This is a genomic window from Pseudomonas sp. Z18(2022) (assembly GCF_036346535.1).
In the GTDB taxonomy this organism is placed as follows: Bacteria; Pseudomonadota; Gammaproteobacteria; order Pseudomonadales; family Pseudomonadaceae; genus Aquipseudomonas; species Aquipseudomonas yamanorum_A.
On the sequence record NZ_JAOTOA010000035.1, the window covers coordinates 1 to 41,194 of the forward strand.

General features: G+C 61.1%; 36 protein-coding genes and 1 pseudogene. 13 read left to right on the plus strand and 24 right to left on the minus strand.

Features of this window, described 5'->3' with window-relative positions; all coding sequences use genetic code 11:
• Positions 1-194: 194 nt before the first annotated feature.
• Entirely contained in the window at positions 195-1,325 is a 1,131-nt protein-coding gene (locus V3W39_RS32040) for a catalase family protein (protein WP_330214072.1), read from the minus strand.
• A 30-nt stretch (positions 1,326-1,355) separates the two neighbouring features.
• Positions 1,356-3,167 (minus strand): di-heme-cytochrome C peroxidase, encoded by a 1,812-nt coding sequence (locus V3W39_RS32045; protein WP_177079402.1) that lies wholly within the window; start codon positions 3,165-3,167, stop codon positions 1,356-1,358.
• Positions 3,168-3,413: 246 nt separating this feature from the next.
• On the opposite strand from V3W39_RS32045, the gene V3W39_RS32050 reads away from it, so the two are divergent.
• The 4 genes from V3W39_RS32050 to V3W39_RS32065 all read left to right on the plus strand — a co-directional run bounded on the left by V3W39_RS32050 (position 3,414) and on the right by V3W39_RS32065 (position 5,726).
• Positions 3,414-4,145 carry an FKBP-type peptidyl-prolyl cis-trans isomerase gene (locus V3W39_RS32050; RefSeq protein WP_177047414.1) on the plus strand — a complete coding sequence of 244 codons (732 nt, stop codon included), beginning with the start codon at positions 3,414-3,416 and terminating at the stop codon, positions 4,143-4,145.
• Positions 4,146-4,466: 321 nt separating this feature from the next.
• Positions 4,467-4,922, plus strand: a complete 456-nt coding sequence (locus V3W39_RS32055) for a YkvA family protein (protein WP_177121610.1) — start codon at positions 4,467-4,469, stop codon at positions 4,920-4,922.
• A gap of 97 nt (positions 4,923-5,019) precedes the next feature.
• On the plus strand, positions 5,020-5,358 hold the full coding sequence (locus tag V3W39_RS32060) for a helix-turn-helix domain-containing protein (RefSeq protein WP_177047415.1): 339 nt from the start codon (positions 5,020-5,022) through the stop codon (positions 5,356-5,358).
• Entirely contained in the window at positions 5,355-5,726 is a 372-nt protein-coding gene (locus V3W39_RS32065) for a hypothetical protein (protein ID WP_010166435.1), read from the plus strand. The genes V3W39_RS32060 and V3W39_RS32065 overlap by 4 nt, the downstream gene beginning before the upstream one ends.
• Before the next feature lie 9 nt (positions 5,727-5,735).
• Here the strand turns inward: V3W39_RS32065 and V3W39_RS32070 are convergent, their stop codons facing one another.
• Together V3W39_RS32070 and V3W39_RS32075 are read right to left on the minus strand one after the other, a co-directional pair.
• Positions 5,736-7,508 carry a bifunctional diguanylate cyclase/phosphodiesterase gene (locus V3W39_RS32070; RefSeq protein WP_177047417.1) on the minus strand — a complete coding sequence of 591 codons (1,773 nt, stop codon included), beginning with the start codon at positions 7,506-7,508 and terminating at the stop codon, positions 5,736-5,738.
• 112 nt (positions 7,509-7,620) lie between these two features.
• Positions 7,621-9,702, minus strand: coding sequence for a carboxy terminal-processing peptidase (locus tag V3W39_RS32075; protein ID WP_177047419.1), 2,082 nt, complete (start codon positions 9,700-9,702; stop codon positions 7,621-7,623).
• A gap of 138 nt (positions 9,703-9,840) precedes the next feature.
• Between V3W39_RS32075 and V3W39_RS32080 the strand changes: the two genes are divergently transcribed.
• Both V3W39_RS32080 and V3W39_RS32085 read left to right on the plus strand, forming a co-directional pair.
• Positions 9,841-10,803, plus strand: a complete 963-nt coding sequence (locus V3W39_RS32080; RefSeq protein ID WP_177079403.1) for a zinc-binding dehydrogenase — start codon at positions 9,841-9,843, stop codon at positions 10,801-10,803.
• A 454-nt stretch (positions 10,804-11,257) separates the two neighbouring features.
• The gene (locus V3W39_RS32085; protein ID WP_330214073.1) at positions 11,258-11,392 is read left to right on the plus strand and encodes a hypothetical protein; all 135 of its coding nucleotides are present in this window, start codon (positions 11,258-11,260) and stop codon (positions 11,390-11,392) included.
• A 278-nt stretch (positions 11,393-11,670) separates the two neighbouring features.
• Here the strand turns inward: V3W39_RS32085 and V3W39_RS32090 are convergent, their stop codons facing one another.
• The 6 genes from V3W39_RS32090 to V3W39_RS32115 all read right to left on the minus strand — a co-directional run bounded on the left by V3W39_RS32090 (position 11,671) and on the right by V3W39_RS32115 (position 17,007).
• Positions 11,671-12,324 (minus strand): HAD family hydrolase, encoded by a 654-nt coding sequence (locus tag V3W39_RS32090; RefSeq protein WP_177134692.1) that lies wholly within the window; start codon positions 12,322-12,324, stop codon positions 11,671-11,673.
• A 29-nt stretch (positions 12,325-12,353) separates the two neighbouring features.
• A complete protein-coding gene (locus V3W39_RS32095; RefSeq protein WP_003219745.1) occupies positions 12,354-13,343 on the minus strand; it encodes an ABC transporter ATP-binding protein in 990 nt (329 codons plus the stop codon).
• On the minus strand, positions 13,340-14,140 hold the full coding sequence (locus tag V3W39_RS32100; protein ID WP_003219747.1) for an ABC transporter permease: 801 nt from the start codon (positions 14,138-14,140) through the stop codon (positions 13,340-13,342). Before V3W39_RS32100 ends, V3W39_RS32095 begins: the two co-directional genes overlap by 4 nt.
• On the minus strand, positions 14,127-14,972 hold the full coding sequence (locus V3W39_RS32105) for an ABC transporter permease (protein WP_003219748.1): 846 nt from the start codon (positions 14,970-14,972) through the stop codon (positions 14,127-14,129). The genes V3W39_RS32100 and V3W39_RS32105 overlap by 14 nt, the downstream gene beginning before the upstream one ends.
• Positions 14,969-15,775 (minus strand): alkaline phosphatase family protein, encoded by an 807-nt coding sequence (locus V3W39_RS32110; RefSeq protein ID WP_177047839.1) that lies wholly within the window; start codon positions 15,773-15,775, stop codon positions 14,969-14,971. Before V3W39_RS32110 ends, V3W39_RS32105 begins: the two co-directional genes overlap by 4 nt.
• Before the next feature lie 164 nt (positions 15,776-15,939).
• Complete coding sequence (locus tag V3W39_RS32115) at positions 15,940-17,007, minus strand: ABC transporter substrate-binding protein (protein ID WP_003219752.1); 1,068 nt, start codon at positions 17,005-17,007, stop codon at positions 15,940-15,942.
• A 351-nt stretch (positions 17,008-17,358) separates the two neighbouring features.
• Between V3W39_RS32115 and V3W39_RS32120 the strand changes: the two genes are divergently transcribed.
• The gene (locus tag V3W39_RS32120; RefSeq protein ID WP_010166446.1) at positions 17,359-18,072 is read left to right on the plus strand and encodes a UTRA domain-containing protein; all 714 of its coding nucleotides are present in this window, start codon (positions 17,359-17,361) and stop codon (positions 18,070-18,072) included.
• Positions 18,073-18,894: 822 nt separating this feature from the next.
• On the opposite strand, the gene V3W39_RS32125 is transcribed toward V3W39_RS32120, so the two are convergent.
• The 3 genes from V3W39_RS32125 to V3W39_RS32135 form a co-directional block, all read right to left on the minus strand.
• A complete protein-coding gene (locus tag V3W39_RS32125; RefSeq protein ID WP_259201348.1) occupies positions 18,895-20,241 on the minus strand; it encodes an amidohydrolase in 1,347 nt (448 codons plus the stop codon).
• A 51-nt stretch (positions 20,242-20,292) separates the two neighbouring features.
• The gene (locus V3W39_RS32130) at positions 20,293-22,452 is read right to left on the minus strand and encodes a mechanosensitive ion channel family protein (RefSeq protein WP_177046924.1); all 2,160 of its coding nucleotides are present in this window, start codon (positions 22,450-22,452) and stop codon (positions 20,293-20,295) included.
• Positions 22,453-22,524: 72 nt separating this feature from the next.
• Positions 22,525-22,701 (minus strand): hypothetical protein, encoded by a 177-nt coding sequence (locus V3W39_RS32135; RefSeq protein WP_010166452.1) that lies wholly within the window; start codon positions 22,699-22,701, stop codon positions 22,525-22,527.
• Positions 22,702-22,878: 177 nt separating this feature from the next.
• Here V3W39_RS32135 and yegS point away from each other — a divergent pair.
• Positions 22,879-23,803: pseudogene (yegS, locus tag V3W39_RS32140) on the plus strand (lipid kinase YegS); the annotation flags it as partial.
• Here the strand turns inward: yegS and V3W39_RS32145 are convergent.
• The 3 genes from V3W39_RS32145 to V3W39_RS32155 form a co-directional block, all read right to left on the minus strand.
• Positions 23,765-24,424 carry a response regulator transcription factor gene (locus tag V3W39_RS32145; protein ID WP_010166456.1) on the minus strand — a complete coding sequence of 220 codons (660 nt, stop codon included), beginning with the start codon at positions 24,422-24,424 and terminating at the stop codon, positions 23,765-23,767. The pseudogene yegS and the gene V3W39_RS32145 overlap by 39 nt on opposite strands.
• Positions 24,421-25,314 (minus strand): sensor histidine kinase, encoded by an 894-nt coding sequence (locus V3W39_RS32150; RefSeq protein ID WP_259201344.1) that lies wholly within the window; start codon positions 25,312-25,314, stop codon positions 24,421-24,423. Before V3W39_RS32150 ends, V3W39_RS32145 begins: the two co-directional genes overlap by 4 nt.
• Before the next feature lie 320 nt (positions 25,315-25,634).
• A complete protein-coding gene (locus V3W39_RS32155; protein WP_177047266.1) occupies positions 25,635-26,081 on the minus strand; it encodes a hypothetical protein in 447 nt (148 codons plus the stop codon).
• 551 nt (positions 26,082-26,632) lie between these two features.
• On the opposite strand from V3W39_RS32155, the gene V3W39_RS32160 reads away from it, so the two are divergent.
• Positions 26,633-27,568 (plus strand): chemotaxis protein CheV, encoded by a 936-nt coding sequence (locus tag V3W39_RS32160; RefSeq protein WP_008430676.1) that lies wholly within the window; start codon positions 26,633-26,635, stop codon positions 27,566-27,568.
• Positions 27,569-27,607: 39 nt separating this feature from the next.
• The gene (locus V3W39_RS32165; RefSeq protein ID WP_177046920.1) at positions 27,608-28,414 is read left to right on the plus strand and encodes an MOSC domain-containing protein; all 807 of its coding nucleotides are present in this window, start codon (positions 27,608-27,610) and stop codon (positions 28,412-28,414) included.
• A 65-nt stretch (positions 28,415-28,479) separates the two neighbouring features.
• Here V3W39_RS32165 and ppnP read toward each other — a convergent pair whose 3' ends face one another.
• The 8 genes from ppnP to V3W39_RS32205 form a co-directional block, all read right to left on the minus strand.
• The gene (gene ppnP / locus V3W39_RS32170) at positions 28,480-28,764 is read right to left on the minus strand and encodes a pyrimidine/purine nucleoside phosphorylase (protein ID WP_330214074.1); all 285 of its coding nucleotides are present in this window, start codon (positions 28,762-28,764) and stop codon (positions 28,480-28,482) included.
• A gap of 47 nt (positions 28,765-28,811) precedes the next feature.
• Entirely contained in the window at positions 28,812-29,354 is a 543-nt protein-coding gene (locus V3W39_RS32175) for an exonuclease domain-containing protein (protein ID WP_169385869.1), read from the minus strand.
• 71 nt (positions 29,355-29,425) lie between these two features.
• The gene (locus tag V3W39_RS32180) at positions 29,426-31,354 is read right to left on the minus strand and encodes an acetyl/propionyl/methylcrotonyl-CoA carboxylase subunit alpha (RefSeq protein WP_330214075.1); all 1,929 of its coding nucleotides are present in this window, start codon (positions 31,352-31,354) and stop codon (positions 29,426-29,428) included.
• A gap of 841 nt (positions 31,355-32,195) precedes the next feature.
• On the minus strand, positions 32,196-32,969 hold the full coding sequence (locus V3W39_RS32185; RefSeq protein ID WP_177113227.1) for an enoyl-CoA hydratase/isomerase family protein: 774 nt from the start codon (positions 32,967-32,969) through the stop codon (positions 32,196-32,198).
• Positions 32,966-34,123: a citronellyl-CoA dehydrogenase gene (atuD, locus tag V3W39_RS32190; RefSeq protein WP_169385866.1), complete on the minus strand. Its 1,158-nt coding sequence runs from the start codon at positions 34,121-34,123 to the stop codon at positions 32,966-32,968. The genes V3W39_RS32185 and atuD overlap by 4 nt, the downstream gene beginning before the upstream one ends.
• A 21-nt stretch (positions 34,124-34,144) precedes the next feature.
• A complete protein-coding gene (gene atuC, locus V3W39_RS32195) occupies positions 34,145-35,761 on the minus strand; it encodes a geranyl-CoA carboxylase subunit beta (RefSeq protein ID WP_177048354.1) in 1,617 nt (538 codons plus the stop codon).
• A 3-nt stretch (positions 35,762-35,764) separates the two neighbouring features.
• Positions 35,765-36,637 carry an SDR family oxidoreductase gene (locus V3W39_RS32200; protein WP_177113229.1) on the minus strand — a complete coding sequence of 291 codons (873 nt, stop codon included), beginning with the start codon at positions 36,635-36,637 and terminating at the stop codon, positions 35,765-35,767.
• 12 nt (positions 36,638-36,649) lie between these two features.
• Positions 36,650-38,428 (minus strand): acyclic terpene utilization AtuA family protein, encoded by a 1,779-nt coding sequence (locus tag V3W39_RS32205; protein WP_330214076.1) that lies wholly within the window; start codon positions 38,426-38,428, stop codon positions 36,650-36,652.
• Positions 38,429-38,580: 152 nt separating this feature from the next.
• Between V3W39_RS32205 and V3W39_RS32210 the strand changes: the two genes are divergently transcribed.
• The 3 genes from V3W39_RS32210 to V3W39_RS32220 all read left to right on the plus strand — a co-directional run bounded on the left by V3W39_RS32210 (position 38,581) and on the right by V3W39_RS32220 (position 41,172).
• A complete protein-coding gene (locus tag V3W39_RS32210) occupies positions 38,581-39,204 on the plus strand; it encodes a TetR/AcrR family transcriptional regulator (protein ID WP_010166492.1) in 624 nt (207 codons plus the stop codon).
• Between the two features lie 99 nt (positions 39,205-39,303).
• The gene (locus V3W39_RS32215; RefSeq protein WP_177080050.1) at positions 39,304-40,092 is read left to right on the plus strand and encodes a substrate-binding periplasmic protein; all 789 of its coding nucleotides are present in this window, start codon (positions 39,304-39,306) and stop codon (positions 40,090-40,092) included.
• 66 nt (positions 40,093-40,158) lie between these two features.
• Positions 40,159-41,172: a GNAT family N-acetyltransferase gene (locus V3W39_RS32220; protein ID WP_177113235.1), complete on the plus strand. Its 1,014-nt coding sequence runs from the start codon at positions 40,159-40,161 to the stop codon at positions 41,170-41,172.
• Positions 41,173-41,194: the final 22 nt, after the last annotated feature.

Sequence of the window (41,194 nt, forward strand, 5' to 3'; positions counted from 1 at the left end):
GGGCAGGGACGCCCCGTCGCGGCGGCCCGCGGAGTAATGCCGGAGCTGAGGGCACACCGAGCCCAAGCGAGGTGCCGAGTGGTGGGGCAAGAGCGTTTTGCTTACTTTTGCGCTTTTCAAAAGTGAGCCGCTGTAAGAGCGGAACCAATCGAAGCCATCACCCAAATAACGGATATGCCCCCCACCCCACGCCACTACAAATTCCGACTATGCCGATAATCGCTGACCGCCTCATACACCGCCTTACGCAACCGATTAATCCCCCCAATCGGCCGATGCGCCTCCACCCCGAACCACGGGTTAAACGACTGATTATCACAAGCCAGATTCAACGCCGGCGTATCAAAATCCTGCGCCGGAATCACCACCTTGGCCACCGTCTCAAACGGCGCATCACTCTCTTTCCATTCAATGCTGGTGTCCTCGATCGGCATGAACTTCTGCGGATTCTGCCGCTGAATCTGCAACACAAAACACGCCGCCACCCGGTCAGTCGATAGTTGCTGATTCAACGCACCGCGCAAAAAGTTCGGCAGATCCTGATTCTGCTTGGGCAGCACATACGCAGGACAACCCTGGGGATCCGGCGCCACCCGAAACTTCGCATTCGCCGTCCCAAACTTATACGGCGACACCGAGAAGTAAGTCGTCTGCGTAGGACTCACCGGCGGCGGCGCCAACGTCGCCAGCGCGATAAGCAGATGCCGCACCTGCCAACTGCGCGGATCCACCGAAGGGAAAAACGCCATGACCTTCTTGCCATCAGCCTGGGCCGAAACGTTCTGCGCATACTCCGCCACATCACTGACAAAAAAGTTCGGATGGCTGAACATCACAAAATCCTGCTCACCCCGCGCCTGTTGATCCGCCAGCAACTGCTTGCCCGGTACATCCAGCAATTTGATCGCCATGCCCCGTGCATCACGGATGCTGTCGAACTGCGGATACGCATTGCCGTTGGACAGCCGCATCATCGCCTGCCAGGTCTTGCCCGGCTCGGCAAATACACCCTGGCGCAGGGCCGGGTCGAGGTCCGGCAGTACGCTGACCTCTGCCTTCACACAGCCATGCGCCTTGGCATGGGCATCGCGCAGGTAGCGTGTGCCTTCACGGTGCTGGTCGACGATGCGCACAGCGGTCTGAATGATGCCTTGGGTCATGGCGGCTTCCCCGGGCGGGATCTGTTCATCCGGCGACACCGGGCCGCTGTGCTGCCAGGCAAACCACAAGGTGGACAACAACCAGCCCAGCAGTCCCAGGCCCACCAGCCACAACAGGGTTTTGCCGAGAAACGCGCCGAGGCGCAGCCAAAGTCGAGCGAGCATTTTAAAATCCTTTTCTGCGAAGTCGGTGGGTCAGGGCAGTTGCTGTTCCAGCGGGCCGCCCAGCACTTTCAAATATTCCAGCAGCGCCCAGCGTTCCTGGGGCAGCAAGCCTCGGCCAATCACTCCGTTGCCACGCTGGCCGGCACGGAATTCGTGGCCGCTGTTGTGGTTGCCGGTGATGCGCGTATCGAACAGGAAGGCGTTGGGGAACGCCGCGGTTTGATAGCCCAGGTGACGCGGGTCGTATTCGAAGGTGCCTTTATAGAAGGTCGGGCTGCGCTCGTCCTGGGGCGAGAGCAATTGGTAGATCGTCGGCACCGAGCCGTTGTGCAGGAACGGCGGTGTCGCCCATACCCCGGCCAGCGGCCGAGCCTTGTAGGCGCGCAGTTCGCGCACGCCGATGGGCAGGCCGAAACCGTCCAGCTGTGGGCGTTCGGCAGGCGTTACGCCGGCGGCACGGTAGGCGTGGTCTTCGACAAAGGCGGTGATGTAGGCCAGGCCCTTGGCTGAAGAAATGCTGCGCAGGTCCAACGGTTCAGTGGGCGTGGGGTGCAGTTCGACGTTCATTTTGGCCAACTCCGCCGGGTCCCATTGCAGGGCGCTGAGGTCGAAGCGGTGGTCGGCGATGTTGCTGGCGGCAGTAGGGTCGGTGCCGATCACCTCCACCGGGAGCATTTTCAGTTGTCGCACCGGACGGCCATCGACCTGGGACACAGTCGGCACGTGGCAGCCGGCGCAGTTTTCTGCGAAGAGTGCACGGCCTTGGGCGGCCAATGGTTTGTCGATGGCGCCGAACAGGTCTTCCGGCCAGGTTGGCGGCTTGAGGCGTTGCAGGGTTTCTTCGAGGGTGCTCAGGTCGCGCACCCGCACGCTGGAGGGATAACGCGCGTCGCCCTTGAGCGGCTGGCCGGCGTTGTCGAAGAAGTCCAGCGTGGCGCCGACGCCCAGCGCTTCGCCGATATTGCGGGCCATGGGTTGCTGGGCCGAGCCGTTCCATTGCACCCAGTCGAAGGTCCAGATGTCCCACAGTTGCGGGTAGTCCACCGGTGCATTGGCGATACGATAGTTGTCCGGGGAAATGGCGTCGCCGAAGCTGGCGTTGGCAATGCGGCCAAAGGCGTCGGTACGCCCCGGGCCTTCTTCGGTGGGGTAGAGGCCACGGTGGGTATCGTTCCAGGCGACTTTCAGGAAGGTGTTCAGGGACTTCTTGAAGTCCTGGCGCAGTTGCGCGGCGTTCCGGTCGTCGTAGTCGTGGCCCAGGACGGTGCGGGCAAAGCGCTCGAATTTCCATGGGTTGTAGTAGGTCGAGGCGAGGCTGGCGACGAGCGCCTGGCCGAAGCTGCCGCCGCGCAGGGTCGGTACGCTGGAGGGCAATACATGTTGCGCCGGGCCGCCGTCGACACGCAGGCCCTGGCCTTTGAAGTTCAACTGGCCGGTGTGGCAGGCGGCGCAGGTGATGTCGAGGAACTCATCATTGCCGCCAGGGTTTTTATGCCGGGTGAAACCCACCGGCAGGTTGCCGGGGTTCTGTGCAGTGGGTACCTGTTTGGGGTCTACCAGGAAACCGAAGCGCGCCAGGTATTCGGGCGTGGCGAAACGCTGCTCGGAGAACGGCAGTTCCAGCGCGGTGAACCAGTCATAGCGCAGGCCCTTGACCTGGGTGCCCTGGGGCGTGAAGTAGTACGTCTGGCGATCTGCGGCGCTCCATTGATCCTGGTAGTGCACCTGTTCCACCGGCACGTAGTCCGGCAGCTTCGGGTTGACCACAAAATAGAGCACCACCGCCAGGATCAAGCCCAGCAGTATGAAAATCAGCAGCAAAACACGGGAAAAAATGCGCAAGATAACTATCCTTGTCGAGTTGTGTCGTTCTTATGCCATCAGGCCAGCAGTGCGGCAAGTGGCCATGAGCGTGGTTCCAGCGGTCCTGCCTTCCGTGGCAGAGCCATAGAATGAATGAAAATGCTTTTAAACACGTGAACTTATCAGAAGTTTCCTGCTCACATGCCGGTAGCCATTGGTCGTGGCCGCCTGATAAGCTCGCGACTTTACTCGAATGCCCTTTTGGCACACGAACAAGGAAATAGCATGAAACAGCATCGGTTGGCGGCGGCGGTGGCCCTGGTTAGCCTGGTACTTGCGGGTTGTGATTCGCAAACCAGCGTAGAGCTGAAAACCCCGGCGCAAAAAGCTTCCTACGGTATCGGCCTGAACATGGGCAAAAGCCTTGCTCAAGAAGGCATGGATGACCTGGACTCCAAAGCGGTAGCCCAAGGCATCGAAGATGCTGTCGGCAAGAAAGAACAGAAGCTGAAAGACGACGAGCTGGTCGAAGCGTTTGCCGCACTGCAGAAGCGTGCTGAAGAACGCATGGCCAAGATGAGCGAAGAGTCGGCAGCCGCCGGCAAGAAATTCCTCGAAGAGAACGCCAAGAAAGACGGCGTTGTCACCACCGCTTCCGGTCTGCAATACAAGATCGTGAAGAAAGCGGACGGTGCCCAGCCCAAGCCTACCGACGTCGTGACGGTTCACTACACCGGCAAGCTCACCAACGGCACGACCTTTGACAGCTCCGTGGATCGCGGCAGCCCGATTGACCTGCCGGTCAGCGGCGTGATTCCAGGTTGGGTCGAAGGCCTGCAACTGATGCACGTTGGCGAGAAGGTCGAGTTGTACATCCCGTCCGACCTGGCCTACGGTGCCCAGAGCCCGAGCCCGGCGATTCCAGCCAATTCCGTACTGGTATTCGACCTGGAACTGCTGGCCATCAAGGACCCGTCCAAGGCTGACGCGCCTGACGCACCGGCTGCCAAGAAGTAACCAGCGCCTGAACACACAACGCCCCGTCTCGACGGGGCGTTGTTGTTTCTGGCCTGTGTATAACTTTTCCAGTTGAATCCAGGCCACATTCAACCGAACCCACGCGGTCTAGAGCAGTCTGATAAAAGACTCGAGTGTGGCTAGACGCAGATCAACGCCAAGTCAATGAATTCTTGGGTTTTTTTTATGTGCGCAAAAAACGCCCGATCTGACTGCAGGCCTTGTATTACGTGGCTTTCAGCCTGGAAAATAGGCTCTGTTCACAAGGTTATCCACAATTTGTGTGGATAACCTTTTCTGTCGCCTGGAACTGGAGTGACGATGAAAGCCCCGTTTAATTTCACCCGCTTCCTGCCCATGGCCGCTCGCCTGCTGGGCCGCGGGCGCTTGCCCACGCTGTTGTTCGCGGTGGCCGCCAAAGGTTCGAGCCAGGGCAACCGGCTGGGCAAGCTCACGGATGATCTCAAGCTGCTGCAGGCCTTGTGCCTGGCCTACTGGCGCGGCGAGTACCGGGCCATCAGCCCCAAGGCACTGATTTCGGTGGTGGCGGGGCTGATGTACTTCCTGAGCCCGATTGACGCGATCCCGGACTTTATCCCGGTGTTCGGCATGCTGGACGACATTGCCGTGCTGGCGTGGGTCATGAAGACCCTGGACGGCGAGCTGAGCGCTTTTCGCGCCTGGCGTGAGCGTCAGCGACCCGAAAAGCTCGCGGTGGTTGAGCGCCTTCCTGCGACCCCCCAACTGCTTGCGCAGGAAAATCCACAAAAAAACTGAACCTTGCGAATATCCCCCTGCGCTCTTTGTGGCTGTTAGGATTACACTCCTAAGGAAAGTACTTACGAAGTAAGTGTTGTGATCCTACGGGGCAGTCATGGATATTCAGATAATTACAAAGGATGGCGAACCCGAATATGCGGTTCTGCCATGGGCTCAGTATCAGGCGCTGTTAAAAGCCGCCGGTCCGCAACAGCCAACACCTCCTGCTTCGACCATCAGTCAAACCGCTGCCGAACCGGATCTGCGCCCCCTGGAGCAGCTGCGAAGCCTGCGCGAGGCCAAGGGCCTGGCCATCGAGACATTGGCACGCACAGTGGGCATCAGCCCGTCGTACCTGGGCTTGATCGAAAGTGGTGAACGCCAGCCGGACGCTGCCATCCGCCGCAGCCTGGCTTGGGAATTGGGCGTTGCAGGTTGGAGGGACGAAACGTGAGCGTACGTATCAGCCGTCAACATTGGGATGGATTAATCAACGAACTGGACCAGGCGCGCCGACAGCGCCACCTCCTGACCTACCGCGCGTTGCTGGAGCGCCTGCAATTTCCCACGCCGGCCATGCAAACCCTGACGGCGGCGCTGGAACACCTGGCCGCGCTGGATGCCAAGGCTGACCAGCCACTGCGCAGTTCCCTGGTGATCAGCCAGGGTGCGAGCCGCCTGCCCCGCACCGGTTTTTTTGAATGTGTGGAGCGCCTTGGGCGCTTCTGCGGGCCGTCCGATGGCGTGGCTGCGGCGTCGTGGCACGCCTCGGAAGTGGTGCGGGTGTTTGAGTACGATTATCCCGAGTCTGCCGAAGCCTAGCGCTTGGTGTTACAGGGATTCCGGCTCTTCCAGCTGCAAGCTGTCGATCACATGAATGCTGTAGCCCGCCACGTTCTTCGCGTGGTGCTTGGCTTGGGAGGCCAGTTCCGCCAACTGGCTGGCATCGAGTTGTCCACAGGCCTGTGGATATAAATGCACCACGCCGATGGACAGCGACAGCAACGCAAACTCCTGGCGCACGCCCTGGCGGTTCAGCGCGACAAAACACCCCGCGTCCAGGTGCTCGCTGCGATAGAAGCGCCGGCACTGGGTGTGGAAGTCGTCCAGCAACTGGTTGAGCCGCTTGCGCCAATCCTGCGGGCCCAGCACCAGCAAAAAGTCATCACCGCCGATATGCCCGACAAAATCGCGGCTGGGGTCTACCCGGTCGTTCAGGCATTGCGCCAGGCACAGCAGCACTTCATCGCCGCGGCCATAGCCGTAGATATCGTTGAACGGCTTGAAACTGTCGATATCCACGTAGCAGATCACCGACTCTCGCTGTTGCTGCAACAGCCGCGTCAGGCACTGCTGGATCGGTACGTTGCCCGGCAATAAGGTCAGCGGGTTGGCGTAACGCGCCTGCTGGATTTTCAGCTCGGTAATCAGCTTGAGCACATCGATCACCCGGCCCAGTCCCAGGTAGTCGCCGTTGAGGGTGATGATGAAATCTTCCTCGATCCGCTGGCGCGCGCGGCTGGTAAGCAGGCGGCTGACTTGCTGCAGGGACTGGCTCAGCTCCACCGCGAGGAAGTCGTCACTCATCAAGCGGCTGATGGGCTTGCGGGCGAACAGGTCGGTGGCGAACGGCTTGAGCAGCGCGTCCGACAATGAGTGCCGGTGCACGATGCCGATCGGATGGCCGCGCTCATCCAGCACGGCCAGGGAGTTGAGATTGGCCTGGCGGCGGAAGGCCTCCAGTACCTGCGCCGTGGCGGTGTGTTGGCCCACGGCTGGATGTTCGTTGAGCAGGGCGCTGAGGTCGCTGCCTTCGTCGTTCAGTGCGACGTTGGCGCTGTCGGGTTTGGGCAGCATCAACCGTGCCTCCTGCGGCGGGTTTTCCTGGGGGCGGCAGAGCAGGTAGCCCTGCACCAGGTCGACACCCATTTCCGTGAGTACCGCCAACTCTTCAGGCAACTCGATGCCTTCGGCGATGACCTGTGCCCGGGAGGCCTTGGCGATTTGCAGGATCGAGCCGACAAACTCGCGCTTGAGGGCGTCCTGGTGGATGCCGTCGATAAAGTGCCGGTCGATCTTTACGTAGTCCGGACGCAACTCCGACCACAAGCGCAGGCTGGAATAACCCGCGCCGAGGTCATCCAGGGCAATTGAAAAACCCATGGCGCGGTAGTGATGCAGCGCGGTTTGCAGCAGTTGAAAATCGTCGGTCGGGGTTTGCTCGGTCAGTTCGATCACCACCTGGCTGGGCGGAATGCCGAAGTCGCTGAGCAGTTGCAACGTGCGGCCCGGCTGGTGCGCGGTTTCCAGCAGGGAATCAGGCGAGACGTTGAGAAACAGCTTGCCCGGCAGTTTCTGGTCGCTGAAACGCCGGCAGGCACTTTCCCGGCAAAGCATCTCCAGCTCGCTGAGTCGCCCGGCGTGACGGGCCACCGAGAACAGCGCGATAGGGGAGTGCAACGGGCTGTTGGACGGGCCGCGACTCAGGGCCTCGTAACCGACGACGCGTCGTTCAGACAGAGAAATGATCGGTTGGAACAGGCTGTGCAAACTGCCTTGAGCCAGGATTGAGCCCAATGCATTCAGCTGTTCGGTCATGGTCATGATTTTCTCGAGTCGAAAAAAAAGGACCTGCTTTGGCAGGTCCTTCATTTCACGACAGAATGATGTCTATTTGATGACACTCCGAGGAGCGTTCACATTAAATTGCCATCATTTACTGCTTCGCTACCGTCTTGCTGATTTTCAAGTAGTCCAGCAGGATGCGCCCGGTCTCGCTCAGGTAGGCATCATCTTCCGGCTTGGTTTTATCAGGCTCGGCAGCGATCGCGTCTTCGTCTTCTTTCTTCAGTTCCTTGAGGGGAGCTTCGCCTTTGGCCTTGCGACGGGCGTTCTCCAGTACCAGTTGCTGATTCTCGATGTCGGTGTGCTGCGCACGACGGTCGGCTTCGTTCAGGCTGACGGTTTTCTCTTCCATCAACTTCTTGGCCAGGGCCAGTTTGTCGCGGATGAAGATGAACTCGGCATCCTTGGCGGAGCGGGTTTCGTGATCCGTTTTCAGCTGGGCCACGTAGGGCTTGAACGGGTCTACCGCCGGCTTGATCGCAGGACGGATGGTGTCCCACGGCATTGCCTCGGGCAGGGCGCTCTCGCCGATTTCCTTGGTGTCGATGATCGACGGGAAATCGATATCCGGCAGTACGCCCTGATGCTGGGTGCTCTGCCCGGAAACCCGGTAGAACTTGGCCAGGGTCAGTTTCAGCTCGCCATGGTTCAGCGGCTGGATGGTCTGCACGGTGCCTTTGCCGAAGGTCTGGCCGCCGATGATCAGCGCACGGTGGTAGTCCTGCATCGCGCCGGCAAAAATCTCCGAAGCGGATGCGGAGAGGCGGTTGACCAGCAACGCCATCGGCCCTTTGTAGAAGGCACCCGGGTTCTCGTCTTCCAGCACGTCTACACGGCCGTCAGCGTTACGCACCAGCACGGTCGGACCCTTGTCGATAAACAGACTGGTCAGCTCGGTGGCTTCCTGCAGGGAACCGCCGCCGTTGTTGCGCAGGTCGATGACCACGCCGTCGACTTTTTCCTTCTGCAGCTCGGTCAGGATTTTCTTGACGTCGCGAGTGGTGCTCTTGTAGTCCGGATCGCCAGCGCGGAACGCCTTGAAGTCCAGGTAGAACGCCGGGATCACAATCACGCCCAGCTTGTAGTCCTTGCCATCCTGCTTGAGGTTGAGGATCTGCTTCTGGACGGCCTGGTCTTCGAGCTTCACCGCTTCACGGGTGATGGACACGATCTTGCTGGTCTGGTCGTTCGGTGCGTTGGTGTGCGGAATCACTTCCAGGCGCACCACGCTGCCTTTCGGCCCGCGGATCAGCTTGACCACTTCGTCCAGGCGCCAGCCGACCACGTCGACCATCTCTTTGTCGGCCTGAGCCACACCGATGATCTTGTCGGCCGGAGCGACCTGCTTGGTCTTGTCGGCCGGGCCTGCCGGCACCAGACGCACGATTTTCACCTGGTCGTTATCGCTTTGCAGGACGGCACCGATGCCTTCCAGCGACAGACTCATGTTGATATCGAAATTTTCTGCGTTATCTGGCGACAGATAATTAGTGTGCGGGTCGTAGGACATCGCGAAGGTGTTGATGTAGGCCTGGAAGATATCTTCGGCACGGGTCTGGTCCAGACGTGCCAGCTGATTCTTGTAGCGCTTGGTCAACAGCTCCTGAATGGCCTTCGGCTCTTTGCCGGCGATCTTCAGGCGCAGGACTTCATCCTTCACGCGCTTGCGCCACAGGTCGTCCAGTTCGGCTTCGGTGGTCAGCCAAGGAGCGTCCTTGCGGTCCACCAGCAAGGTCTCTTTCTTGGTGAAATCGAACTTGTCGACGCCCTTGTTCAGCTCACCAATGGCGAAGTCCAGACGCGCCTTGACGCGGTCCAGGTAGCGCTTGTAGATGGTGAAGCCGGGCTGCAGGTCGCCGCTCTTGAGGAAGTCGTCAAACTGCGTCTTCCACTTGTCGAATTCGGTGATGTCGCTGGCCAGGAAATAGCTGCGCGAGGGATCCAACAGCTTGAGGTAGCTGTCGTAAATGATCACCGAGCGAGCGTCGTCCAGCGGCGGCTTGCTGTAATGATGGCGCTTGAGCAACTCAACGACGTTAAGGCTCGCAATCACCTCATCGCGATCAGGCTGAAGGTTGTCCCAGCTGTTGGCTGCGAACGTATTGCTCGATAGCGGCAAAAGGCCGATACCAATAAAAAGAGCGAGGGCGGTGCTGGGGAACAAATGCTTCATGCTGATTCGACGCGGGGGCAATTGATAACGCATATTAGGCCGTCTTTGAAGTCGCCGGTTCCATATGGGCCGGTCGCATAATGCAAAAAGCCCGGCGCTACAGCAACGGGCTCAGTCCAGACTCACTATGGAGGCACTGTGAAAGCATTGCAAGGCGTTGAAGGTCATGTGGAGTGGCAAGAAGAGCCGAGTCCTACATGCGATGTAGGCCAAGTACGCATTCGTGTGGCGGCTGCGGGCCTGAATCGGGCCGATTTATTACAGCGTTCGGGGCTCTATCCGCCGCCTCCCGGTGCCAGCCAGGTGCTGGGCCTGGAGTGTTCCGGGGTGATCAGCGAAGTCGGCGCCGGTTCGTCGTGGCAGGTAGGTGATCGGGTTTGCGCCTTGCTGGCTGGCGGCGGGATGGCCGAAGAAGTGGTGGTGGATGCCCGTCACGTGTTGCCGGTGCCGGAAGGCGTGTCCCTGGCCGAAGCCGCCGGATTGCCTGAGGTGTACAGCACCGCATGGCTGAACCTGTTCCAGTTGGCCGGCCTCAAGCCCGGCGAGAAGGTGTTGCTGCATGCCGGCGCCAGTGGCGTGGGCTCGGCGGCGATCCAGCTGTGCAAGGCGTTTGGCAGCCCATGCTGGGTCAGCGTCGGCTCGGCGGATCGCCTGGCTTACTGTGAAGCGCTGGGGGCCCAGGGCGGTGTGGTACGTACCGACGGTATCGAGGGCCTGAGTGATTTTGGCCCGTTCGATGTGATCCTCGATCCGGTGGGCGGCAATTACGCTGCGCTGAATCTCAAGCTGGCGGCCCGTGATGGCCGTTGGGTGTTGATTGGCTTGATGGGCGGCCGTGAGGCACAGCTCGACCTGGCGCAGGTGTTGGCCAAGCGTGTGCAAGTGTTGGGTTCGACCCTGCGCAGCCGGGATGACCAGTTCAAGGCGGACCTGTTCAGTGACTTGAGCCAGCACGTATGGCCGCTGTTTGCCGAAGGCCGCTTGAGCCCGCAACTGGCCAGGACCTTTCCGATCAAGGATGCCGAGGCCGCGTTTGCGGAACTGGCGACCAATCAGATTTCCGGGAAGCTGGTGTTGGTGATCGACGAAAGCCTGGTCTGATCTCAGATGAGTCTATGTGTTGGGGCTGAGCTGGGGCGGGGGGCATAGCCGTTTTTTGGGTGAATTTTGATATTGGTTCCGCTCTTACAGCGGCTCACTTTTGAAAAGCGCAAAAGTAAGCAAAACGCTCTTGCCCCACCACTCGGCACCTCGCTAAGGCTCGGTGTGCCCTCAGCTCCGGTATTACTACGCGGGCCGCCGCGACGGGGCATCCCTGCCCCGTCGCGGCTAAACCGGCGTCCTGCCGGTTTACCCGCTCCGTACTACCTGCGTTCGGCCAGCGTGGTTTAACGGGGCGCCTAAGATCAAGATCAAAAGCAGATCAACAGCACAGCGGCCTACAGGCCGGCTTGAGTGTGGTGAAGCAAAGGCAAAGGCCAGATCAAAATCTAAAGCGAGCACAATCCCCTGTAGGAGCTGGCTTGCCGGCGATGGCATCACCTCGGTGTATCTGATGTACCGAGTTGTCCGCATCGCCGGCAAGCCAGCTCCTACAGAAAAGCAGCTTTTGCCTTTGCTTCACCACACTCAGGTCGGCTTTCAGGCCGCCGTGCTGTTGATCTTGATCTTGATCTTGCTTTTGATCTGACTGCCCCATTCAGCCCGAGGCCGAACGCAGGGATTGAGGAGCGGGTAAACCGGCAGGACGCCGGTTTAGCCGCGACGGGGCAGGGACGCCCCGTCGCGGCGGCCCGCGGAGCAATGCCGGAGTGAGGGGACACCGAGCCTAGGCGAGGTGCCGACAGGCGGGGCAGAGCGTTTTGGTTACTTTGCCGCTTTTGCAAAGTGACTCGCTGTAAGAGCGAAACCATAAGCCGCCGTTACCTAAATAACGGATATGTACTCACCTCAAAACCGCGCGAAACGTCAGACCCAATGATGAATCGGCCACCCAGCCTTCTCAGCATGCGCCCGCAACACCGGGTCCGGGTTCACCACCTGCGGGTTCGCAACCTTCAGCAACAGTGGCAAATCATTGCGCGAATCCGAGTAGAAGTACGCGCCATCAAGGTGCTCACCTTCCTGCTCCAGCCATTCCATCAGGCGAGTGATCTTGCCTTCGCGGTACGTCAGTACACCGGTGGTCTTGCCGCTGTACACCCCATGGGCGACGTCCAGCTCGATCCCCAGCACTTCATCAATGCCGATACGCGCCGCAATCGGCTTGACCAGGTGCGTGCCCGACGCCGAGATCACCAAAATCCGGTCACCATTCTTGCGGTGCTGTGCAATGGTGCGGGTGGCTTCGCTGTAGATCAGCGGCTCGATAACGTCTTCCACCCAGGGCTCTACAAGATGCTCGATCTCTTCCGGCGTGCGGCCGATCATCGGCTCCAGGCTGAAGTCCATGAAGTCTTCCATGGCCAGCTCCCCACGGCTATAGGCCGCCATCAGTTCGTCGTTCCTGCGCATGAACGACTCGCCATCCACCCAGCCCAGGCGGCCCATCTGCTCGCTCCACAGGGTGGCGCAGTCGCCGTGGATCAGGGTGTCGTCCAGATCAAAAATTACCAAAGCCATCTGTCACGCTCTCTCAAATAAATCGTGCGTCAGGCTACTTCACACAACGCACTTGGGTCGATGGAAAGTGCCAATCGCTGGCCATCCGGGTGCAGATCGTCCGCCGAGCGATTAAGCACATCCACAACCAATTCCACCCCGCGCGCTTCGATGCGGTAGCGAATCACGTTGCCCAGCAGGCTGTGGCTGCGCACCAACGCATCCAGCTCGCCGCTGCGGCTGAGCTCGATGGCTTCCGGGCGAATGGCGATGCGCCCGGTGATCGGGCGCTGCAACAGTTTGCTGGCCTTGTCGGCGTCCAGCAGGTTGTAGTTGCCAATGAAGCCTGCGGCGAACACATCCACCGGCGCGGTGTAGAGGGTCTCGGCATCGCCACTCTGCACGATCTTGCCCTGGTTCATCAGGAAGATCCGATCGGACATGGTCAGGGCTTCTTCCTGGTCATGGGTCACGAAGATGGTGGTCAAGCCCAGCTCACGCTGGATCTGGCGAATCTGTTCGCGCAGGTGTTTGCGAATCCGTGCATCGAGGGCCGACAAAGGCTCATCCAGCAACAGCAGGCGCGGGCGGGTGACCAGGGAGCGGGCGAGGGCCACGCGCTGGCACTGGCCGCCGGACATCTGGTGCGGGTAACGCCCGGCAAGTTCTTTCAACTCCACCAGTTGCAGCACTTCCTGTACGCGCTTGTGGCTGTCGTCGGCATTGACCTTCTGCATGCGCAGGCCAAAGGCGACGTTCTGTTCCACGGTCATGTTGGGGAACAGCGCGTAGCTCTGGAACACCATGCCGATATGGCGTTTCTGCGGGCTGAGCGGGACGATGTCCTGGCCATCCAGCAGGATTTTCCCGCTGTCTACCGAGGTCAGGCCGGCGATGCAGCGCAGCAGCGTGGACTTGCCGCAGCCGGACGGACCGAGCAGGGTGACGAATTCGCCCTTGGCGATTTCGCAGTTGATGTCGCTGAAGACCGGCGTGCCGGCGTAGCCTTTTTGCAGGTGTTGGACGCTGACGAAGCTCATTGGCTTTTGTCCTTGTTCAAGATGTTGGCGGCCCAGGTCAGCACCAGCACAAAGAAGAAATAGGAGATCACCAGGGCACTGGTGAAGTGGCCGCTGCTGTTACGCATATTGTTGAGGTACACCTGCAGGGTCTCGTAGCGGGTGCCCACCAGGATGTTGGCGAACACGAACTCGCCGAACAGGAACGAGAACGACAGCAGCAACGCCACCATCAGGCCCTTGCGCAGGTTGGGCAGCACCACCAGGAATGCGGCCTGGAAGGTGCTGGCGCCGAGCAGTTGGGCAGCGTCCATCAGGTCCCGCAGGTTGATCGCTTGCAGGTTGTTGGTGATCGCCCGGTACATGAATGGCAACGCCACGGTGAAGTAGCAACCGATCAGGATCCACGGCGTACCCACCATCGCAAACGGCCCCGACCCGTAGAGCTGCAACAGCCCCACCGACGACACCACCGGCGGCACCGCGAAGGGCAGCAGGATCAGGATGTTCATCAGCGCATCGAGTTTGGGGAAGTGGTAATGCACCACAAACAGCAGCGGCAGGATCAGCACCACCGACAAAATCAACGCACCCACGCACACCAGCAATGACTGGCCAAAGGCATTCAGGAAGCGCGGGTCACTCCACAGCTGGATGTACCACTTGAAGGTAAAGCCGGAAGGCAGGATGGTCGCCGACCAACTGCTGGCGATGGAGTAGACCAGGGTGCCGAGCAAAGGCAGTACCAGGATCGCAAACAACAGGTACACCACTACCCGGTGGTAGAGGGCGGCCGAGCCAGGTTCAGCGCGAGACATGGTAGCTCCTCTTGAGCAGCAGTTGATGGACCACGGTCACCACGGTCATCAGCGCCACCAGCACCACGGCCAGGGCGCTGGCCATGTTCGGGTCCAGGGAAATATCGCCGGAGACCATCGCCGCGATGCGGATCGGCAGCACGTTGAAGTTGCCGGTGGTCAGCGCGTACACCGTGGCGTAGGCGCCGAGGGCGTTGGCCAGCAGGATCACGAACGTGCCCAGCAGCGCCGGGGTCAGCACCGGCAAACCGATATGCCGCCAGTATTGCCAGCCATCCGCGCCGAGCAATGAAGCAGACTCGCGCCAGTCTTCGCGCAGCGCGTCGAATGCCGGGTAGAGCAGCAGCACACCGAGGGGAATCTGGAAGTAGGTATAAAGGATGATCAACCCGGTCTTGGAGTACAGGTTGAAGTCCTGAATGATCCCGGCCTGCTTGAGCATGATGGTAATGCTGCCGTTGAACCCCAGCAGGATGATGAAGGCGAAGGCCAGGGGCACGCCGGCAAAGTTGCTGGTCATGTTGGCGAAGGCGGTCACGAAGTTGCGTAGCGGGCCGTCAACCCGGCGCAGCGAGTAACTGCCCAGCACGGCGATGATGATCCCGAACACGCTGGAGTAGAAACTGATCTCCAGGCTGTACTGGATCGCCTGCATATAGAACTTCGAACTGAAGATCTTGCTGAAGTTGGCCAGGCCCCAGCCGAACTCTTCCGACTGAACGCTGCTGATCATCACCCACACCAGCGGAGCGATCTCGAACACGATAAAAAAAATGGCGAAAGGCACCAGGCACAAGGCAGCCAGCCATTTGCCGCGGATCACGGAATTCACTTCAACAGCTCCCGGCATACAGGTTTGTCGTGGGGCACACCCAGCAGCTCGCAGACGGTGCCGCACAGCTCGGTTTGTTTGGGCGTGGCGTGGGCATCGAGGCTGAAAGCGTTGCCCAGCACAAACAGCGGCACTTCCCGTTCTTCCGGCAGCAGGCCGTTGTGGGAGCGGTCGTTGTTCATGCCGTGGTCGGCGGTCACCAGCACCTGATAGCCGGCGTCGAGCCAGCCTTGCAGGTAGTCGGCAAGGATGATGTCGGCCGAGCGTGCGCTGTTGCGGTATTGCGGGGTGTCGAGGCCGTGCTTGTGGCCGGCATCGTCGATGTTCATCGGGTGCACCACCAGGAAATTCGGCGCGTGTTTTAGGCGCAGGCTTTCGGCGTCGGCAAACAGGTGTGAGTCCGGGTAATGGTCACTCCAGTAGAAATGCCCGTGCTGGATCGCCAGCGCCGGGTCATTGGTATGACGGTCACGGGCGGCGATGAAAGGGCTGCGGTTATACAACTCGCTGACCCAGTGATAAGCCGCCGCCGCTGTGGATAAACCGGCGTCGGTGGCGTAATGGAAAATGCTGCGCTGGTTGGACAGGCGCGAGACGTTGTTGTGGACGATGCCGCTCTGAATCGGCGGGACGCCGGTGAGGATGCATTCGTACAGGGGCCGGGACAGGGCCGGCAGTTCACATTCCAGTTTGTAGAGTGCTGCGCGTCCTGCGCCGACATAGGCCTGCAAGTGCCCCATGGCGTGTCGGGCAACCTCGTAATTCAGGCCGTCGAGCACGACAAGGATGACGTTGTGCTTCATAGGGGCTGGGGCTCCGCAACAAATAGGCTTGACTCGGTTTTTCGGTTGGAACACCGCTCAAATGTGGGAGCTGGCTTGCCTGCGATAGCGGTGTGTCAGTCGACAACAATGCTGAATGTCATACCGTTATCGCAGGCAAGCCAGCTCCTACACTGGCCGCGTTCTTACTGCATATTGATGATGACTTCTTCCTGCCACTTCTGCGGCAGGGCCTTGGAGGTCTTCTCCCAAGCGTCGGCATCTTTGATCGGCGTTACTTTCTTGTACTGTTCGTTAGGCAGCAGTTTGGCCTGCACGTCAGCTGGCAAGGTCAGGTGTTCGGCACGAATCGGCCGCGCATTGCCGCGCGCCAGGTTGGTCTGGCCGGCGTCGCTGAAGATGTATTCGCGGGTCAGCTTGGCGGCGTTCGGGTGCTTGGCGTATTTGTTGATGATGGTGGTGTAGCCGGAAATCACCGAGCCGTCCGACGGGATCAGCACCACGTAGTCATCCGGGTTGGCCATCTTGGCTTTGTAGCTCAGGCCGTTGAAGTCCCAGACCACGCCCACTTCCACTTCGCCTTTTTCCATGGTGGCGATGGTTGGGTTGGCCAGCGACAGGCGGCCTTGCTTGGCGATGTCGGCGAACATCAGCAGCGCAGGCTGGATGTTCTTCTCGTCGCCACCGTTGGCCAGTGCTGCGGCGAGTACACCGTTGGCAGCCTGGGCGGCGGTGCTCACGTCACCGATGGAGACCTTGTACTTGCCGGTCTTCAGGTCAGCCCAGCTTTTCGGGGCTTCGGAGCCGTGCAGCAGCTTTTTGTTGACGATAAACGCGATGGTGCCGGTGTAGGCCAGTGCCCAGTTACCGTCTTTGTCTTTCGCCCAATCCGGGACTTGTGCCCAGGTGGTCGGTTTGTACGGCTGGGTCACGCCCTGTTTGACCGCGATCGGGCCGAAGGCGGCACCGACGTCGCCGATGTCGGCGCTGGCGTTGTCTTTTTCCGCCGCAAACTTGGCGACTTCCTGGGCCGAGCTCATATCGGTGTCGATGTGCTTGAGGCCGTAGGTCTTGGCCAGGTCGTCCCAGGTGCCTTTCCAGTTGGCCCAGTCATCGGGCATGCCGACGCTGTTGACGGCGCCTTCCGCTTTCGCGGCGGCTTCAAGGGTTTTCAAATCGGTATCAGCAGCCATGGCGGCGGTGCACATGGCAATGGTCGAGCCTAACAGTGATGCCAGGAAAAGCTGTTTCATCCGAAGCTCCTTTGGGCGTTTTCAACGCTGCGTTTTTATCGACGTTTGCGGTGGTGTTGGTCTAGGTCAGCAATACACGAGCCAATTTAGGCGTGGCGGATGACAGTTTCATGTCGATGTCGTTTTTTGTTGGCCTGGACGGGGGATTGCCGGGTAAGCGTAGACCATGCCCAACTCCCCGGAAGCCTTGGACTTGGCCGATGTATTGCAGGTCTTGTGGCAGGACGTCGCGGGGCGCTGTCATCTGTCGGTCATGTGCAATGCCTAGGCTTGCACGCAATAGCAGAGGCGCGTTTAGAGGGCGTTTTGTGCACCTGAATAGTGCTGGTCTAGTCCAGATAGGTAACGTTGATGCGTGATGAGGCAACCAAAGCGGTGACAACCATTGGCCTGGCGCTGCAAGAGCAGATCGACCATGGGTTGTTGGCGCCTGCCAGTAAGCTGCCGGCCGAGCGCAAGCTCAGCGAGTTGTTTGGTACCACCCGGATCACGGTGCGGGAAGCCTTGTTACAACTTGAGGCCCAAGGGCAGATTTATCGTGAGGAGCGGCGCGGGTGGTTTGTGTCGCCGCCCAGGCTTGCCTACAACCTGATGCAGCGTAGTCATTTTCACGCGATGGTGAGTGCGCAGGGGCGGGTGCCGTCCACCGAGGTGATTTCGGCGCGGTTGCAGCCGGCTTCGGCGGCGGTGTGTGCGTGGTTGCAGTTGCCGGCGTTGTCCAGTGTGATCCAGATCTGCCGGGGGCGCAGGATTGATGGGCGGTTGGTGTTGTATGTGGAGCACTATCTGAACCCGCAGTATTTTCCGGGGATTCTGGAGTGTGATTTGAATCAGTCGATTACGGAGTTGTATGCGCGGGTGTATGACTTGCATTACGGGCGGGTGCGGTTTGAGATTGTGCCCACGTCGTTGCAGGTGGAGGCGGCGGCGGCTTTACGGGTGTCGGTGGGGAGCCCGGGGTTGCGGATTGCTCGGGTTAACTACGATCAGCATGAGCGGTTGATTGATTGTGATCTGGAGTTTTGGCGGCATGATGCGATTCATGTTGGGGTGGATGTGGTTTGACGGTTTGACCGTGTACATATCCGTTGCTGCGGTCACGGCTGCTTATGGTTCCGCTCTTACAGCGGGTCACTTTTGGCAAACGCCCGGAATGCCGGCCCAGCCAAAAGTAACCAAAAGGTCTTTGCCTCACCACTCGGTGCCTCGCCTAGGCTCGGCATGCCGGAACGAAGGCCCGATTCCGCGGGCCGCCGCGACGGGCCATCCATGGCACGGTGGAGCGGGTAAATCGGCATCCCTGCCGATTTACCCGCTCCACCGTGCCTGCTTGCGGCCATCGTGGTTGACGGGGCCTGCAGATCAAGATCAAAAGCAAGAGCACGGCGGCCTGAAAGCCGACCTGAGTGTTAAAAGCCAAGGCAAAAGCTGCTTTTCTGTAGGAGCTGGCTTGCCGGCGATGCGGACAACTCGGTCTTTCAGATACACCGAGGCGATGCCATCGCCGGCAAGCCAGCTCCTACAGTGGACCGTGCTCGCTTTAGATTTTGATGTTGCCTTTGCTTCACCACACTCAAGCCGGCCTGTAGGCCGCTGTGCTCTGGATTTTGATCTTGATCTTGATCTTAGGCGCCCCGTTAAACCACGCTGGCCGAACGCAGGTAGTACGGAGCGGGTAAACCGGCAGGACGCCGGTTTAGCCGCGACGGGGCAGGGACGCCCCGTCGCGGCGGCCCGCGGAGTAATACCGGAGAGAGGGCACACCGAGCCTGAGCGAGGTGCCGAGTGGTGGGGCAAGAGCGTTTTGCTTACTTTTGCGCTTTTCAAAAGTGAGCCGCTGTAAGAGCGGAACCATAGGCGGCCGTTACCTGAATAACGGATATACCCTCAATCCCCCGCATTGGCATACATATAGTCAGTCGCCAACGAAGCCAGCGTCCGAACCCCAACCACCAACGCCGACTCATCCACAAAGAACCCCGGATTATGATTCGGCGCCGCCTTGCTCATGTCCTGATCCCGCGGCGTCACCCCCAGAAACACAAACAACCCCGGCGCCTCCTTGGCATAAAACGAGAAGTCCTCAGCCCCACCCACCAACGGCGCGTTGACCACATCGCCATTCGCCGCCCAACGCAAACTCGGCAGCATCTTCTCGGTCAGCGGCGGATTATTGATGGTCGGATCGTACTTCTCAATGATCGTCACCTCAGCCTTCGCCCCACCACTCTCGGCGATCTTCTCGACAGTCTGGCGCACATCCGCATGCAGCTTCTGGCGAATGCCATAGTCGTAGGACCGAATCGTCCCACTCATGTCCACCGACTCGGGAATGATGTTGTACCGCGTGCCCCCGTTGATGGTGCCAATACTCACCACCGCCGGAAACGAAGAAATATCGGTCCGCCGACTGACCACCGTCTGCAACCCCACAATGGTCTGCGCCCCGACAGTGATCGGATCAATCCCATCCCACGGCCGCCCGGCGTGGGTCTGCTTGCCCAGAATCTTGATCCGCAGGTCATCCGAGCTCGCCAACGTCGGCCCCGGCCGATACGCAATCTGCCCCGCAGGCACACCCGCCCAAACATGCAGCCCAAAAACGGCATCCGGCTTGGGCGATTTCATCACCCCTTCCTGCACCATCATCTTCGCGCCCCAGGTGTTCTTGCCGTCGGGGATAAAGTCGCTCGGGCCTTCTTCAGCCGGCTGGAAATAGAACACCACGGTACCCGGCAGGCGGTCGCGCATGCCTGTCAGGATTTTCGCCGTGCTCAGCAGGATGGCGGTGTGGGCGTCGTGGCCACAGGCGTGCATCACGTCGACTTCTTTATCGAGGTACACGCCCTTGGCCTTGGACGCGAAGGGCAGGCCGGACACTTCCTTGACCGGCAGCGCATCCATATCGGCGCGCAGGGCAACGGTCGGGCCGGGCAGGGCACCTTTGAGAATGGCGACTACGCCCGTGCGGGCAACGCCGGTCTTCACCTCAAGCCCCATCTCCCGCAGTTGCTTGGCCACAAGCTCCGCGGTGCGGTGTTCGGTATTGCCCAGTTCAGGATGGGCGTGGATGTCGCGCCGGGTTTCCAGCAAGGCCGGTTCCAGCACTTTGGCCTGGGCGGCGATGGTTTCGCGGGCACTGTCCTGGCCGCTGCTGGCGGCGATGACCGCACTGCTGGCGACACCGCACAGCAAGCCGAATACCCATTGGTGTGTAAGACCGGTCAAACGCATAAGGACTCTCCATGATTATTGTTGTTGATCCTGACGTCGTCCGGGCCGCGCTTATTCTTTCTCCTGCACGCCTCCCGCCGCCGTCACCACTTGCACGCTCAAGCGCGGAGTGGCCAGGTCCAGCCCGGCCTCATCCAGGTGACGCTTGAGCGACAGGTTGAACGCCCGCGAAACCTCCCACTGCTTGATCGGCGCGGTCTTGAAGCGGGCGCGAAGAATCGCACTGCCGGACTCGAAACTTTCTACACCCTGAATCTCCAGCGGCGACCAGATATTGCGCCGCTGCAACGGGTCGTTGCGCATCTTCTGCCCGACGTCGCGCATCAGCTTGATGGCGTCGTCGATTTCCATGTTGTACGGAATCGCCACCCGGAAGATCGCGTAGCCGAACTCCCGGGAGTAGTTCTTGATGCTTTTGATTTCACTGAACGGAATCGTGTGCACGATGCCGTCGATGTCCCGCAGGCGCACCGTACGAATGGTCAAGCCTTCCACGGTGCCCAGGTGGCCACCGACGTCCACGTAGTCATCAATCGCCAGGGAGTCTTCGATAATGATGAACAGGCCGGTGATCAAGTCCGCCACCAGCGACTGCGCACCAAAACCGATGGCCAGGCCGATCACGCCGGCACCCGCCAGCAGCGGCGTGACGTTCATGCCCATGTTCGCCAGGGCGACGATGGCGGCAATGATGAAGATGGTCACGAACAGCACGTTGCGAATCAACGGCATCATCGTCTGTGCCCGCGCATTGGCCAGGCCTTTGCGTGAGCGGGTCAGCGCGTGGTGGATGGCGGTGTCGCTGAGGATCCAGATCAGCCAGGCGAACAGCAACGTGCCGGCCAGGCCGAACAGCTTGACGCTGATTTCATGGCCGTCGCCTTCGGTAAAGCGGATCAGCGACAGGCCCCAGACCCGCAGGCCCAGTTCGATGAACACCAGCCACACCACCAGGTGGGCGAGGGTGTAGACGAAGCTTTTCAGGCGATCGGAGTACAGCGCATGGCGCTTGTGCCCACGCTGGGGCTTGAGGGCATGGCGGCGCACCAGGCCGTTGATCACCATGCACAGCACCAGCAACACCGTGCACAACAACGATTGGCGCAGGGCGGTGCTGGTGTCGCCGGCGGAGACAAAGGTGGCGAACAGCGAGATGCCCACCAGCAGCAACGCCGGCAGGTACCAGAAGGTGCCGACGATTTCGATGGTGTCGCTCAGGGCGCGGCGGGTCAGGCGGCGGGACAGCGGCTGGTTGCGGATAAGGTGCGCGATGGGCCGGCGGAAACGCAGGATGAACACGCCGGTGGACAGCGCGGCCATCACATTGGCGATGGTCGCGGCGACATGGGACAAATGCTGGCCCAGGCTCTCGGCCAGGCGCGGGTCGCTGACGGCTTCGCCAAAGGCGGCAAAGCTGCCGATCAGCCACAATGGCCGGAAGGCCTGGTGCCGCAGGATGTACAAGGCGCGGTGGCGGTGCGGGCCGTCGAGCACGGAAAACGCGACCACGCAGATCGCCGAGAAGCAGGTGCCCACCACCAGCGCGTAAGCCAGCACCATCGCCAGGGATTTGCCCAGGGACGAGGGCAGCGCGTAGCTCATGTAGACGGTGATCACCAACGCGATCAGCCACGGCCCGAGCTTGCGCAGGGCAAAGCGCAGCAGGTCCCAGGTCTTGGGGTGTTGGGGCAGTTCTTCGGTCAGGCCGAAGCGCTCGCGCACCCGGTGGCTGAGCCAGATCAGCACGGCGGCCAGCAGGCTCCAGAGCATCAGGATCATGGCAAACGCAAAGATGATCGGTAGCCACTCACTGGCCGGCAGCATCAGGGCGGTAAGTTCATCCTTGGCCTGGTCGAACTCGCTGGACCAGCGATTGATCGGGCTGTCGGCACCGGAGAACTGTTGCTCCAGGCTGGACAGGGTGCCGCCGATCAAGCCGAGCACACCCAGTTCGGCGGCGGGCTGGGCTTTTTGCGTGGTTTCCCGGAGCTTTTTCAGGTCGCTCAGCAGTTTGGTGCGCTGCTGGTCGTTCTCCAGGGTCTTGATCACTTCGTCCAGGGACTGGCCCAGCGGGACGTCGGCTTGCGGTTGGGTTTTGTTGGTGCTGCCCAGCAGCCCCGGCAGGCTCACGGCGTGGGCAGGCGCCATGGGCAACAGGGCCAGCAGGCAGATAAACAGGCAGCAGGGCAGGGCAAACAGACGGGCAAGCACGAGGCGGTCAACCTTAAATACGACGAATTGACCGAGTGTACGAGGCCGTCATGTGCAATGCGAGTGGGATTGTCATTCAGCGAGTTTGGCGAGGATCTTGTAAACCACGGTGCCGAGGATCAGCAGCATGCCGATCCACATGCCGAACACGCCGATGGCTTTGTCGCGAAAGTTGAAGCCGATGGCCAGGAGGATCATGCCGGTCAGGATGGGGATGAGCATGGAGTGGAAGGCGGACATGGTGATCATGGGGCGACGGCCTTGTCGGATGGGGATGGGTATAAGTCTAGGTCGATTTTGCGAAGTGCAAGTTGATCAGTGTCAGAAACGCTACAAACCGCGGTTAATTTCTACACCCGATGGCTTTTTTTCGATTGGCCACGGTCAACATCCCTCAGGAACCTTTAAACCCAGGAGCATTCATCCATGAGCACACCCAAGGCGCTGTTGATTCTGCACGGCAAGCAAGCCCTCAACGAGCAGGTGCGGGCGGCGGTGCAGGCCAGGCGCGAGCAAGGCTGGGAATTGGACGTGCGGGTGACGTGGGAGGGCGGCGACGCCCAGCGGTTTGTCGATCAAGCCCTGGCCGATGGCTATACCCGGCTGATTGCCGGCGGCGGCGACGGCACGCTGCGGGATGTGGCCGAGGCCATGGCCCGGGCGAAGACTGAGGCCAGCCTGGTGCTGATGCCCCTGGGCACTGCCAACGACTTTGCCCGCGCCGCCGGCGTACCGCTGGAGCCGGAGCAGGCCCTGGAGCTGCTGGATGTACCGGCCCGCGCCATCGACCTGGGCGAGGTAGGCGGGCAGATTTTCCTGAATATGGCCACCGGCGGGTTTGGCAGCCAGGTCACCGCCAACACCTCCGAAGACCTGAAGAAAGTTCTCGGCGGCGCGGCGTACCTGTTTACCGGCCTGTCACGCTTCAGCGAGTTGCGCGCGGCCTACGGTGAATTGCAGGGGCCTGACTTCCACTGGCGTGGCGAGCTGCTGGCATTGGGCATCGGTAACGGGCGCCAGGCCGGCGGCGGCCATGTGTTGTGCCCCGATGCGCTGGCCGATGATGGTTTGCTGGACATCAGCATCTTGCCGGCGCCCCAGGAAGTGGTCGGCACGTTGCGTACGCTGATGGCGGACGGCTGGGGCCTGGACAATATGTTTGTGCGGGCGCGTTTGCCGTGGGTCGAGATCAAGGTCGCCGAAGGGCTGGCGATCAATCTGGACGGCGAACCGCTCAAGGGCGACGACTTGCATTTCTCGGCCTTGCCCCAGGCGCTACGGGTGCATTTGCCGGTGGATTCGCCGTTGCTGACTAATCGTCCAGGCTGATGATCTGTTCGCGCACGGCGAACAACACCAGGCCCGCCACATCGAAAATCTGCAGGCGTTTCATGATCTGCGAGCGGTGGGCTTCCACGGTCTTGATGCTCAAGCCCAGGCCGTTGGCGATTTCCCGGGTGGATTTGCCGCGCACGATCAAGCGCAGGATTTCCAGCTGGCGTGCCGTCAGGTTGTGGCTGTGGGGCGGCGGGTTGGGCTGGGCCTGATTGCGCACCAGCGCCTGGTTGATCACTGTGTGGGCAATGGCCGGGCTCAGGTAGCGTTCGTTGTTGCGCAAGGCCAGGAGCGCGTGCTCCAGCTCATTGGCCGTGGTGTCCTTGAGCAGGTAGCCGTGAGCGCCGGACTCCAGGGCGCACATGATCAGCTCCGGGTCGGTGTGCATCGACAAAATCAGCACTTTGCTCTTTGGGTAGGCGCGCTTGAGCTCCTTCAGCGCGTCGAGGCCGCCGGTGTGTTTCATCGACAGGTCAAGCAGCACGATGTCGGGTTGCAGCGCGTCGAAGCGCTCCAGCAACTGCGCACCATCGCTGGCTTCGCCAACCACCGCGTAGCCGGGAATATCCATGACCAGCGCACGCACGCCGGCCCTGATCAGGGAGTGGTCATCCACCAGGAGTAAGTTGCACGTCACTCTAGAACCTTATTGGGGTTGGCCCGTTCGAGGGCGCGGGGCGCCCAGGGGAAAAGCGCTTCGATCCTCGTCCCAAAGCCTGGCTGGCTATTGACGGACAATGTGCCACCCAGTTGATCAATCCGCTCGGACATCCCGGCCATGCCCCGTTGGCCTTCCTGGGCAGGGTTGATGGCGGGCAAAAAGCCCTGGCCGTCATCGCTGATAAAAAGCGACAGGCCTTCGGGCAGGCGTTGCAGGCGCACCAGCAGGTTATGTGCCTGGGCATGGCGCAGCATGTTGGTGACGGCTTCCTGGGTAATCCGGAAGGCGGCGACAGCCATCTCTTCCGGGATGCCGGTCAACCGTTGATGGCATTCCAGGCTCCAGCTCACCCGGGTGTTTTCCAGGGTCTTGAGCAGGTGCGCCCGCAGGCTCGCTTCCAGCCCCAGGCTCGCCAACTGCCGGGGGTTGAGGATGGCCGACACGTCCTGCACCTTGGCCAGGGTTTCGTTCAAGGTGTTGCACAGCACGGCACAATGGCCCTGCAAGTCTTCCGGCAGGCGGCGCTTGAGCCACTCACTTTGCAGCTTGGCGGCGGTCAACAGTTGGCCGATATCGTCGTGCAGTTCGCGGCTGAGGCGATGACGTTCGTTTTCCTGCACCTGCAACAGGCGGTCGGCCAATTCCTGGGGCTGGAACTTGATGGATTTGCGCGAGCGCCACTGTTGCAGGCCTACCACCAGCAGGGTGGCCAGGTTCAACAGCAACAGGGCAACAGGCAGGTGGGTCGATTGTGCATAAGCCCACAGGCTGAGCAGGAATGAGCACAGGCATAGCGCGAGGGTCATCCAGCGTGCATTGCTTCGGGACACGGACCTTGCGATGAGTGACTTCAGGCTGGCGTACATAGGAGGCGCATTTCACGTTTATATGCATCATGAAGTTGAGTCACTTCGAGCGGGGCATGGTACCACCACTATTACCGTTGGTCGCCTGGAGCCGAGCGTGATGAGGGTTATTAATCGCGGCAGCGCCCCGGGAGGTAGTCCCGGAGTTCAAATAGGCGGGGAGTTGTATCATTGAAGTTGTTTTGTATCGGTATTGTCGTTAGTGGCTTATTGATATTTTTCTGCTAACGACGACGTCATGCATGGTTAGTTGTGGCTGTCGTTTTTGGATAAGTCGGCCATTGAATACGACGGTTTTGTCGGTTAAATGCGAAAGATATTCAAATCGCGTAAGGCATGCTGCGTTGTTGCTTATAACCAAAGTCGCTTTGCGGGATGTGCTGGACGACGGTGGCAATCAACACGGTTTGTTCCGTTTCATCCAGGCCTAGTTTGCCGGTTTTGGCGTCGATCAACTCCAGTTGCCAGGCGAGCAAGGTCAGGCAAGCATTCAGCGCGTCCAGTGCCTCGTCGTGTAATTGCAACGGGCTGGCGGCATTGGCGATCAGGTACTGCACATGCCGGGAAAACTCGCCGATGGCCCGCAGCGCAAGGGCGTCGGACTTTTCCGCGAGCCTGATCAGGCTGCTCTTCATGCAGTCGACGGCGTCGCTGTCGTTACGAATCAAGTGCAGGTGGCTCAAGCATTCCTGGGACTTGGCCAGCAGCATTTCCGCCTCAAGGAGGAACTCGGGAAGTGCAAGTTGCCACTCTTTGCCGTCGTTCATCATGCAAGTCTCCACAACATACGGTCGGATAATGAGATGTCGCACTGGGTGAATGGCTTAAAAGTACTACTGAAATATGACGAAGATCTGTAGGTCGGTTCCGACTTTTCAGTAGGGCATTTATTTGAATGATGCCCGCGCTCGTCGGAACCCCCCATCATCTTCAGGGCCATTCGCATAACTTCTTCGGTTGCCAAGACGTAAGTCTGTGGACGACCCGTGGGCCGAGAGCTTGCGGTAGCAAACAAAAGCCTGACTCCATTCATGCAATGAGAATGGCGTCACATTAATGGCTATTAGATATCGCGAATATCAGGTTGGTCCTGATTGTGGATAGGGGAATCCCTTACATAGGGGAACCTCGCGCTGACTTTGCGGTCACGCGGCGGTGTTGATGGGCCTTGCGTTGAAGCTGGCTCAGTAAAGCATGATGTCAGTGTGACATCAATGGATTTGCATGGCATTTTAGTGGGGGTCAAGGTCCGGCGTTTGCCGCCGATAACCTGCTTCAGTGACCTGTAATATCCTTCCGCTCAACCCAGGAGTCTTTAATGGCCGGCATTCTCGACACGGTAGATCAACGCACGCAATTGGTGGGTGAGAATCGCCTGGAGATCCTCATGTTTCGCCTGGCCGGGCGGCAGCTGTTCGCGATCAACGTGTTCAAGGTGCAGGAAGTGCTGCAACTGCCCAAGTTGACCCTGATGCCCCAGCGCCACCCGTTTGTCTGCGGCGTGGTCAACCTGCGTGGCCAGACGTTGCCGGTGATCGACCTGTCCCAGGCGATTGGCATGCGCCCGCTGATACCGGGGCCCAACAGCACCATTATCGTCACCGAATACAACCGCTCGGTGCAGGCATTCCTGGTGGGCGGTGTAGACCGCATCGTCAACATGAACTGGGAGGCGATCCTGCCGCCACCGGCCAGTGCCGGGCGCCAGCATTACCTCACGGCCATCAGCAAGGTCGATGACCAGTTGGTGGAAATCATCGATGTGGAAAAAGTCCTTGCCGAGATCGTGCCCTACAACGCCAAGGTTTCCCGCGAGAAACTCGAAGACCCGGTACTGGAGCGCGCCCGTGGCCGCGAAGTGCTGCTGGTGGATGACTCCAACGTAGCGCTCTCGCAACTGCGTGACACCCTCGGCCAACTGGGGGTGAAGATGCACATTGCCAGCGACGGCCTCAAGGCCCTGAACATGCTCAAGGCCTGGGCCGACAGCGGCCAGGTGATGACCGACAAACTGTTGATGATCTTCACCGACGCCGAAATGCCCGAGATGGACGGCTACCGCCTGACCACCGAGATTCGCAACGACCCGCGCCTGCGCAGCCTGTACGTGGTGCTGCACACTTCGTTGTCCGGCAGCTTCAACGACTCGATGGTGAAGAAGGTCGGTTGCGACAACTTCCTCTCCAAGTTCCAGCCCGACAAGTTGGTGGACGTGGTTCGTCAACGCCTGATGCTGGACGAAGTGCCGGCTTGAGCTTAGGGTGACGGCTTTGCCCCTCAGGAATGCAGGCCCATGCTTCGTCTCAGCGCGCTGTACCGATACCCCTTGAAGTCTGGCAAGGGTGAACCCTTGCAGCAGATCGGCCTGGATGCACTCGGGCTTGATGGGGATCGACGCTGGATGCTGGTGGACGAGGCCAGCGGACGGTTCCTGACCCAGCGCGCCGTGGCCAAAATGAGCCAGCTGTCGGCGCTGTGGAACAGCGCCGGTGGCCTGACCCTGAGCGCCCAAGGGCAGCCTGCCCTTGATGTGCCACTGCCCGGCAGCGATGCCGAGTTGCGCGGCGTGACCATCTGGCGTGACACCTTGCGCGTGCCGGATGCGGGTGATGAAGCGGGCGCCTGGCTCAGCGAATTCATCGGCAAACCCACGCGGCTGGTGCAAGTGCCACTGGCGCGTGCGCGTACCACCGAGGCCGGCTACGGCAAGGATGATGACAAGGTTGGCTTTGCCGATGGCTTTCCGTTGCTGCTGATCGGCCAGGCGTCCCTTGATGACCTGTCGCAACGCATCGGCCGCCCCATGGAAATGCTGCGTTTTCGTCCCAACCTGGTGATCGAGGGCAGCGAAGCCTTTGCCGAAGATGGCTGGAAGCGGGTGCGGATTGGCGACGTCGAGTTTCGCGTGGTCAAGTCGTGCTCGCGCTGCATCCTGACCACCATCGACCCGGCGAGCGGCGAGCGCAGTGCCGACCGCGAACCCTTGGCCACGCTCAAGACCTACCGGGAACAAGAGGGTGATGTGATGTTTGGGCAGAACCTGGTCAACGATGGTGTGGGCCGACTGGAAGTCGGCATGCCGGTGACGATCCTGGAGTAACCGTCCGTGCAATAAAAAATGCCCGTCTCTCGCGAGACGGGCATTTTTTTTCGGCTACCGAACGTTTAGCCGCGGTATTCGCACAGGTAGGCCGTGTCGACGGCGACTTTCAGCTGGAACTTGCTGTTGGCGGGCACGTTGAACTGACTGCCGGCGGCGAAGGTTTCCCAGTCTGTGCAGTCTGGCAGCTTGACGGTCAGCGCGCCCGACACCACGTGCATGATTTCACGCTGGGCAGTGCCGAATTCGTATTCACCCGGGGCCATGACGCCGATGGTCGCCGGACCTTCTGCGGTGCCGAAAGCGATCGACTTGACGGTGCCGTCGAAGTACTCGTTGACTTTAAACATGGGCGAATCCTCGGAAAAGGGTCAAGAAAGGTCGGCCAGTATGCCTTCTACACGGGCAAAATCAACGGCAGCAGCCGTGCGGTATTGCGCGCATCTTCCAGCGCCCGGTGCTGTTGGCCGTGGAACTGCATACCCGCCAGTTGCAGCGCGCCGTTGAGCCCCAGCGGCTTGTCCAGGCGCCGGGCCTTGGCGAAACGCTGCTTGAGGTTCACGTGGGGTGTCTGGCCCAGCACGCTGCTCAGGCCATGGCGTTGCCACTCCAGCTCCAGTTGCTGGCGGTCGTAGTCGCCCCAGCTCGCCCAGCCTTCCAGGCGTGCCTGGTGTTGACCGAGCCAGCGTTCGAACAGCGGCCACACATCATTCAACGGCGCGGCGGCGTCGATATTCGCCTGGGTGATGTGGGTCAACTGGCGGCAGAACGGCGTCAGCAACGGCCTGCGCAGCGGCCGCACGAAACGCTGGAAATGGTCCAGCTCACGGCCCTGGCGGTTGACCAGGCTCACGCCGATCTCGATGATTTCCATCTCGGTCACGGGCCAGCCGCCTTCATCCGTTGTGGCTTCAAGATCAATAATCAGCCAATGAGGCATCGCAGGTTCCCGTACTCTTCCCGTCCTGATGGGGATAGAGCGTAGCCAAGCCTGCTAGTTCCGCCCAGGGGTCATTCGATCTCCAGCAAAATCTGACGGTTCCTCACCTGATCTCCCGCAACCGCCTGGATCCGCTTGACCACGCCGCTCATGCCGGCCTTGAGCGGGTGCTCCATTTTCATCGCTTCCAGCACCAGCAACAGCTGGCCCTTGCTGACCGAATCGCCTTCGCTGACCCGTACCTCCACAATCGCGCCATCCATCGGCGCCTTGACCGAGCCGCTGCCGGCCTCGGCCTGGCGGGTGGCAACGGCCTGGGTTTGGTCGGTGATGCATACGCCGGGCAGCCAGAGCCGGGTACCTTGCAGGTGGTAGGCGATGCGGCGGCGGATACCGTTGACCACCGCGGTGGCCCAACGACCATCGGTGGTGAGGTCGCGTATTTCGACGGCGTGCCGATCAATCTCGACTTGCAGGCAATTGTCCGCCAGCACACTGAGGCTGACGACCCGGGATTCGTCCTGTTCGGCCAGTTGCCAGGTCCACGGCACGCTGGCGTTGTTGCGCCAGCCCGACAGCGGCTTGGCATGGTCGCTGGCGCTGCGTTGATAAAACAGCGCGGCGGCCAGGGCCAGCTCATCGTTGGTCGCTTGGGTTTGAGGGATCTCGCTGAAATGTTCGGCGATAAAGCCGGTGCTGAAGTCTGCGGCGATAAATTGCGGGTGCTTGAGCAGGTCGGCCAGCAGCCGTTGATTAGTCGATACGCCGAGCAATACGCAGTCTTCCACGGCCCTGAGCAACTTGCGCCGGGCCTCTTCGCGTGTGGCGCCGTGGGCGATGATCTTGCCCAGCATCGGATCGTAGAACGGCGTGATGCGCTGGCCTTCCAGCAGGCCATGATCGATGCGCACACCTGGCGCCGGCTCCCAGCGCAGCACGTCGCCGGTTTGCGGCAGGAAGCCCTGGGCCGGGTCTTCGGCGTAGAGGCGTACTTCCATGGCGTGGCCGCTGAGGGTGACTTGCTCCTGGCGCAAGGGCAGCGGCTGGCCAGCGGCGATCTGCAACTGCCAGGCCACGAGGTCGAGGCCGGTGATCAGCTCGGTGACCGGGTGTTCCACTTGCAGGCGGGTGTTCATTTCCAGGAAGTAGAAATTGCTGTTGCGGTCGAGCAGGAACTCCACCGTGCCGGCGCCGACGTAATTGACGGCGCGGGCGGCCTTGAGGGCGGCTTCGCCCATGGCTTGGCGCAGTTCGCTGGTCATGACCGGGCAGGGGGCTTCTTCGATGACTTTTTGATGGCGGCGCTGGATCGAGCAGTCGCGTTCGCCGAGGTAGATCAGGTTGCCGTGGGTGTCGCCGAACAGTTGGATTTCGACGTGGCGCGGCTCGATCAGGGCTTGTTCGAGGATCAGTTCGGCGCTGCCGAAGGCGTTTTGTGCTTCGGAGCGGGCGGTGCGCAGGTGTTCCAGCAGGGTGTCGGGGTTGTGTACCAGGCGCATGCCACGGCCGCCGCCGCCGGCGCTGGCCTTGATCATCAGCGGGTAGCCGATGTGGTCGGCGTGCTGTTGCAGGGTTGGGTCGTCCTGGTCGGGGCCTTGGTAGCCTTTGATGCACGGGACGCCGGCGTCGAGCATGGCGAGTTTGGAGAGGCGTTTGCTGCCCATCAATTCGATGGCTTCGGGGCTGGGGCCGATGAAGGTCAGGCCGGCGGTTGCGCAGGCTCGGGCGAAGTCGGGGTTTTCGGAGAGGAAGCCGTAGCCGGGGTGGATGGCGTCGGCGCCGGTGCGGTGGGCGGCTTCGAGGATGGCTTCGATGCTCAGGTAGGACTGGTTGACCGGGGCGGGGCCGATGTTGACGGCTTCGTCGGCCATCTGGACGTGCAGGCTGTTGGCGTCGGGGGTGCTGTAGACCGCTACTGTGCGATAGCCCAGGGATTGGGCGGTGCGCTGGATGCGGCAGGCGATTTCGCCACGGTTGGCTATGAGGATTTTATTGAACATGAGTGATCCCTTGGGTTGGCGTTTACCGTGTACATATCCATTCCTGCGGTAACGGCTGCTATTGGTTCCGCTCTTACAGCGGGTCACTTTTGAAAAGCGCAAAAGTAACCAAAACGCTCTGCCCCGCCTGTCGGCACCTCGCCTAGGCTCGGTGTTCCCTCACTCCGGGCTTGCTCCGCGGGCCGCCGCGACGGGGCGTCCCTGCCCCGTCGCGGCTAAACCGGCGTCCTGCCGGTTTACCCGCTCCTCAATCCCTGCGTTCGGCCTCGGGCTGAATGGGGCAGTCAGATCAAGAGCAAGATCAAGATCAACAGCACGGCGGCCTGAAAGCCGACCTGAGTGTTAAAAGCCAGATCAAAAGCCGCTTTTCTGTAGGAGCTGGCTTGCCGGCGAAGAACCTGAGAACGCCGCGTTCATTCAGGACGCCAGCGTCATCGTTAACGACCATCGCCGGCAAGCCAGCTCCTACAGTGGACCGTGGTCGCTTTAGATTTTGATGTTGCCTTTGCTTCACCACACTCAAGCCGGCCTGTAGGCCGCTGTGCTTTGCTTTTGATCTGCTTTTGATCTTGATCTTAGGCGCCCCGTTAACCACGCTGGCCGAACGCAGGTAGTACGGAGCGGGTAAACCGGCAGGACGCCGGTTTAGCCGCGACGGGGCAGGGACGCCCCGTCGCGGCGGCCCGCTTCGTGCTACCGGAGAGAGGGCACACCGAGCCTAGGCGAGGTGCCGAGTGGTGGGGCAAGAGCGTTTTGCTTACTTTTGCGCTGTTCAAAAGTGAGCCGCTGTAAGAGCGGAACCCATAGCCGCCCTGACCGCAGAAACGGATATGCCCCCAATTCATGACGCCCACCCCGGCTTACGCTTCTGCACAAAAGCCTGAGTCCCCTCAATCCCTTCCTCACCACAAACCGCCTCGGCAAACCACTCGGCAGCCTGGTCCAGCAACGGCCCAAAACCCTGCCCCGCGCTAGCCAACACCAAAGCCTTGGTCCGCGCATTAGCCCCCGGCGCACACCGCAAAACCTGCCCCAACACTTCATCCACCCGCTCAGCCAACGCCTGCGGATCGTGCTCCACAAAATGCACCAACCCCAACCGCAGCGCCTCAACCCCATCAAACCGCGCCGCCGTCAAAGCCAGCCGCCGCGCCTGAGTCAACCCGATACGCTTCACCACAAACGGCGCAATCTGCGCCGGCAGCAGCCCAAGGCTGGTCTCCGGCAACCCAAACTGCGCCTGATGATCCGCAATCGCCACATCACTGACACACACCAACCCAAACCCGCCACCCAGCACGGCACCCTGAAGCACCACAATCACCACCTGCGGCAGCGCCTCAACCTCCTGCAACAGCGTGCCAAACGCCCGGTTCAACGCCTGCAACCCGCCCGTGCCCCCGGCGCGAGCCATGTCCTTCACATCGCCACCCGCCGAAAAGTGCCCGCCCGCGCCACTGATAACCAACGCCCGCACCGACTTGTCCCCAGCCACATCGGCCAGTACCGAACGCAACTCGGTCACCATCTCAAGGCTCATGGCATTGCGGCTGTCCGGCCGATTGAGGGTCACATGCAACACCCCGTTGTGCGGCTCCAGCAACAACGTATTCACGACTTTTTCCCCGGCAGGGTGCCCATCAATTTGCAGATGATCCCCAGCATGATCTCGTCCGCCCCACCGCCAATCGACACCAGCCGCACATCCCGATAAGCCCGGGCCACCGGGTTGTCCCACATGAACCCCATGCCGCCCCAATATTGCAGGCAACTGTCGCTGACTTCCCGCCCCAGGCGCCCGGCCTTGAGCTTGGCCATGGAGGCCAGGCGCGTCACGTCCTGGCCCTTGATGTACTGCTCGGTGGCCTGGTACACCAGCGCCCGCAGGCATTCGATTTCGGTGGACAGTTCGGCCAGGCGAAAGTGGATCACCTGGTTGTCGATCAACGCCTTGCCGAACGTCTTGCGCTCCTTGCAGTACTCGATGGTGCTGTCGATACAGTACTCCAGGCCCTTGACCATGTTGGCCGCGCCAAACAGCCGCTCTTCCTGGAACTGCAGCATCTGCATCATGAACCCCGCGCCTTCATGGCCGATGCGGTTGCGCTGGGGGATGCGCACGTCGTCGAAAAACACCTGGGCGGTTTCCGAGCTGTGCATGCCGAGCTTTTCCAGGGGCGGGCTGACGCTGATGCCGGGGGTGTTCATCGGCACCATGATCAGCGACTTGTTGATGTGCGGCTTGTCGTCCGAAGTGTTGGCCAAAAGGCAGATAAAGTCGGCGCTCGGCGAGTTGGTGATCCACATCTTGCTGCCGTTGATCACGTAGTCGCTGCCGTCCTTGCGGGCGTGGGTTTTCAGCCCGGCCACGTCGGAGCCCGCGCCGGTTTCCGAGACGCCGATGCAGCCCACCTGTTCGCCGCTGATGGCCGGACGCAGGAATTCGTCGCGCAATTCGTCGGAGCCGAAGCGGGCCAGGGCCGGTGTGCACATGTCGGTTTGCACGCCAATGGACATCGGGATGCCGCCGCAACGGATGCTGCCGAACTCTTCGGCGGCGACGATGGAATAGCTGTAGTCGAGGCCCATGCCGCCGAATTTTTCCGGCTTGGAAATGCCCAGCAAACCGAGGTCGCCGGCCTTGCGGAAAATCTCGTGGATCGGGAAGCGCCCGGCTTTTTCCCACTCATCGACGTGAGGATTGATCTCGCGCTCGACAAAGCCACGGACGGTGCGGCGCAGTTCTTCGTGTTCCTGGGTGAAGATCATTCTTATTGTTCTCCTGAAGAGTTAAAACCGCGCCACACCAAAGCTGTTGGGCTGTAGTTGCCGCACTTCGGCTTCATGGCAGATGTCCAGCAGAAACCCGAGCAAGGTCCGAGTGTCCCGTGGATCAATCAGCCCGTCGTCCCACAGGTTGGCACTGCCGTAGAGTGCGGTGGACTGGCTGTCGAGCTTTTGTGCGGTGACCTGTTCGAGCATGTCGAGCACCTTGGGGTCAGGCACCAAACCGTCTTTCAATTGCTTGGCCTCGGTGACGATCCGCAGCACCTTGCCGGCCTGGGCGCCGCCCATCACGGCGGTGCGGCTGTTGGGCCAGGCGAAGATGAAACGCGGGTCGAGGCCACGGCCGCACATCGCGTAGTTGCCGGCGCCGTAGGAGCCGCCGACGACGATGGTCAGCTTCGGCACCCGGGCGTTGGCCACTGCCTGGATCATCTTCGCGCCGTGCTTGATCACGCCTTGCTGTTCCGATTCGGTGCCCACCATGAACCCGGTGGTGTTGTGGAAGAACAGCAGCGGCGTCTGGCTCTGGTCGCACAGCTGGATAAATTGCGCGGCCTTGCTCGCGCCCTTCGGTGTGATCGGCCCGTTGTTGCCGATAAAACCGCAGGCCCGGCCCTGGATATGCAGGTGCCCGCAGACGGTGTGCGGGTCGAACTCGGCCTTGAATTCGAGGAAGTTGGAAGCGTCCGCCAGTCGCGCCAGGATTTCCCGCACGTCATAGGGCTTTTTCGGGTCGTCGGGGATCAGTCCCAACAGCTCTTCAATCGGGTACAGCGGCTCGCTGTAAGCGCGCGGGTGTGAAGGCGGCAAGCGGTCGTCCCACGGCAAAAGGCTGACGATCTCGCGCACGATACGCACACCGTCAGCATCGTTTTCCGCCAGGTACTCAGCGGTGCCGGCGGTCTGCGCGTGCATCTCGGCGCCGCCCAGTTCTTCATCGGTGGCGACTTCGCCAGTGGCGGCCTTGAGCAGCGGTGGGCCGGCGAGGAACAGCTTGGCCTTGCCACGCACCACCACCACGTAATCCGAAAGCCCCGGCTGATACGCACCGCCCGCCGTGGCCGAGCCATGCACTACGGTGATCTGTGGCAAGCCCATGGCCGACATGCGTGCCTGGTTGGCGAAGCTGCGTGCGCCTTCGACGAAAATCTCGGCGGCGTAGTTGAGGTTGGCGCCGCCGCTTTCTGCCAGTGTCACCACCGGCAGTTTGTTTTCCATGGCGATCTGTTGCAGGCGCAGGGATTTTTTCAGGCCGGAGGGAGAAATGGTCCCGCCCTTGATCGCACTGTTATTGGCCACCACCAGCATGCGCACGCCGCTGACGTAGCCGATGCCCGCGATCAAGCCGCCGCCGGCGGCGCTGCCGTCCTTGTCGTCGTGCAGCTTATAGCCGGCCAGGCTTGCCAGCTCAAGGAACGGCGCGCCAGGGTCGAGCAGCAAATTGAGGCGTTCGCGCGGCAGCAGTTGCCCGCGCTTGTCGAACTTGGCCTTGGCCTCAGCCGCCTTGGCCAGCAGGTTTTGCTCCAGTTGGCGCAGTTGATTGACGCCCGTGAGCATCGCTTCGCGGTTCTGCGCGAATTGCGGGCTGTGGGCGTCGAGTTGCGAGTCGATCACCGGCATGGCTTATTTCTCCTCCTTGAGCACGTCCGGCACGTACGCCCGGTGGAAACCATTAAAGGACACGCTCGGCGGTTGCGCCTTGTGCAGCGGCCAGGCGCGGCTGCCGAGGCTGGCGGCGCCGTCGATGCGCAAGGTGCTGCCGCTGACGAACGCGGCGGCGGGGCTGAGCAGGAACACAATCGCCGCGCTGACTTCCGATTCGGTGCCGATGCGCTTGAGCGGCACGTGCTCGCGCAAGGTCGGGATCACCGCCTTGAACGCGCCTTCGTAGGTGTCCATGCCGCTGGAGGCAATCCAGCCCGGCGCCACGGCGTTGACCCGCACCCCGGCGTAACCCCATTCGAAGGCGGCGGTCTTGGTGAAGTTGTCCATGCCCGAACGCGCCGCGCCGGAGTGCCCCATGCCCGGCATGCCGCCCCACATGTCGGCGAGCATGTTGACGATGGCGCCGCCGTGTTTGCTCATGCTCTGGTTGAACACTTCCCGGGCCATCAGGAAACCGCCCACCAGGTTGGTGCGCAACACCGTTTCAAAGCCCTTCTGGTTGATCGACGCGAGAGGCGAGGGGTACTGGCCGCCGGCGTTGTTCACCAGGCCATGAACCGGGCCGTGTTCCTGGATCACCTGGCTGACCAGTGCCTTGACCGCTTCTTCATCACGGATATCGCAGGCCTGCCAGCTGGCGCGGCCGCCGTCTTCGATAATCTCTGCCGTCACCCTTTGCAGTTTTTCCGGCTTGCGGCCCACCAAAATCACCTGGGCGCCGAGGGCCGCCAGTTCGTGGGCGGTGCAGCGGCCAATGCCACTGCCGCCGCCGGTAACGATGAGGGTCTGCCCCTGGAACAGGTCGGCTTTGAAGATCGAGTCGAAGGCCACGGCGTGGGTCCTTTAAGTGAGTTGATCGGCAATGTGCTGCGGCACGGCAATCGGGATTTCCAGCAGTTGCTGGGCGAACGCCTTGCCTTGGGGGTCGATGCGCAGGCTGGCCATTCCGCCGCCGCCCAGGGCGTTCTCCAGCAGGAAGTTCAGGCTGTGGCTGCCGGGCAGATACCAGCGCTCGACGCGGCCGTGGATCGGGTCGAGCACGTGGCTCATCCAGTCGACGATCACTTCGGGGGTCAGCGCTTCGGCGATCCACGCCAGGTACTCGGGCTCGCGGGCGATCACCCCGATGTTGCTGTGGTTACCTTTGTCGCCGGAGCGGGCCACAGCCAGCTTGACCAGCGGCACGTTGGCGTCGGCGCGGCCTTGGGGTTTGGGCGGGTCGATCAATTCGATTGAAGTGTTCAGCGGTTCGGCCACAGGCAGTTCGCAGGCATGTCGTTCGCCAAGAAAGTCGACCTGCAGTTGGCAGGCGCTTTTATCGATCAGGAATGAAAACAGCCGAATCAGCGGGTACACCGTGGGCCGCCCGCCGACGATCCCGGTGAGCCCCGGCGCCATGCCGGTGGCCGCCTGGGCAATCTCCCGGGCGAACAGCACCAGCGCCTGTTTGCTGGGGTGACGCACCGCCAGTTTCACCACCACTTCGCGGCAGTCCTGGCGTTGGGCATGGGGGCCGTAGGTGGCTTCGCTGCCCAGCAGTTCGATGTTGACGTCGGTGTAGGGCGCCCAGCCGCGCTGGCTGAACAGCTCTGACGTCTTGTTGATGATCGCCTGGCTGACCCGCTCGGCCTTGGCCACCGCGTCGATCCCGGCGATCAGGCAACTGGCGGTGCAGCGAAAACCATCGGGGTAGGTGGCGCTGACTTTGTATTGATCGGTGGGTGGCCGGCCTTTGGCGCCGTGCAGGTGTACGCGGTTCTTGCCTTGTTGCTGGAGCTTGACCTGGCTGAAGTCGCAGATCACGTCGGGCAACAGATAGGCGCGCGGATCGCCGATTTCATACAGCAGTTGTTCGGCGACGCTCAGTTCGCTGATCAGCCCGCCGCTGCCGTCGACCTTGCTGACGGTGAACTGGCCGTCGGCGCAGACTTCCACAATCGGGAAGCCGATGTGTTCATAGTCCGGCACCTCGCGCCAGTCGGTGAAATTGCCGCCGGTGCACTGGGCGCCGCATTCGATGATATGCCCGGCCAATGCAGCCTGGGCCAGGCGGTCGTAATCCTGCCACGACCAGTCGAACTCATGCACCAGCGCCGCGCTGACCACGGCGCTGTCCACCACGCGGCCGGTGATGACGATATCGGCACCCAGCTTCAGCGCCTGCACGATGCCGGGTGCGCCAAGGTAGGCGTTGGTGGACACGCACATCGCCGGGAGGGGCGCGCCGCTGAACATGTCGGTGATGCCATGCAGTTGCTTGAACTGCGGTTGCAGGTCATCCCCCAGCAGCACGGCGATCTTCAACGGAATGTGCGCCTGGTCGCAGGCCGCCTGCAACGCGGCGGCGCAGGCCTGGGGGTTGATCCCGCCGGCATTGCTGATCACACGGATGCCCTGGCGCTGGATATCCGCCAGCAGCGGCGTCAGCACCTCGACGAAATCCGTGGCGTAGCCGGCCTGGGGATCTTTCATCCGTGCTCCGGCCAGGATCGACATCGTGACTTCCGCCAGGTAGTCGAACACCAGGTAATCCAGCGCGCCGCCGTGCACCAACTGCGCAGCGGCGGTGCAGGTGTCGCCCCAGAAGGCGCTGGCGCAGCCGATGCGTACCGTCTTGTTCATGAGAAGTCCTTCTCTGAATGGCTGGACTGAGACTACCAAGCAAGCGCTTGGTTTGTAAACTCTGGTCACAACTTTGCCCCAAGCGCTTGCTTGGTTGGCTGCCACGGCCTAAATTGCCGCCCAAGACGTAACCAGAAGTTAAGGAGAGCAGCATGGATGAGCAAAAAGCCCTGCGGGTGATGCGCACCATGGTCGACGCCGGCCAATTGACCGACCCCGACAGCGCCCGTGGCAAGCTGCTGCAAACCGCGGCGCACCTGTTTCGCAACAAGGGATTTGAGCGCACCACCGTGCGTGACCTGGCCGGCGCGGTTGGGATTCAGTCCGGCAGCATCTTTCATCACTTCAAGAGCAAGGACGAAATCCTGCGGGCGGTGATGGAGGAAACCATCCACTACAACACCGCGTTGATGCGCGCTTCCCTGGCCGAGGCAAACAACGTGCGTGAGCGCGTGCTGGCGCTGATTCGCTGCGAATTGCAGTCGATCATGGGCGGCAGCGGCGAGGCCATGGCGGTGCTGGTGTATGAATGGCGCTCACTGTCGGCCGAGGGCCAGGCCCAGGTGCTGGCCTTGCGCGATATCTACGAAGACATCTGGTTGCAGGTGCTGGGGGAGGCCAAGGAGGCCGGTTATATCAGGGGCGATGTGTTTATCACCCGGCGCTTCCTGACCGGCGCCTTGTCCTGGACCACCACCTGGTTTCGTGCCCAGGGCAGCATGACCCTGGAGCAACTGGCCGACGAAGCCTTGCTGATGGTGTTGAAAGCTGACTAGCCGGTTCACGCAAGCTATTAATTGTGGGGCAGAAAGTTGTCTCGATAGACAAAAACGCCTAGCTTAGCGGGATCAAAGTTTTCGACGGTGTGTGCCTTGATGTGTTCGCCTTGGCGATTGGCTGCAGGACTCTCAATATTGGCGCTTGGCGCACTGTGGCTGATGCCGGCTTCGGCCGCCCAATTGGTGAGGGTCGGTGCTGCGCATTTTCCGCCGTACACCGTGCGCCCGGAGCAGGGCGCCGACACCGGGTTGCTGCCGCAACTGGTGGAAGCCTTGAACGCTTTGCAAACCGATTACCAGTTTGTGCTGGTGCCCACCTCGATTCCCCGGCGTTTTCGCGACTTCCAGCAGGGCCGGGTCGACATGGCGATCTTCGAAAACCCGAACTGGGGCTGGCAGGACATTCCCCATACGGATGTCGACATGGGTCTGGAGGATGCGGAAATATTCGTGGCCCAGCAGGAGCCGGGTCGCGACCAATCCTATTTCGCTGACCTGGCCGGCAAGCGCCTGGCGGTGTTCAGCGGTTATCACTATGCGTTCGCCAACTTCAACCCCGACCCCAAGTACATGGCGGAGCACTTCAACGCCACGTTGACCTATTCCCACGACAGCAACCTGCTGATGGTCGCCCGGGGCCGGGCCGACATTGCTCTGGTGACGCGCTCCTACCTCAGCGACTTCCTGGTGCGCAACGCCGATACGGCGGGGCAGTTCCTGGTGTCGGAGCGGATCGACCAGATCTACCATCACTACGCGTTGCTGCGGCCCAAGGCACCGATCACCGGGCCGGCGTTTGCCGGGCTGCTCAAGCAACTGCGTGACAACGGCCAGTTGCTGAAGATCTTCGAGCCTTACCGCATCGATGTGTTGCCGGTGCCCTGATCGTCTAAATTTTTGCCCTTGGCTCACGTCACTTGTTGAACTGTCGACGATTCGTGAGCCCATCCCATGTCCAATCTGAATGACCTGTCTGTCCTGCCCTTGCCGGCGGGGCCTGCCCTGAATGCTGATGAAACTGACAGCCGCCTGAGCCTTACCCTTGAAGGGCAGCCGTTGATTCGCCTGCGCCTTGAGCGGGGTGATGAGCTGCAGGTGCACTTGCAGGAGCCCGGCAGCGTGCCGGCTGCCCGTGCTCTGTGGGCGGCTTGTTACTGGCTGTTTGCCAAGGAACCGGGGCGCCAGCGATTGGTTTGGCGCCTTGAGCATGCGCCGGATGATGCCCTGCGCAGTGGGCTGCTGGTGGCGACCGAGGTGGCCGGGCAGTTTCATTGCGAGCGCACGTTGTTCTGGCAGCTGCCGCAGCCGTGGTTGGGGCAGTCACTTACGGGGACTTATCCGCAGCAGATGATCATCAGTGGTGGCAAGCGGCATCCGGCCCGTGCGCCGAAGCCGCGGGGTGAGGTTTATCGGCGGTTTGATGCGCGGTTGGGGGCGTGGATTTCGCTGCGAACGGTGGAGATTGACGTCGATCTGGCGCGTTTCAATCGGTGGCAGAACAGTACGCGGGTGGCGAATTTCTGGCAGGAGAGTGGCAGTCTGGAGCAGCATCGGGAGTATCTGGACAAGCTGGATGCGGATCCTCATGCGTTGACGTTGATCGGCTGTTTTGATGATGAGCCGTTTGCGTATTTCGAGGCGTATTGGGCGAAGGAGGATCGGATTGCGCCGTTCTATGATGCGGCGGATTACGATCGCGGGGTTCATATGCTGGTGGGTGAAGAGCATCACCGGGGGCCGCACAAGGTTGCGAGTTGGCTGTCGGCGTTGGTGCATTACCTGTTTCTGGATGATCCGCGTACTCAGCGGGTGGTGGCGGAGCCTCGGGCGGATAACGGGAAGATGATTGGGTATATGCAGAACCAGTGTTTTCACTGTGAGAAGGAGTTTGATTTTCCCCACAAGCGGGCGGCGTTGATGATCCTGGGGCGGGAGCGGTTTTTTGAGCGGTGTGGGTTGGTTTGACCGGGTGCATATCCGTTATTTG

What these genes read in the sequence shown, in the direction of transcription:
- V3W39_RS32095 (WP_003219745.1), bottom strand. Translation starts at nt 13,343, where the DNA reads ATGAGCTTCGTCAGCGTCCAACACCTGCAAAAAGGCTACGCCGGCACG.
- V3W39_RS32215 (WP_177080050.1), top strand. Translation starts at nt 39,304, where the DNA reads ATGTGTTCGCCTTGGCGATTGGCTGCAGGACTCTCAATATTGGCGCTT.
- V3W39_RS32135 (WP_010166452.1), bottom strand. Translation starts at nt 22,701, where the DNA reads ATGATCACCATGTCCGCCTTCCACTCCATGCTCATCCCCATCCTGACC.
- V3W39_RS32050 (WP_177047414.1), top strand. Translation starts at nt 3,414, where the DNA reads ATGAAACAGCATCGGTTGGCGGCGGCGGTGGCCCTGGTTAGCCTGGTA.
- ppnP (WP_330214074.1), bottom strand. Translation starts at nt 28,764, where the DNA reads ATGTTTAAAGTCAACGAGTACTTCGACGGCACCGTCAAGTCGATCGCT.
- V3W39_RS32090 (WP_177134692.1), bottom strand. Translation starts at nt 12,324, where the DNA reads ATGGCTTTGGTAATTTTTGATCTGGACGACACCCTGATCCACGGCGAC.
- V3W39_RS32205 (WP_330214076.1), bottom strand. Translation starts at nt 38,428, where the DNA reads ATGAACAAGACGGTACGCATCGGCTGCGCCAGCGCCTTCTGGGGCGAC.
- atuC (WP_177048354.1), bottom strand. Translation starts at nt 35,761, where the DNA reads ATGCCGGTGATCGACTCGCAACTCGACGCCCACAGCCCGCAATTCGCG.
- V3W39_RS32100 (WP_003219747.1), bottom strand. Translation starts at nt 14,140, where the DNA reads ATGTCTCGCGCTGAACCTGGCTCGGCCGCCCTCTACCACCGGGTAGTG.
- V3W39_RS32155 (WP_177047266.1), bottom strand. Translation starts at nt 26,081, where the DNA reads ATGAACGACGGCAAAGAGTGGCAACTTGCACTTCCCGAGTTCCTCCTT.
- atuD (WP_169385866.1), bottom strand. Translation starts at nt 34,123, where the DNA reads ATGATCTTCACCCAGGAACACGAAGAACTGCGCCGCACCGTCCGTGGC.
- V3W39_RS32075 (WP_177047419.1), bottom strand. Translation starts at nt 9,702, where the DNA reads ATGAAGCATTTGTTCCCCAGCACCGCCCTCGCTCTTTTTATTGGTATC.
- V3W39_RS32040 (WP_330214072.1), bottom strand. Translation starts at nt 1,325, where the DNA reads ATGCTCGCTCGACTTTGGCTGCGCCTCGGCGCGTTTCTCGGCAAAACC.
- V3W39_RS32115 (WP_003219752.1), bottom strand. Translation starts at nt 17,007, where the DNA reads ATGAAACAGCTTTTCCTGGCATCACTGTTAGGCTCGACCATTGCCATG.
- V3W39_RS32060 (WP_177047415.1), top strand. Translation starts at nt 5,020, where the DNA reads ATGGATATTCAGATAATTACAAAGGATGGCGAACCCGAATATGCGGTT.
- V3W39_RS32160 (WP_008430676.1), top strand. Translation starts at nt 26,633, where the DNA reads ATGGCCGGCATTCTCGACACGGTAGATCAACGCACGCAATTGGTGGGT.
- V3W39_RS32210 (WP_010166492.1), top strand. Translation starts at nt 38,581, where the DNA reads ATGGATGAGCAAAAAGCCCTGCGGGTGATGCGCACCATGGTCGACGCC.
- V3W39_RS32125 (WP_259201348.1), bottom strand. Translation starts at nt 20,241, where the DNA reads ATGCGTTTGACCGGTCTTACACACCAATGGGTATTCGGCTTGCTGTGC.
- V3W39_RS32180 (WP_330214075.1), bottom strand. Translation starts at nt 31,354, where the DNA reads ATGTTCAATAAAATCCTCATAGCCAACCGTGGCGAAATCGCCTGCCGC.
- V3W39_RS32055 (WP_177121610.1), top strand. Translation starts at nt 4,467, where the DNA reads ATGAAAGCCCCGTTTAATTTCACCCGCTTCCTGCCCATGGCCGCTCGC.
- V3W39_RS32165 (WP_177046920.1), top strand. Translation starts at nt 27,608, where the DNA reads ATGCTTCGTCTCAGCGCGCTGTACCGATACCCCTTGAAGTCTGGCAAG.
- V3W39_RS32085 (WP_330214073.1), top strand. Translation starts at nt 11,258, where the DNA reads ATGTACCGAGTTGTCCGCATCGCCGGCAAGCCAGCTCCTACAGAAAAG.
- V3W39_RS32175 (WP_169385869.1), bottom strand. Translation starts at nt 29,354, where the DNA reads ATGCCTCATTGGCTGATTATTGATCTTGAAGCCACAACGGATGAAGGC.
- V3W39_RS32110 (WP_177047839.1), bottom strand. Translation starts at nt 15,775, where the DNA reads ATGAAGCACAACGTCATCCTTGTCGTGCTCGACGGCCTGAATTACGAG.
- V3W39_RS32220 (WP_177113235.1), top strand. Translation starts at nt 40,159, where the DNA reads ATGTCCAATCTGAATGACCTGTCTGTCCTGCCCTTGCCGGCGGGGCCT.
- V3W39_RS32120 (WP_010166446.1), top strand. Translation starts at nt 17,359, where the DNA reads ATGCGTGATGAGGCAACCAAAGCGGTGACAACCATTGGCCTGGCGCTG.
- V3W39_RS32070 (WP_177047417.1), bottom strand. Translation starts at nt 7,508, where the DNA reads ATGACCATGACCGAACAGCTGAATGCATTGGGCTCAATCCTGGCTCAA.
- V3W39_RS32150 (WP_259201344.1), bottom strand. Translation starts at nt 25,314, where the DNA reads ATGTACGCCAGCCTGAAGTCACTCATCGCAAGGTCCGTGTCCCGAAGC.